56 protein-coding genes and 1 tRNA gene are annotated in these 54,085 nt (G+C 61.9%); 30 read left to right on the top strand and 27 right to left on the bottom strand.

Annotated elements, in window-relative coordinates; genetic code table 11:
• Positions 1-502 precede the first annotated feature (502 nt).
• Positions 503-1,378, top strand: coding sequence for a universal stress protein (locus tag M2D63_RS17480; RefSeq protein WP_285864200.1), 876 nt, complete (start codon positions 503-505; stop codon positions 1,376-1,378).
• A gap of 49 nt (positions 1,379-1,427) precedes the next feature.
• On the top strand, positions 1,428-1,865 hold the full coding sequence (locus M2D63_RS17475) for an acetyltransferase (RefSeq protein ID WP_285864199.1): 438 nt from the start codon (positions 1,428-1,430) through the stop codon (positions 1,863-1,865).
• A 19-nt stretch (positions 1,866-1,884) separates the two neighbouring features.
• On the opposite strand, the gene M2D63_RS17470 is transcribed toward M2D63_RS17475, so the two are convergent.
• The 3 genes from M2D63_RS17470 to M2D63_RS17460 form a co-directional block, all read right to left on the bottom strand.
• On the bottom strand, positions 1,885-2,289 hold the full coding sequence (locus M2D63_RS17470) for a thioesterase family protein (RefSeq protein ID WP_285864198.1): 405 nt from the start codon (positions 2,287-2,289) through the stop codon (positions 1,885-1,887).
• A gap of 400 nt (positions 2,290-2,689) precedes the next feature.
• Complete coding sequence (locus M2D63_RS17465; RefSeq protein WP_285864197.1) at positions 2,690-2,878, bottom strand: hypothetical protein; 189 nt, start codon at positions 2,876-2,878, stop codon at positions 2,690-2,692.
• 758 nt (positions 2,879-3,636) lie between these two features.
• Positions 3,637-3,906, bottom strand: coding sequence for a hypothetical protein (locus tag M2D63_RS17460; RefSeq protein WP_353050870.1), 270 nt, complete (start codon positions 3,904-3,906; stop codon positions 3,637-3,639).
• Between the two features lie 378 nt (positions 3,907-4,284).
• Here M2D63_RS17460 and M2D63_RS17455 point away from each other — a divergent pair, with 378 nt between their 5' ends.
• Positions 4,285-4,596: a hypothetical protein gene (locus tag M2D63_RS17455; RefSeq protein WP_285864195.1), complete on the top strand. Its 312-nt coding sequence runs from the start codon at positions 4,285-4,287 to the stop codon at positions 4,594-4,596.
• Between the two features lie 1,172 nt (positions 4,597-5,768).
• Here M2D63_RS17455 and M2D63_RS17450 read toward each other — a convergent pair.
• Complete coding sequence (locus tag M2D63_RS17450) at positions 5,769-6,689, bottom strand: LysR family transcriptional regulator (RefSeq protein WP_285864194.1); 921 nt, start codon at positions 6,687-6,689, stop codon at positions 5,769-5,771.
• Between the two features lie 116 nt (positions 6,690-6,805).
• On the opposite strand from M2D63_RS17450, the gene M2D63_RS17445 reads away from it, so the two are divergent.
• On the top strand, positions 6,806-7,720 hold the full coding sequence (locus M2D63_RS17445) for an alpha/beta hydrolase (protein ID WP_285864193.1): 915 nt from the start codon (positions 6,806-6,808) through the stop codon (positions 7,718-7,720).
• Between the two features lie 55 nt (positions 7,721-7,775).
• A complete protein-coding gene (locus M2D63_RS17440) occupies positions 7,776-8,702 on the top strand; it encodes an alpha/beta hydrolase (protein WP_285864192.1) in 927 nt (308 codons plus the stop codon).
• 355 nt (positions 8,703-9,057) lie between these two features.
• Here M2D63_RS17440 and M2D63_RS17435 read toward each other — a convergent pair whose 3' ends face one another.
• Positions 9,058-9,762, bottom strand: a complete 705-nt coding sequence (locus M2D63_RS17435; RefSeq protein WP_285864191.1) for a murein L,D-transpeptidase catalytic domain family protein — start codon at positions 9,760-9,762, stop codon at positions 9,058-9,060.
• 129 nt (positions 9,763-9,891) lie between these two features.
• Between M2D63_RS17435 and M2D63_RS17430 the strand changes: the two genes are divergently transcribed.
• Positions 9,892-11,601, top strand: coding sequence for a murein L,D-transpeptidase (locus tag M2D63_RS17430; protein ID WP_285864190.1), 1,710 nt, complete (start codon positions 9,892-9,894; stop codon positions 11,599-11,601).
• Between the two features lie 647 nt (positions 11,602-12,248).
• On the opposite strand, the gene M2D63_RS17425 is transcribed toward M2D63_RS17430, so the two are convergent.
• The 3 genes from M2D63_RS17425 to M2D63_RS17415 all read right to left on the bottom strand — a co-directional run bounded on the left by M2D63_RS17425 (position 12,249) and on the right by M2D63_RS17415 (position 14,143).
• Entirely contained in the window at positions 12,249-12,707 is a 459-nt protein-coding gene (locus tag M2D63_RS17425) for a GNAT family N-acetyltransferase (protein WP_285864189.1), read from the bottom strand.
• A gap of 142 nt (positions 12,708-12,849) precedes the next feature.
• Positions 12,850-13,422 (bottom strand): glycoside hydrolase family 19 protein, encoded by a 573-nt coding sequence (locus tag M2D63_RS17420; protein WP_285864188.1) that lies wholly within the window; start codon positions 13,420-13,422, stop codon positions 12,850-12,852.
• A gap of 454 nt (positions 13,423-13,876) precedes the next feature.
• Positions 13,877-14,143, bottom strand: a complete 267-nt coding sequence (locus M2D63_RS17415) for a tail fiber assembly protein (protein WP_285864232.1) — start codon at positions 14,141-14,143, stop codon at positions 13,877-13,879.
• A 136-nt stretch (positions 14,144-14,279) separates the two neighbouring features.
• Between M2D63_RS17415 and M2D63_RS17410 the strand changes: the two genes are divergently transcribed.
• On the top strand, positions 14,280-14,585 hold the full coding sequence (locus tag M2D63_RS17410; protein WP_405310475.1) for a hypothetical protein: 306 nt from the start codon (positions 14,280-14,282) through the stop codon (positions 14,583-14,585).
• Entirely contained in the window at positions 14,548-15,315 is a 768-nt protein-coding gene (locus M2D63_RS17405; protein WP_405310471.1) for a DNA cytosine methyltransferase, read from the top strand. The genes M2D63_RS17410 and M2D63_RS17405 overlap by 38 nt, the downstream gene beginning before the upstream one ends.
• Before the next feature lie 10 nt (positions 15,316-15,325).
• On the opposite strand, the gene M2D63_RS17400 is transcribed toward M2D63_RS17405, so the two are convergent.
• Positions 15,326-15,550 (bottom strand): hypothetical protein, encoded by a 225-nt coding sequence (locus M2D63_RS17400; RefSeq protein ID WP_285864187.1) that lies wholly within the window; start codon positions 15,548-15,550, stop codon positions 15,326-15,328.
• Positions 15,551-15,629: 79 nt separating this feature from the next.
• Between M2D63_RS17400 and M2D63_RS17395 the strand changes: the two genes are divergently transcribed.
• Both M2D63_RS17395 and M2D63_RS17390 read left to right on the top strand, forming a co-directional pair.
• On the top strand, positions 15,630-16,058 hold the full coding sequence (locus M2D63_RS17395) for a hypothetical protein (RefSeq protein WP_285864186.1): 429 nt from the start codon (positions 15,630-15,632) through the stop codon (positions 16,056-16,058).
• Between the two features lie 65 nt (positions 16,059-16,123).
• Complete coding sequence (locus M2D63_RS17390) at positions 16,124-16,579, top strand: integrase (protein ID WP_353050869.1); 456 nt, start codon at positions 16,124-16,126, stop codon at positions 16,577-16,579.
• Between the two features lie 101 nt (positions 16,580-16,680).
• Here the strand turns inward: M2D63_RS17390 and M2D63_RS17385 are convergent.
• Positions 16,681-16,754 (bottom strand) — tRNA-Cys (locus M2D63_RS17385).
• A gap of 307 nt (positions 16,755-17,061) precedes the next feature.
• Here M2D63_RS17385 and alkB point away from each other — a divergent pair.
• The 3 genes from alkB to M2D63_RS17370 all read left to right on the top strand — a co-directional run bounded on the left by alkB (position 17,062) and on the right by M2D63_RS17370 (position 21,210).
• Entirely contained in the window at positions 17,062-17,718 is a 657-nt protein-coding gene (alkB, locus tag M2D63_RS17380) for a DNA oxidative demethylase AlkB (RefSeq protein WP_285864185.1), read from the top strand.
• Between the two features lie 81 nt (positions 17,719-17,799).
• The gene (locus M2D63_RS17375; protein ID WP_285864184.1) at positions 17,800-19,077 is read left to right on the top strand and encodes a bifunctional O-acetylhomoserine aminocarboxypropyltransferase/cysteine synthase; all 1,278 of its coding nucleotides are present in this window, start codon (positions 17,800-17,802) and stop codon (positions 19,075-19,077) included.
• Positions 19,078-19,290: 213 nt separating this feature from the next.
• A complete protein-coding gene (locus M2D63_RS17370) occupies positions 19,291-21,210 on the top strand; it encodes a DNA topoisomerase III (protein WP_285864183.1) in 1,920 nt (639 codons plus the stop codon).
• Positions 21,211-21,253: 43 nt separating this feature from the next.
• Here M2D63_RS17370 and M2D63_RS17365 read toward each other — a convergent pair whose 3' ends face one another.
• Both M2D63_RS17365 and M2D63_RS17360 read right to left on the bottom strand, forming a co-directional pair.
• Entirely contained in the window at positions 21,254-22,078 is an 825-nt protein-coding gene (locus M2D63_RS17365) for a bifunctional 2-polyprenyl-6-hydroxyphenol methylase/3-demethylubiquinol 3-O-methyltransferase UbiG (RefSeq protein ID WP_285864182.1), read from the bottom strand.
• Between the two features lie 46 nt (positions 22,079-22,124).
• Positions 22,125-24,218 (bottom strand): TonB-dependent siderophore receptor, encoded by a 2,094-nt coding sequence (locus M2D63_RS17360; RefSeq protein WP_285864181.1) that lies wholly within the window; start codon positions 24,216-24,218, stop codon positions 22,125-22,127.
• 199 nt (positions 24,219-24,417) lie between these two features.
• Between M2D63_RS17360 and M2D63_RS17355 the strand changes: the two genes are divergently transcribed.
• On the top strand, positions 24,418-25,284 hold the full coding sequence (locus M2D63_RS17355; protein ID WP_285864231.1) for a LysR family transcriptional regulator: 867 nt from the start codon (positions 24,418-24,420) through the stop codon (positions 25,282-25,284).
• Here the strand turns inward: M2D63_RS17355 and M2D63_RS17350 are convergent.
• Positions 25,258-26,409, bottom strand: a complete 1,152-nt coding sequence (locus M2D63_RS17350; protein ID WP_285864180.1) for an HPP family protein — start codon at positions 26,407-26,409, stop codon at positions 25,258-25,260. The two genes, M2D63_RS17355 and M2D63_RS17350, sit on opposite strands and share 27 nt — an antisense overlap.
• 230 nt (positions 26,410-26,639) lie before the next feature.
• Between M2D63_RS17350 and M2D63_RS17345 the strand changes: the two genes are divergently transcribed.
• Complete coding sequence (locus tag M2D63_RS17345) at positions 26,640-27,131, top strand: GNAT family N-acetyltransferase (RefSeq protein WP_285864179.1); 492 nt, start codon at positions 26,640-26,642, stop codon at positions 27,129-27,131.
• Positions 27,132-27,206: 75 nt separating this feature from the next.
• Positions 27,207-28,235: a GlxA family transcriptional regulator gene (locus M2D63_RS17340; protein ID WP_285864178.1), complete on the top strand. Its 1,029-nt coding sequence runs from the start codon at positions 27,207-27,209 to the stop codon at positions 28,233-28,235.
• Positions 28,236-28,286: 51 nt separating this feature from the next.
• Here the strand turns inward: M2D63_RS17340 and M2D63_RS17335 are convergent, their stop codons facing one another.
• From M2D63_RS17335 to M2D63_RS17325, 3 genes are read right to left on the bottom strand one after another with little or no spacing between them, the layout of a single operon-like run.
• Positions 28,287-29,588 carry an MFS transporter gene (locus M2D63_RS17335; RefSeq protein ID WP_285864176.1) on the bottom strand — a complete coding sequence of 434 codons (1,302 nt, stop codon included), beginning with the start codon at positions 29,586-29,588 and terminating at the stop codon, positions 28,287-28,289.
• Between the two features lie 43 nt (positions 29,589-29,631).
• A complete protein-coding gene (locus M2D63_RS17330) occupies positions 29,632-30,573 on the bottom strand; it encodes an NAD(P)-dependent oxidoreductase (protein ID WP_285864175.1) in 942 nt (313 codons plus the stop codon).
• Positions 30,574-30,611: 38 nt separating this feature from the next.
• Positions 30,612-30,959, bottom strand: coding sequence for a RidA family protein (locus M2D63_RS17325; RefSeq protein WP_285864174.1), 348 nt, complete (start codon positions 30,957-30,959; stop codon positions 30,612-30,614).
• A 249-nt stretch (positions 30,960-31,208) separates the two neighbouring features.
• On the opposite strand from M2D63_RS17325, the gene M2D63_RS17320 reads away from it, so the two are divergent.
• Both M2D63_RS17320 and M2D63_RS17315 read left to right on the top strand, forming a co-directional pair.
• Entirely contained in the window at positions 31,209-32,615 is a 1,407-nt protein-coding gene (locus M2D63_RS17320; protein WP_285864173.1) for an FAD-binding oxidoreductase, read from the top strand.
• A gap of 9 nt (positions 32,616-32,624) precedes the next feature.
• Positions 32,625-32,972 carry a cupin domain-containing protein gene (locus M2D63_RS17315; protein WP_285864172.1) on the top strand — a complete coding sequence of 116 codons (348 nt, stop codon included), beginning with the start codon at positions 32,625-32,627 and terminating at the stop codon, positions 32,970-32,972.
• Here the strand turns inward: M2D63_RS17315 and M2D63_RS17310 are convergent.
• Together M2D63_RS17310 and M2D63_RS17305 are read right to left on the bottom strand one after the other, a co-directional pair.
• Positions 32,969-34,534, bottom strand: coding sequence for a sensor domain-containing diguanylate cyclase (locus M2D63_RS17310; RefSeq protein WP_285864171.1), 1,566 nt, complete (start codon positions 34,532-34,534; stop codon positions 32,969-32,971). The two genes, M2D63_RS17315 and M2D63_RS17310, sit on opposite strands and share 4 nt — an antisense overlap.
• Positions 34,535-34,736: 202 nt before the next feature.
• Positions 34,737-35,153 carry a MerR family transcriptional regulator gene (locus M2D63_RS17305; protein WP_285864170.1) on the bottom strand — a complete coding sequence of 139 codons (417 nt, stop codon included), beginning with the start codon at positions 35,151-35,153 and terminating at the stop codon, positions 34,737-34,739.
• A gap of 81 nt (positions 35,154-35,234) precedes the next feature.
• Here M2D63_RS17305 and M2D63_RS17300 point away from each other — a divergent pair, with 81 nt between their 5' ends.
• Together M2D63_RS17300 and M2D63_RS17295 are read left to right on the top strand one after the other, a co-directional pair.
• Positions 35,235-36,470 carry an NADH:flavin oxidoreductase/NADH oxidase family protein gene (locus M2D63_RS17300; RefSeq protein WP_285864169.1) on the top strand — a complete coding sequence of 412 codons (1,236 nt, stop codon included), beginning with the start codon at positions 35,235-35,237 and terminating at the stop codon, positions 36,468-36,470.
• A 187-nt stretch (positions 36,471-36,657) separates the two neighbouring features.
• Positions 36,658-37,095 carry a nuclear transport factor 2 family protein gene (locus M2D63_RS17295; protein WP_285864168.1) on the top strand — a complete coding sequence of 146 codons (438 nt, stop codon included), beginning with the start codon at positions 36,658-36,660 and terminating at the stop codon, positions 37,093-37,095.
• On the opposite strand, the gene M2D63_RS17290 is transcribed toward M2D63_RS17295, so the two are convergent.
• Positions 37,092-37,340 (bottom strand): helix-hairpin-helix domain-containing protein, encoded by a 249-nt coding sequence (locus M2D63_RS17290; protein ID WP_285864230.1) that lies wholly within the window; start codon positions 37,338-37,340, stop codon positions 37,092-37,094. The genes M2D63_RS17295 and M2D63_RS17290 overlap by 4 nt on opposite strands.
• A 148-nt stretch (positions 37,341-37,488) precedes the next feature.
• On the opposite strand from M2D63_RS17290, the gene M2D63_RS17285 reads away from it, so the two are divergent.
• Positions 37,489-40,563, top strand: coding sequence for a trypsin-like serine protease (locus M2D63_RS17285; protein ID WP_285864167.1), 3,075 nt, complete (start codon positions 37,489-37,491; stop codon positions 40,561-40,563).
• Here the strand turns inward: M2D63_RS17285 and M2D63_RS17280 are convergent.
• On the bottom strand, positions 40,541-41,500 hold the full coding sequence (locus tag M2D63_RS17280) for a DMT family transporter (RefSeq protein ID WP_285864166.1): 960 nt from the start codon (positions 41,498-41,500) through the stop codon (positions 40,541-40,543). The two genes, M2D63_RS17285 and M2D63_RS17280, sit on opposite strands and share 23 nt — an antisense overlap.
• A 102-nt stretch (positions 41,501-41,602) precedes the next feature.
• Between M2D63_RS17280 and M2D63_RS17275 the strand changes: the two genes are divergently transcribed.
• The 3 genes from M2D63_RS17275 (at position 41,603) to M2D63_RS17265 (ending at position 43,786) form a co-directional block, all read left to right on the top strand.
• Complete coding sequence (locus M2D63_RS17275; RefSeq protein WP_285864165.1) at positions 41,603-42,487, top strand: LysR substrate-binding domain-containing protein; 885 nt, start codon at positions 41,603-41,605, stop codon at positions 42,485-42,487.
• Between the two features lie 57 nt (positions 42,488-42,544).
• Positions 42,545-42,787 carry a hypothetical protein gene (locus M2D63_RS17270; protein WP_285864164.1) on the top strand — a complete coding sequence of 81 codons (243 nt, stop codon included), beginning with the start codon at positions 42,545-42,547 and terminating at the stop codon, positions 42,785-42,787.
• A gap of 201 nt (positions 42,788-42,988) precedes the next feature.
• Positions 42,989-43,786: an alpha/beta fold hydrolase gene (locus M2D63_RS17265; protein ID WP_285864163.1), complete on the top strand. Its 798-nt coding sequence runs from the start codon at positions 42,989-42,991 to the stop codon at positions 43,784-43,786.
• Between the two features lie 69 nt (positions 43,787-43,855).
• Here the strand turns inward: M2D63_RS17265 and M2D63_RS17260 are convergent, their stop codons facing one another.
• Positions 43,856-44,602: a hypothetical protein gene (locus M2D63_RS17260; protein WP_285864162.1), complete on the bottom strand. Its 747-nt coding sequence runs from the start codon at positions 44,600-44,602 to the stop codon at positions 43,856-43,858.
• Positions 44,603-45,048: 446 nt separating this feature from the next.
• Between M2D63_RS17260 and M2D63_RS17255 the strand changes: the two genes are divergently transcribed.
• Complete coding sequence (locus tag M2D63_RS17255; RefSeq protein WP_285864161.1) at positions 45,049-45,627, top strand: AAA family ATPase; 579 nt, start codon at positions 45,049-45,051, stop codon at positions 45,625-45,627.
• Here M2D63_RS17255 and M2D63_RS17250 read toward each other — a convergent pair.
• On the bottom strand, positions 45,574-46,032 hold the full coding sequence (locus M2D63_RS17250) for a MarR family winged helix-turn-helix transcriptional regulator (RefSeq protein ID WP_285864160.1): 459 nt from the start codon (positions 46,030-46,032) through the stop codon (positions 45,574-45,576). The two genes, M2D63_RS17255 and M2D63_RS17250, sit on opposite strands and share 54 nt — an antisense overlap.
• Positions 46,033-46,144: 112 nt before the next feature.
• Positions 46,145-46,585, bottom strand: coding sequence for an Ohr family peroxiredoxin (locus M2D63_RS17245; RefSeq protein WP_285864159.1), 441 nt, complete (start codon positions 46,583-46,585; stop codon positions 46,145-46,147).
• Between the two features lie 299 nt (positions 46,586-46,884).
• On the opposite strand from M2D63_RS17245, the gene M2D63_RS17240 reads away from it, so the two are divergent.
• Positions 46,885-47,097 (top strand): cold-shock protein, encoded by a 213-nt coding sequence (locus tag M2D63_RS17240; RefSeq protein ID WP_285864158.1) that lies wholly within the window; start codon positions 46,885-46,887, stop codon positions 47,095-47,097.
• 53 nt (positions 47,098-47,150) lie between these two features.
• The gene (locus M2D63_RS17235) at positions 47,151-47,375 is read left to right on the top strand and encodes a cold-shock protein (protein WP_285864157.1); all 225 of its coding nucleotides are present in this window, start codon (positions 47,151-47,153) and stop codon (positions 47,373-47,375) included.
• A 16-nt stretch (positions 47,376-47,391) separates the two neighbouring features.
• Here M2D63_RS17235 and M2D63_RS17230 read toward each other — a convergent pair whose 3' ends face one another.
• Positions 47,392-47,895, bottom strand: coding sequence for a GNAT family N-acetyltransferase (locus tag M2D63_RS17230; protein WP_285864156.1), 504 nt, complete (start codon positions 47,893-47,895; stop codon positions 47,392-47,394).
• 154 nt (positions 47,896-48,049) lie between these two features.
• Here M2D63_RS17230 and M2D63_RS17225 point away from each other — a divergent pair, with 154 nt between their 5' ends.
• Together M2D63_RS17225 and M2D63_RS17220 are read left to right on the top strand one after the other, a co-directional pair.
• Positions 48,050-48,757 carry an isoprenylcysteine carboxylmethyltransferase family protein gene (locus M2D63_RS17225; RefSeq protein ID WP_285864155.1) on the top strand — a complete coding sequence of 236 codons (708 nt, stop codon included), beginning with the start codon at positions 48,050-48,052 and terminating at the stop codon, positions 48,755-48,757.
• Between the two features lie 102 nt (positions 48,758-48,859).
• A complete protein-coding gene (locus M2D63_RS17220; protein WP_285864154.1) occupies positions 48,860-49,240 on the top strand; it encodes a DUF1801 domain-containing protein in 381 nt (126 codons plus the stop codon).
• Here the strand turns inward: M2D63_RS17220 and M2D63_RS17215 are convergent.
• From M2D63_RS17215 to M2D63_RS17205, 3 genes are all read right to left on the bottom strand, one after another.
• Entirely contained in the window at positions 49,234-51,747 is a 2,514-nt protein-coding gene (locus tag M2D63_RS17215) for a TonB-dependent siderophore receptor (RefSeq protein ID WP_285864153.1), read from the bottom strand. The genes M2D63_RS17220 and M2D63_RS17215 overlap by 7 nt on opposite strands.
• 78 nt (positions 51,748-51,825) lie before the next feature.
• Positions 51,826-52,791 (bottom strand): FecR domain-containing protein, encoded by a 966-nt coding sequence (locus M2D63_RS17210; RefSeq protein WP_285864152.1) that lies wholly within the window; start codon positions 52,789-52,791, stop codon positions 51,826-51,828.
• A gap of 5 nt (positions 52,792-52,796) precedes the next feature.
• On the bottom strand, positions 52,797-53,315 hold the full coding sequence (locus M2D63_RS17205) for a sigma-70 family RNA polymerase sigma factor (protein WP_285864151.1): 519 nt from the start codon (positions 53,313-53,315) through the stop codon (positions 52,797-52,799).
• A gap of 181 nt (positions 53,316-53,496) precedes the next feature.
• Here M2D63_RS17205 and M2D63_RS17200 point away from each other — a divergent pair, with 181 nt between their 5' ends.
• Positions 53,497-53,826 (top strand): hypothetical protein, encoded by a 330-nt coding sequence (locus M2D63_RS17200; protein WP_285864150.1) that lies wholly within the window; start codon positions 53,497-53,499, stop codon positions 53,824-53,826.
• Positions 53,827-54,085 lie beyond the last annotated feature (259 nt).

Genomic DNA, 54,085 nt, shown 5'->3' with positions numbered 1-54,085 from the left:
TTGCCGACGAAATGCAGGCCCTGCCTGCAGGGGCGGCGAGGTCAGGATAACGACGTCGATCATCGATTGATCGTTCAGTCAGTGTGCTGGTAGATGAGATTGATTCCCCAAATCCGGGGAATCCGCTGGGCAAACTACCCAGGCAACTTTTCATCAAGGCTCGCCACCCCGGTACAGATAGATGGCCACAAGATCAACAACCAGTGCTATCACGACCGCCACCATCTCGAAGTAGTTCTCCAGGTCAATCACGACTCAGTCCCCCAGTGCGATCCGTTCCTGGAGACGAGCAATTTCCATTCCATTACTCAACCTGCGCCCTGTCCCCTGCGCTGGCCGAGTCAAAGGGAGCTTGGCGGCCACCTTTGACCCAAATCAAAACGCTGCGCGCAGTTCGCGAGACGATGGCTGACAGCAGGGAACGGATAGACCACAGGCCAACACCTTGAGCTCAAGGCAACGCCTTGGACTCAAGTGCACAGCACTGCATAAGGAGCCCCAGATGACCTCGTTGAACCACGTACTGGTTGCCACCGACTTGTCCACCTCTGCCCGCAACGCGGCAGAGCGCGCAGCACAATTGAGCAAGGCGCAGCATGCATCACTGGATCTGCTCTATGTCGCCAATCCAGCCCCCTTCGAGCGCCTCAAGCAGGTGGTGGCACCTGATGAAGACTTGTTGAAGCGCGCGCTCGAAACGGCAAAAGAGAAAATTCACGATCTGGCCGGCATGCTGTTCCAGCGTTATGACATCGCCTCCGGCACGCAGGTCGCGCCCGGCTCGGTGGTCACGGAAATCACCCGTGTAGTGCAGGACAAACGCATCGACCTGTTGGTCTGCGGGGCAAAGGGACAGAGCCTGGCCCGCCGCCTGCTGTTGGGCTCTACCGTCCAGAGAATGCTGAGCCGTATGCTCTGCCCCCTGCTGGTGGTCAAGCATGCACCGCGCGACGCGTACCGTACCCTGCTCGTCCCGGTAGATTTTTCGCCAGCATCGCTTCGCTCCATCGAACTTGCAAAATCCGTTGCTCCGCAGGCCGAGATCATCCTCCTGCACGTGTTCGAGGCCCCCTTCGAAGGCAGCATGCGGTTCGCCCATATCGATCAGGACACCCTCAACCACTACCGCAATGTCATCCGCAAGGACGCCGTGGAAAAGCTCGCGGCATTGAGCCAGGCCGCAGGGCTGGCCGATGCCCGGCAAATCGTGGTGCACGGCGACCCATCCTGGCGGATCGCCGAGAAGGAGCAGGAACTGGACTGCGATCTGATCGTGGTCGGCAAACAAGGTGAAAACGCTCTGGAAGAGCTACTGATAGGCAGCGTCACCAAGCATGTTCTCAACGAGTCCCAGTGTGACGTGCTGGTGTCGCTGTAAATAATGGGCCGTTTCGAGGACACTGTATGAGTGTCCTCGAGATGACCTCATGATCATTCGCCAAGCTATTGCCGCAGACCATCCGCTGTTGCTCGACATCTGGCTGCGCGCTGTTCGCGCCACTCACCATTTCCTGCAGGCGTCCGATATCGACGCACTGCTTCCCCAGCTACGCGATGTTTACTTGCCCGCTGTCGAACTGTGGGTCGCGGTAGATGCTGAAGACTGTCCGCTAGGCTTCATCGGGCTCGATCAAAGCCACGTGGAAATGCTCTTTATCGCCCCGGATCGCCACGGACAAGGCATAGGCCGTGCGCTACTGGATTACGCCCGCAGCGCGCGCACAACGATGAGCGTCGATGTAAACGAGCAGAATCCCCAGGCCGTGGGTTTCTATCTGCATTACGGATTTGTCCAGACCGGCCGCTCTGCCCTGGACGGCGAAGGCCGGCCATACCCGTTGCTGCACATGAGTTTGCCCGGCTAGCGCCCCCGCTGCAGCCCTTTCACTGAAGGAGCGCCCTGAGCTGCGGGGGAATCGCCACGACTGCTCGCGACTCTGGCGAAACGCACACCTGCGTCAGGCTCGCAACGAATGCCAGCACATCTGACGCAATACGCCCTTCGACTGAGAACGAGAATGAATGCTCCCCCACATTCGACACACTCACCTTGATTGTAAGCTCGTCGTCCCAGGTGACCGGATGCAGGAACTCCAGAGAAAACGCTCTTGCAGGAGGCAGTATATTGAAACCCATAAGGGTCCTGAGTCCTGGGCCATCCAGCCAGATACCCAGCGCCTCATGAACAGCCTCCAGCGCGAAATATGAAAACCTGGGCGTATAGACAATACCTTCAGGATCACAGTCGCCAAAAAGTACCTTTCTTTTAATAAAGACCGGGCTCGACATCACACCATTCCTTAGCAGTGAGGAAGAGACGCGACTGTAGAAGAGATTGTGAAAATGAGCAAAAGCATCCTGCGGCGACCACGGCCACGTCCACTGGTCAGCCAAGGGACGTGTATCGCGAAAACAAGCGTCTACTGGTGGTCATGCCCTCTGGCGCTACGAACAAGACGCCAAACGAGGTGTGCCGCCCATGAGAAGCCTCCAGAAGATCACCCAGCAGCGCCGCCGGCAGTTGCATGTTCATATGCCGCCCAGCGGATTGAAGGAGGCGGCTTATGGCAATGGACCAGGTAGAGCGCGATCGACGCCAGCGCAAGAAATCACTGTATCGCCGGCTGTAGCGCGAAAGCTGGATTCAGGGTATCGGCGCGAAGCTCTAAGAGCTGGCTATGAACAGTGATCAGCCCTTAGCGCTGTCTTCGGCAGCATCCGCTGCATGATCGGTTATCCGAGTCGGCCCGGCAGCTTCCGATCCCATGTAATACGACTTCAGCACCAACTGGCTGGTTTCGTATGCGCAGTATGCGCTGGTAGTGGATGCCACTGAGATAGCCAGCCCGAAAGCCACCATTAGTGTTCTGTTGCTCATCTGGCGCTCCTGCCAATCGAAAAAAAGTGCGGACCTTACCTAACCACGCCTCTGTGCGCCACCCCAATAGACGGATGGCGCCTGGAGCGCCCTGTGCCCACAGCAATCGACCTGTTGCCGGCCTCAGAGGATGGTGTGCTGGAGCGAAGCTCAGGACAACGCCATCGAATGCCGACAGCAACCTGGTTTACAGAGCGCACAATGGATAAAACCACGCTTGAGCGGGTCACCCTCGTAATGCCTTGCCTCAAACCAGATTGCCACCATACCGATGGCCCCAACTGAGGGTGCAGTTGCACCCAGGTCAGGGGATCAGACGCTGGCTTGAAGGAACACGAAAATGGCCACTGCATCCACAGCCAGCACGGCCGTCAAGACGAAGCTCAAGAAATAGAAGTCATCCTGGAACATGTCTGCGTACCCCGCATGATCAGTGTTTCAGGAGCGAAGCAACTCCCATTCCAACCATGCCGCATCTGGTCAGGGGCCTGGCGCTGGATCAAGGAAGGCAGGCACTCCCAGGGTGCTTGCCTAACCCCCAGTGGGCTGTGTCATCGTTGTTGTACCCGCAATTCATCTACTCCTGTAAATTGAAGAAAAGACACCGTACACGGGCTACTCAGCGCTTGGAAAGACTACAGGAAGGGGGCTCTACACCGTCAAACCCATGGCCTACGAGCGGTGCGAGTACCACGACAGCGAATGCATGTTCGGTTTAAAGGTCCGCCGGACCTGATCCTCCGGCGCAGCCCCCCACCTCAGGATCCAGACGCCTGAACCTGGCATACCCCATTGGCTTTGTTCTTGCCCGTATACGAAACATCAGGCGAGCCATCCGGGTTGATCGACAACGAGATAGTCACCTCGCTGCCTTTGGCTTCGAAATAGTTATCGTTGAACTTCTTCAGCTTGCCTTTCTTGCCATTGATGTAGATCGGGCCGCCCTTGTCTGCGTGGACCTCAATGTTTCCAGGGCATGTTGCGTTCAGCAGCGGAATCCCAGCCTGAGCCGCGCCCGACGCCACCAGCCCCCCCCAGCAGTAATTGCTTCATCTCACGCGCCTCAAGTGGATTGAAAGAGATGGAAGCGATAGCCCAGATCGGCGCTGCCCGCCAGCGCCTTAGCGCTTTCCTTTATGGGCAGGCATAAAGCCACCCACGAAGAAAACACTCGCGGGTCCCACAAGCCAACTGACGCTCGTTCCTGGACTGACAGCCGGAACAACAATGGTTACTGCGAACAGGCCTATGCCTGCCCAGAGGCGCCTGCGTGGCGTGAACCATTCCCTCACGACCTCCAGCCTTTTGCCCATTACCACTCTCCCTGTTTGGTAAGCGGCGCAGCATATCACCCACTTCAACGAATCACGCCCCCCGGCGAGGGCGGCGCCTGCCTGGAGATCACCATGAGCACATTCGCCGTGTTCGGCATGACCGCCGATGTAACGCTGGTTGAATGGGATGAGGCCATGGCCGAGTGCACGGCAGCGATCATGGCAGGCGAGAGGGTCAAGCAGCTTAGCCAGCTGTTTGATGCGCCCCAGTATGCCCTTCCGTTCATAGCGCTTGCCCGGAAGACAGGTGAGCGCCGAGACCTGCGCATCAGGGCGAAGTGTGTGATCACTGATTCCGATGACAGGTCGGTGATAAACAAGAAGACCAAGGCGCCGATGGTCGGGTGGACGGATTACTCACCCGACTTGTCGCGAGCTGCTTAAACGTAGATTGCCGTTAAGTCGGTGATCATGGGAATCGGGCGCGTAATCCTGCTGGCCTCAAGCCAACCCCTGGTTCGAGCCACATCAAGCTTCTGCTGGTTGACAGAGAGCAGGCGCTCCAGCGTTCCAGAAAGTCGATAGTGGCCGCAACCGTCGCTACACCTCAGCTCAGTCCAGTCCCCCAGAATTGGAAGTTTTTCTGATTCAGCACTGCATACGAAGCATTCCATCATCAGCCCTCCTTTTATTAGTCAAATGACTTTAGCCTAACCAACACGAGATACCGCTATGACCACCGCAATCGACCTGTTCGCCGGCCTCGACGGATGGCGCACGGCGCGCGCCGCAGGCGTTCAGGTTCTCTGGGCGGCTAGTCACCAGACGATAGCGGCTCAAGACTCATCCGCGAGTCGAAAGCGGAACTGCGCGGGAGCTCCTGGGGCCTTGAAATACGATTCCTCAATATGCAAGGCGCCACAATGCTGGCAATTGAAAACCTGCCCACCGGATTCACTGTCATGGCGAAATTGAATTTCGGTTTCCTTGCCGCACTTTTTGCAAGTGACCTTTTGATTCATAGCATCGCTCCAACCCCAATCCCTTAACTGTAGCCGCATCGTTCTCAAGCGCAGATAGGTAGACCAAGTGACCTGGGAGGAGCTGATGCAATTGAAGCGCGAATGCGGGCGCGGTCGACCGTGTCCGGCTGCCGGGGCACTCGAAAGAGAAGATCACGCAGGACGTGTATCGTCGCGTCGGCGAGATCGTAAGCCTCACACGATAGATCGAGTTGCGGAACACTCGGCTTTTTTCAGCCCAAACGAAAAACCCCGCAGACCTTGATCTGCGGGGCTTTCAATAATGGAGGCCGAGGTCGGAATCGAACCGGCGTAGACGGATTTGCAATCCGATATTTTTCTATTGCATTTCAATAAGTTATAGCGAAATTGATTCCGCAAGTTCGCCGTCAATACCTCGCTGAAACCCGCGAAATACGCGGGGCAATAATTCAGTTGCGGAACTGATTTCGCCCCCTCCTCTGGCGTCCTGCCGACCGCACACAATTCCCTCCTGCAGTTCGACTCCTTGGGCGGGCCAACTCAACGACGACCTCGAATGACTGCTTCCGGCCAGAAGCAGTCACTCGCTCCTTCGTTTCTGCGGCCACAATTTCAGCCCAGCAGGGATCGCTTCTCTAACAGAAAGTCGATCAGCGCCCGCACCTTGGCCGGCATTTGCGCACGTGTAGGGGCGTAGAGATAGAAGCCGGGGAAAGACGGGCACCAAGGCTGTAGCACCCTCACCAGTTCACCCGACGCCAGTTGCTCGCGCACACAGATATCCAGGTACTTGACCAGGCCAACGCCCTGGATGGCCGCCTTGAGCATGCTCTCGTCATCGTTGAACACCACGCTGCCCCGAGGCTCGAACACCTGGGTATGGCCATCCCCGTCCGGTGCCGTGAACGACCAGCGGTCCAGTGTGCCGCTGCTGGTGAAACGATACGCCAGGCAGTTGTGCTGGTTCAGCTCAGCCGGGCTCTGCGGAATGCCATGGCGCTTGAAATAGGCTGGTGAACCGACTACCGCCATCTCGATGCGCGGGGTAATCGGCACCGCCACCACATGCTCGTCCAGACTATCGCCCAGGCGAATCCCCACATCGGCACCGTCGGCGATGATGTTGGCGAAGCCGTCGTTGAGCACCATCTCCAGGCGCAGCCCCGGAAAGCGGGCGAGAAACTCGCCCAGGTGCGGTTCCAGCAAGGTTCGCGCAGCAATGCGCGAGGCATTCACCCGGATCAGCCCGGTCGGCGAGGACTGCGCCTCACCCAGTTCAGTGACCGCCAGGTCGATCATCTTCAGCGCCGGGGCCAGGGCGTCATACAGGCGCTGGCCTTCCTCGGTCAGCGACATGTCGCGGGTGGTGCGATGCAGCAGGCGCACGTTGAGCTGTTGCTCCAAGCCCTTGAGGTGTTGCGACAGCGCTGCCCGGGACATCTCCATCTCGGTCGCAGCCTTGGTGAAGCTGCGGTGGCGAGCGATGTGGACGAACCAGGCCAGGGCCGGAAGCAGTGATGGATTGATCGACATATTGTTCAGTTTCCCTGACGACTGATGTCGAGTATTGCATATTTTTCTATGACAACCCTTGACCTACCATGAATCCATCGAGCAACAAACAGACGCTCAACACCGGAGCCAGGACCATGCATAACGTCACCATCCCCACCCTCAACGGCCACGGCATCACGCTCGCCGCCGTCATTCATCAACCGGCTGGCTTTGATACCGGCAAACAGTACCCGGCCATCGTCGTCGCCCATCCGGGCGGTGGTGTGAAGGAGCAGGCTGCTGGCCTCTATGCGCAGAAGCTGGCTGAACAGGGGCTGCTGGCCATCGCCTTCGATGCCTCCTACCAAGGCGAGAGTACCGGCCTGCCGCGCCAGCTTGAAAACCCCCATGTGCGCACCGAAGACATCAGCGCAGTGGTCGACTACCTGACCACGCTTCCCTACGTTAACCCGGCCCGTATCGGTGCGATGGGCATCTGCGCCGGCGCTGGCTACACCGCCAATGCCGCAATCAACGACCGGCGCATCAAGGCCGTTGGCACGGTGAGCGCCGTCAACATCGGCCAAATGTTCCGCAATGGCTGGGAGAACACCGTCAAGGATGCTGATGCCCTGCCGTACATCGAGCATGGCTCACAGGCGCGTAGCAGCGACGCCAAGGGCGCTGGACTGGCAACCCTGCCTCTGGCGCCGATGCGCGAAGAAGATGCACCGAACGAAGAACTGCGCGAGGCTTGGGAGTATTACCACACCCCTCGCGCCCAACACCCCAATGCACCAGGCTTCATGACCGCGCGCAGCCTGTCGCAGATCATCACCTACGATGCCTACCACAAAGCCGAGGCCTTCCTGACTCAGCCCTTGCAGATCGTGGCGGGCACCCAGGCGGGTAGTAAATGGATGAGTGATGATCTCTTGGCCCGAGCTGCCAGCAGCGACAAGCACATGCACCTCATCGAGGGGGCGAACCACATGTCGCTGTACGACAAGCAGCCCTACGTAAATGAAGCCGCCTCTGTGCTGGCTGATTTCTTTCAGAGCCGCCTGTAACCCTTCCTTTGCCAAACACCCGGCGCCCCGGAGCCGGGTTCAGGAGTACGACACGATGAGCACCCTCCAGCACGTCACCTACCGCAACCTGGGCTGGGACAGCGCAGCCGACCTGTACCTGCCACCGGATTTTGACCAGGGCAAAACCTACCCGGCCATCGTCAGCACCCACCCCATTGGCAGTTGCAAGGAGCAGACTTCGGGGAGTGTCTATGGTCGTCAGCTTGCAGAGGCAGGCTTCGTGGTACTGGCCTTCGACGCCAGTTTCCAAGGTGCAAGTGGCGGTGAGCCACGCTTTGTGGAAGACCCGGCCATTCGCGTCTCCGACATTCGCTTCGCCATCGACTACCTGGTGACGCTGCCTTATGTAGACGCGAACCGGATCGGCGCCATCGGTGTGTGTGGGGGCGGTGCGTATACCGTCAGCGCCGCCATCACTGACTACCGGATCAAGGCGCTCACGTCGATCACGGGTGTGAATTTCGGGCGCTTGATGCGTGAGGGATTCAGCCAGTTTGACCCGGTGGGGGCATTGAACGCCATGGCCCAGCAGCGCACCACCGAAGCCAAGGGGGCACCGCGTCATGTCATCAACTACCTGCCGGAGTCGGTCGAAGCGGGTAAACAGGCAGGCCTGACCGATATCGATGTGCTGGAAGCCACCGACTATTACAAGTCATCGCGTGGGCAGCAGCCCAACGGGGCCACCAGCGGTCTGTTTTCCTTCAACAGTGCAGCCATGGCCTGGGATGCCTTTGCTCACGCCGAAACCCTGTTGACCCAACCGCTGCTGGTGGTGGGTGACAAGCCGGGCGCCTTTGGTGCTTATCGCGATGGCTGGGAGATCTATGGTCGCGCGGCGTCAAAAGCCAAGCAGATGTTCGTTGCCGAAGGCTGGTCGCACTACGACCTGTATGACCGCCCGGAGCCAGTGGCCCTGACCATGGCGCAGGTCGTTCCATTCTTCAAGACACACCTGTAACTCACTGAGTTCAGACCTTCAAAATCGGCTCCACCGGAACGGCTGCCCTCATGAAGGGCAGCTATGGGTCGTTAATGGTCAGTCGCGAATGGCTGCTAACGACCCATTGCAGCCGTTCGCTAACGTTTACAATTGGTCGGAGAACGCCTATCCAGATCATTCTGTGCAGAAGGGATAGAACTGGGAAAATTCAGGGGTCGCTATGACATGCGGAAGGGTTCTGCTCCCACAATTGCACTTAGAATAAGTCACCCATGGTGGTGCGTTTAAGCAGTCAACGGGGGATGGGGCGTATAACGTTACTGTCAATCTAAATAGGGGGACGCGAAGCATTTTTGACAGGCGGGGGCTTGGGTTACTGGCGCTCCGTAGCCTTCTCAGAAGACGCTACCGTGCGGCTCCCACAATTAATGTAAGAAGAAGACTTCAGCCAGCGTTGATCGGGATAGTAGGAAAACAGTAACTGCCCATCTTTCATGGAGTCGATCAGCCGATGCGCAATCGCCGGTCTCACTGCCGGGCAGCCGAGGCTTCTGCCGATGCGACCGTTGGCGCGGGCCAGCACCGGGCTGACGTACGGTGCGCCGTGGATGACGATTGCCCGATCAAAAGCGTTATCGTTGAAGCCCGGTTCCAGGCCTTTCATGCGCAAGGAATAGCCGTTCTGGCCACGATAGCTTTCCTGGGTACGGAAAAGCCCGAGGCTGGTGGCGAAGCTTTCGTTCTGGTTGGAGAACTGGGTGGCCATGTTGTCGCCGCTGTTACGGCCATGGGCGACAAGTTCGTGGAAAAGCAATTTGCGCTTTTTCAGATCGAATACCCATAACCGTTGTTCGGTTGAGGGCAGGGAATAATCGATCACTGCAAGTCTCTGTGCCGGAGCAGCGCCTTGGGCGCGGATACATTGGGTGGCACGAACCGCTAGGGCGATGACCTTGGCATTGGCATTTGGAGCGGCTTTGGCCAGCGCAACTTCAAGCGAATCGGCGTAGGCTGTGGGTATGAAGGCCGACGTCAACAGCAGCGCTGTAAGTGGAAAGCCAAAGCTATGTAGCTCCATATGTAAATCTCATCAAGAATATGTCGAGTCTAGCAGCGGTTTGGACGCTAGCTTTCTGATTTGCGAGAGATTCAAGGATTATCCAAGGTGCAGTTATCAAGGGTATTCGTCATAAGCCGTGCTTTATTTATGGTCTTTCTGATCAGCGGCACTGCGCTGGGTGAAACGTCGCAGATCGTGTTGTCGGTATCTGCGCAGGTCAATCCGGCGACTGCAGCGCCTGACGACATCGTTGGACAAGGGATCCAGGCCGCGCTTGAACCCCTGGTATCGTCATTTCCTCCCTTGATTACCTCTCGCAAGCATCAACGCGCGGACATCAATCGCGTTGTTCTCGATTTCTATTCCCATCGCAACTATCGCGCTGCCTGGACAGACGGGCGCGATATCACCCAGTTGCTCAAGAGCCTGAATGACATACAAGCTGACGGCCTGAACCCTGCGGACTTCCGGGGCGACGAGTTGGCCGAGGCTCAATCGTTTTTGCAGGCCTCCGCGCCGACGCCAGCGCAAACGGCGGCTTTTGATATCGCGCTGACCCGCACCTACATCACCGCACTCCTGCAATTGCGGCGCGGCAAGGTCAATCCGTCGCGGCTGGATTTTCATTGGAACTTCGACCCGATCGGTGTTGATCCTCGTGAAGATGTGAACAGTTTCTTTGCTGCCCTGGATGCTCACGATGTGGCCCGTGCGTTCGCCCAGGCGCCGCCGCAAGAGGCGGTTTATAGCCGCATGCGTGAGGCATTGGCGCAGTTGCGTCAGGTTCGCGATGCCGGTGGTTGGCCGAAAGTCGCCGAAGGGCAGTCACTCAAGCCGGGGATGGACGGCGCTGTGGTCGCACAGTTGCGTGCCCGTCTGGTGGCCGGTGGTTATCTGGAGCCGCATAAGGGCAAGCGCAGTGCTTACGACGATAAAGTCATTGCTGCGGTGAAGAAGTATCAGGTCGATCAGTATCTTGGCGTGGATGGCGTGGCTGGGCCGGCGACCCTGGCGGCGCTGAATGTGCCTGTCGACGCACGGATTGATCAGGTCCGTGTGAACATGGAACGGGCGCGCTGGCTGCTCTACAAACTCCATGGCACTTTTGTCGTTGTCGATATCGCCGGCTACAAAGTGGCGTTCTATCGCGACGGCGAACCCATCTGGCGTTCCCGGGTGCAGGTCGGCAAGCCTGTGCGCAGCACCCCGGTGTTTCAGTCCGAGATCACCTACATCACCTTCAACCCCACCTGGACTGTGCCGCCGACGATTCTGGTCAACGATATGCTGCCCAAGATTCAGCAGAACCCGGGTTACCTTGCGGCCAGCCGGATCAAGGTCCTTGATCGTGCTGGCAACGAACTCGATCCGGCGAACGTCGACTGGTACAACGCGCGCGGCCTCACGCTGCGCCAGGACGCCGGCCCTACCAACTCGTTAGGGCAGGTGGCCATTCGTTTCCCCAACGACTATGCGATTTACCTGCACGACACGCCGCATCGCGAGTTGTTCGCCAAGCCCGTGCGCACCACCAGCTCCGGATGTATTCGGGTGGAGAATCCACTGCAGTTGGTCGAGTTGTTGTTCAACGACCCGGTGCGCTGGAACAGCGAGGGGATTCAAAAGCAGTTGGCCAATGGCAGGACCAAGAACATCAAGCTTCCGGTCAAGGTACCGGTGTTGTTGGCCTATTGGACGGTCGACTTGAGCAGCGAGGGGCGGGTGACGTTCAAGCCCGACATTTATGGCTACGACATGCCGCTATTGCGGCAGTTGAATTTGCCTTCAATACTGCCCGCCTTGGCGTTGCCGCAGGCAGAAACGACTATGGTGGTCACAGGGCAAAGCCAGATTTAGGAAGCGCATGAGCAACCAGTAATTGCGACGCCCACCGATTGGAGCATGTCCACTTGCGCTGCGCTCGAATACGCTAGCCTAGCGGCAATACAAGTTGGTTGATCGAGCGGTAGTTGCCGATGGCGCGGGGGGGTGAGCATGCGGTGCGTCCCAGCTTGAACTGAGTGATCGATTGTGGCCGAACAGGGCCTGTCTTACTACCGATCAGCACGGCTTCGGAGTGAGACCCTCCTCAAGGGGGGGCCAAAAGTGCACGTACCATCGTATTGAGATAGTGGGACGCTGCGACCATTCGGGGGAACCCTGCGCTTTCTGGCTGAGTCGCTGTTCCAGGCTGTGTCCGATTACCAGTTCCGGGTCATGGCCAAGGCGAGTGGCAAAGATTCGCCTCCACGCCACTGAGTCAGCCACCGCGTGCTTAGCGCCGCTACCTCCCTCGGTCGGTCAGCCACCCGACTGCGCCCGAATAGCGGGTTAGCCTGCGAGAGGTCCTACACTGGCTTGATCAATTCGAGTAGCTAGAATAAATGGCTGACAGTGAATCTTGGGTGGCCGCTTTCGATCCAAAGTAGCCGTTCATGAAAGGTTGGTGGCAATCCCAAGCAAACGCTCCGCATCCCGTTCAATTTTAGAATTACCAATATCGTTCAATCACTTAACTTTATTTCGAGAATGTCATCTCCAGAGCCATCCCTTTCCCCTGTTGGGCTCCATCCCAGATGTCGATAGAATCCATATGACCGAACATTCGGATCGCTGGAACAAGCCAAGAACACGCGATGAAACCCTTGATTTTTGAGTTGATCAACCATCATCGCAAGCAGCGTTTTGCCGATTCCCAGTCCTTCGTATGAAGGAAGAAGGGCGAGGACAACAATCTCGCCGGTATCCCGATCTCCAAAACAGTAGCCAATCATCCGGCCATCGTCACACGCTACGAAGCCAGGGCAACTGCCGTCTTGGATGCCCGTGCTCCAAGATTCGGTGGTAATGCCAAGTGCATGCAACTCTTCTGGTGAGAATGCATTTTCTCGCGTCAGCCCTCGGATTTTGATACACAGGGAGGCGTCATCCGGGTTGGCAGGACGATAGGTCAGGTTAGCCATGAAATTATCACTGTATTGGCGGATCTATAGTTCAAAGGATACGAAATGCCTGTAATAGCTGATATCCAATTCAATGCCAACATTCGTCTAACCGTTTCGTAGTGTCAAACGACTCGATGTTTTAAAATGTAATTCCGCTCGGTCACTCCAAATCTCCGCTTTGGGTCGGAAGCCGCCTGACGCAGGCAGCCTTCATGCATGAAAAACGACAATGGAAATTCGCCCACCACCAAACGGCGGACATGGCGGCGTGCTCCGGCTGCTCGAGCAGCTGGGGTTCATCTTCCAGCGGCAGGCCCAGGCCGGTGCCGGCGCCGGCATATTTGGTCCGGCCGGTGACCTGCAGCAGGCCGCGCCCGCGAAAGCGCCAGCCGTCACCCGGGTGAATGTTGCCGTTGCGCCCGGCGTAGGCGTCGTTGGCAATCGTTTCCGGCTTGCGCGCCAGGCTGATTGCCTTCGCGTTCGGCTTGCCGTCAGTGCCGCGGTATCGGCTCTTCCAGGTGGCGGCCAGACCTTCGGCGCCGTAGTTCAAGTTTTCGACCAAGTTCCGCAGCTGGCCCGACTCATGCCCGACCTGGGCCAGGAACGCCGCCTGACGAACCCGGCTGTCGATCTTGTAGCGCGCCATGGCCCGGTTGAGTGCAGGCAAAAAAATGCCCGCGACTGGGCGGGCTTTGGGGAGGATCTGCAGCAGTTGCTGCTCAATAATGGGCATGTGTTTCTCCATAAGAAACTTCAATCCGCAATTTAGGAGGCATCCTATATACAGATGATGAATACAGGGTAAGATCCCCTCCCCCCCGCTCGTCAAATTCAAAGGAGTGAATAATTTGTCTAATCTAGCGACGTTTAACATGATTGTAACAATGTTGTGGATCGGCGCCGCAGCAATCTCTCAAGCATTTTCTTACTATCGTTTCTGGCTCGACGACTTTGAGAAACCCATGCCACCTAACCGGGCATTAGTTGTATTAAGGAAACTTTTCAAAATACCGCCTAAAACTCTTGAAACATTAGAGTTATTCCTGCTCAGCCTAGTTTTCTTTCTTAGCCTACCGGTATCAGCGTTCGTATTGCTTGGGGTACTTTTAGCTCGACATAAACGTAAAGCTAGACGAGACCAAAAGTTCGCTGGAAATGACGCCGTGGTGTGATTGGCTGCTGCGGGTTCAATCGGGGATGGCCGGCCAGCTGATGCTATCCGGGTAACCTGGCTGGTCTTCGACCCGATTGAGCGCTACGCGGTACTTCTTCCACAGGACAAGCTCCACCTTCTCGGCGTCCGTGGCCTCTTCAATGTCAACCGCATCCTGCAGCGGGGCGATTCTGATCGCGGCCATCTGTAGCAGCGAATCCCGCTTGGCGAGCGCCAATACTTCCGCGCTGGGCTTCTGGGCCTCCAGCCACTGGACGACCGCCGGGTCGCTGTCATCCATCTCCACCCATTCGATGTCGTTCATCGGGTGCTGGGGAGAGCCGGACAGGCCGACGATTTCACCTTCCACGACGTACACCACCGATGGCGAGGCGCCGAAAAAGTCGCTGACCGATGCCATCAAGAAGTCGCTTTCCATGCTCGGCTTCAGCGCAGACGTATTCCTGGGCATGTTCGATGACCGCGACTACGTTCAACAGCGTGAATTGCTCTCGAAGCTTCCAGGAAGAAACATCGAGCCGCCCTTTTTCTTGCCCTTCTTCTTTCGGCGCTTCTTCGCCAACTTGCTTAGTCCGAGCGCCTTGTTCAAGGCTTCCTCTGCAGTGAGAACGATGCCTGTTTGCTTAGCATTGGCCTCGATGGCATTCCGCCAATCACCCGCATGCCGAACACGTCTGTCAGGACCTGCACCAAGCCAGATGGGAGCAAGTGCCGAAGCATGACCTGCTGCTGGCCTCCCCATGCTGCCAGGGCCACTCGAAGGCCCGGGGTAAGAAGTCGGGCAACCCGCAGCACGATTCATCCCGCTCGACAGCCTGGGCCGTGGTATCTGCCTTGGAGTTTCACCGGCCGGAAGCGGCGCGGGTGGAGAACGTCGAAGAGTTCACTGACTGGGCGCTGTACCCGGCCTGGGTGCCGGCGGTGCAGGCGCTGGGTTACCAGGTCGCGCCGCACGTCGTGGACTGCGCCGACCTCGGCGTGCCACAGCATCGGGTAAGGCTGTTCCTGGTCCTGACCCGCAGCAAAGCACCGCTGATGCTCGAGCTGCACCGGCGCCAGCATGTGCCAGCGGCCAGTTTCCTCGACTTCGACGCCGGGCGCTGGTCTTCGATCGACAAGCCGGGTCGGGCCCAGGCCACCCTGGAGCGGGTACGCAGCGGCCGCGAGCGCTTCGGCGACCGGTTCATCATGCCCTACTATGGCAAAGGCTCAGGTCTCACCGGGCGCGACATCAACCGCCCGATTGGCACGATCACCACCCTGGACCGCTGGGCGCTGGTCGACGGCGACCGCATGCGCATGCTCAGCGCCGACGAGGCCCTGGCCGCGCAGTCGTTCCCGGCTGACACCCTGCACCCGGACAACCACCGACTGACCATGCACATGGCCGGCAACGCAGTACCGCCGCTGGCCGGCCAAAGGGTGATTGAAGCGCTGCCGAAGGCGGCTTAACCACTCACACCTATTGCGCCGAAGCATCGGCATCATGTGAATTTGGTTTGATTTCCGTATACCAGTGGGGCGGCTCACCTACCCCCCAGATCACGATATTGACCTTTTGGCAGTGCTCACACTGGAACTCAAACTCAGGCCTTGGGTCATCGGGGTCGAAGTTCATTGCCTCCCCACAGCCCGCACAGCCCGCACAGCCCGACATTAGCGTCTGTTTATTGTCACGCTCGCTCATAACGCGCACCTCTCTGCAATACGTTAAGCGTAGCCAACTCCAACGTCACAGAATCACGCCAGCCCGGCGAGGTATCCCCATGCCCACAGAAAACCGATCCAGCAACACCGAGATGGTCAGCGTGCCGCGTGAGCTGCTGCGGAGGATTGACCACATGTACACAGAAGGCATGAGCATCTATGGCGAATGCGAAGAGCTGCGCGCCCTTCTCGCCCAGCCGGCCGATCAGACCAATGCCGCTCGCGACGTTATCGCTGAGCGCCGACGTCAGATTAGCGCCGAGGACTACAAGCTAGAGCGCGATGACTGTTACACCTTCTGCGAACTGGCCCTGGCCGCTGCGGCCTATGCGTGCAGCGCTGGAGGTGCACAGAAGGTCGGGCGCTCCCTGTTCCGCCGGGACATTGAGCACTGGAAGCCCACCACCCCGCGCCGCGACCTGGTGAAAGCCGGCGCCCTGATTTTCGCCGAGATCGAACGCCTGGACCGCCTCAACGCCAGCAATTAACCGAAGGAGTACAAATGTACTCCACCCCGCTTTAACCCCTCCCCCCCCCTATTCAATGCCGCGATATGTCGGCGTGGAAGGCGACCACAAACGACCTGGATAGCGAGTTTTACTCAGTGGTCCAGGGCAAGACCGGCAAGTACCTGCGCATCCGCCTGGTCATAAATGGCGAAGACACCAGCCTTGGTACGTTCCTGGCTGGACTGTTGGAGCGCCGACGCATCGCCGGTATCCGCAGCTCTCGTCTGATCACCAACCGGTCGGGGCTGCGTATGAGCTGGAAGATGATGAACAATCGCTGGAATGAAGCTCGGGACGAAGCCATGAAGCAGGCGATCGCTGACAGCAACCCGGATCTGGCGGATGACATCAGGCAGTTCCAGTTTCGAGACATCCGACCGAAGGCGGCATCTGAAATCGAAGACCTCAGCCATGCAAGCCGACTGCCGGGGCACTCGAAAGAGAAGATCACGCAGGAGGTCTACCGCCGGGTCGGCGAGGTCGTGAGCCCGACCAAATAACCCGTAGTTGCGGAAACGATGCTGAAAGATGCGGAAATGATCGGCTTTTCAGAGCCCAAACGAAAAACCCCGCAGACCTTGATCTGCGGGGCTTTCAATAATGGAGGCCGAGGTCGGAATCGAACCGGCGTAGACGGATTTGCAATCCGGAGCATAACCACTTTGCTACTCGGCCTCAAATGCCCAAGACCCTTCAATCAGCGATCTCAAACATATACAACTCTGTAAGGAAACAACTCGCTAAAACCGCTATCTCCTTGAAAACGCTAGGCTTTTCAGCTGTGTCGCTTTCGATGGGGAGAATTATGGACTCATTCGATTGAGCTGGCAACCCCTTGAATTCAAAAAGTTTTATTTTTTTTCACCAAGGGGCTTCAAGTGCCGTGGACGCGGGGTTTCAAGCCAGGATCCGGGATGACGCACCCACGCCAAAGCGCCTTATCATACGGGTATCGCCCCTGCCCGCCTACTGTTCGTTGACGATGATGCAAACCGAACTCGACCTTTTCGACCCTGGCGCCCCGCTGCAACCGCAGTGGGTGGCAGCACAGGCCGTGGTACTGCCAGGCTTCGCCCTGCCGCAGGTCGAAGCCTTGTTGCCGGAATTGCGCAAGGTCGTCGCCGCGGCGCCCTTTCGCCATATGCTCACCCCCGGCGGGCAGAAGATGGTGGTCGGCCTGACCAATTGCGGTGAGCTGGGTTGGGTCAGCGATCATCGGGGTTACCGCTACAGCCCGTTCGACCCCTTGAGCAACCAGCCCTGGCCGGCGCTGCCCGAGGTGTTGCTGGACCTGGCCGGTCGCGCGGCCGCCCTGGCCGGGTTCGCTGGTTTTCGTCCCGATGCCTGCCTGGTCAACTGCTATCGCCCCGGTAATCGCCTGAGCCTGCACCAGGACCGTGACGAGCAGGACTTCAGCCAGCCGATCGTGTCGGTGTCGCTGGGTTTGCCGGCGGTGTTCCTGCTGGGCGGACAGGTACGCAACGCGCCGACCCAGCGCATCGGCCTGCGCCATGGCGATGTGCTGGTCTGGGGTGGCGAGGACCGGCTGCGCTTTCATGGGGTGCTGCCACTCAAGCCTGGCGCCCATCCGTTGCTGGGCAATCTGCGTATCAACCTGACCTTGCGCAAGGCCGGTTGAGTGCGCCAGACGTGCCCCTTGACCGCCACATTCGCCGCGCTCCATGCTCTGGCCTCCGTCAGACTTTCAAGGAGTGATTGCATGAAGCTGGAAACCCTGGCCATCCACGCGGGCTTCAGCCCCGACCCGAGCACCAAGGCCGTCGCCGTCCCGATCTACCAGACCACCTCCTTTGCCTTCGACGACACCCAGCACGGCGCCGACCTGTTCGACCTGAAGGTCGCCGGCAACATCTATAGCCGGATCATGAACCCGACCAACGATGTGCTGGAGCAGCGCATGGCTGCTCTCGAAGGCGGCGTCGGTGCCCTGGCGGTAGCCTCGGGCATGGCGGCAATTACCTATGCCATCCAGACGGTGGCCGAAGCCGGTGACAATATCGTCTCGGTGGCCAAGCTGTACGGCGGCACCTATAACCTGCTGGCCCACACCCTGCCCCGCTTCGGCATCCAGACCCGCTTCGCCGCCCACGACGATATCGCCGCCCTCGAAGCCCTGATCGACAGCCGCACCAAGGCGGTGTTCTGCGAGTCGATCGGCAACCCGGCGGGCAATATCGTCGACCTCAAGGCCCTGGCCGATGCCGCCCATCGTCACGGCGTGCCGCTGATCGTCGACAATACCGTGGCCACGCCGATCCTCTGCCGGCCGTTCGAACATGGCGCCGATATCGTCGTGCACTCGCTGACCAAGTACATCGGTGGCCACGGCACCAGCATCGGAGGCATCGTCATCGATTCGGGCAAATTCCCCTGGGCCGAGCACAAGGAACGCTTCGCCCTGCTCAACACCCCGGACCCGTCCTACCACGGCGTGACCTACACCGAAGCCTTCGGCCCTGCCGCCTTCATCGGCCGCTGCCGGGTGGTGCCGCTGCGCAACACCGGGGCTGCACTGTCGCCGTTCAATGCCTTCCTGATCCTGCAAGGCCTGGAAACCCTCGCCCTGCGCATGGAGCGCCACACCGAGAACGCCCTGAAGGTCGCCCGTTATCTGCAAGCCCACGAGCAAGTGGCCTGGGTCAAGTACGCAGGCTTGCCTGACCATCCGGAACATGAACTGGCGCTGCGCTACACCCAGGGCAAGCCGGCGTCGATCCTCTCGTTCGGCATCAAGGGTGGCCAGGAGGCCGGGGCGCGCTTTATCGATGCACTGAAACTGGTGGTTCGCCTGGTCAATATCGGCGATGCCAAATCCCTGGCCTGCCACCCTGCCTCCACCACCCACCGCCAGCTCAACGACGAAGAACTGGAGCGGGCCGGCGTGCCGCGGGACATGGTGCGCCTGTCGATCGGTATCGAGCATGTAGATGACATCATGGCCGACCTGGGCCAGGCGCTGGAAGCGAGCCGTTCTTGAACCAAAGGTGACCGTCATCGCAGGCTTCGCCAGCTCCCACAGGGTTTCGAATACACCGCCCACCGTGGGAGCTGGCGAAGCCTGCGATCGACTGCCCAGCAGTCGCCCCAGGCATACACGAAGCCTGTATATGCATACAGATAAAACTTGCCTCCTGCGCCAATCCTGCGCATCCTATGCCCCACCCAAGCCATAGAACGACACCCCGCCGGCATGCGCCTGTTTCTCTGCGAAAAACCCTCCCAGGCCAAGGATATCGCCAAGGTCCTCGGCGCCAACCGCCGCGGCGATGGCTGCTGGGTCGGCACTGACGTCACCGTCACCTGGTGTATCGGCCACCTGCTGGAAACCGCCCCGCCCGACAGCTACGACGAGCGCTACAAGCGCTGGGTGCTGGCGGACCTGCCGATCATCCCCAGCCAGTGGAAGATGCTGGTCAAGCCCAAGACCGCCAGCCAGTTCAAGGCGGTCAAGCGCCTGCTGGGCGAAGCCCGGGAACTGGTGATCGCCACCGACGCCGACCGCGAAGGCGAGATGATCGCCCGCGAGCTGGTGGAACACTGCCGCTACCGTGGGCCGATCCGCCGTCTGTGGCTCTCGGCCCTGGACGATGCCTCGATCCGCAAGGCCCTGGCCGCGCTCAAGCCGGGCAACGAAACCTTCAGCCTGTATCACTCGGCATTGGGCCGCTCGCGGGCCGACTGGCTGATCGGCATGAACATGAGCCGGCTGTTCACCCTGCTCGGTCGCCAGTCCGGCTACCAGGGCGTGCTGCCGGTGGGCCGGGTGCAAACCCCGACCCTGCGCCTGGTGGTCGACCGCGACCGCAGCATCGCCGACTTCGTGCCGGTGCCGTTCTGGGCCATCGATGTCCAGCTCGACAGTGCCGGGGCACGATTCACCGCACAATGGCGCGCCAGTGAAGACGCCTGCGACGACCAGGGTCGCTGCCTCAAGCAGGACCTGGCCCGGCAGGCAGCCACCGCCATCGGCAATGCCGGCACGGCCCGACTGGTCAAACTGGCCACCGAACGCGTGCGCGAGGCGGCGCCCCTGCCCTTCGACCTCGGCACCCTGCAGGAGCTGTGCTCGAAAAAACTCGGCCTCGGCGCCCAGGAAACCCTCGACATCGCCCAGGCGCTGTACGAGACCCACAAGCTGATCACCTACCCGCGCAGCGACTGCGGCTACCTGCCCATGAGCCAGCACGCCGAGGCGCCGGGGATTCTCGCCGCCCTGCTGCGCGCCGACTCCGGCCTTGCGCCCTTGCAGGCTCACCTGCAGGCGCAACGCCGTTCACGCGCCTGGAACGACGCCAAGGTCAGCGCCCACCACGGCATCATCCCCACTGCTGCGGCCAGCGATCCGTCACGCCTGCCGCCCAAGTACAAGGCGGTCTACACCCTGATCCGTGCTCGCTACCTGGCCCAGTTCCTGCCCAACCACGAGTACGACCGCACCCAGGCCGATTTCGACTGCGCAGGTTACGACCTGCGCGCGGTGGGCAAGCAGATCGTCGAGCCGGGCTGGCGCCGTGCCCTGCCCGAGGCGCTGACGCCCGGCAAAGGCCGCGAGGCGCCGGTTGCCCAGGTGCTGCCGGCCTTGCGCCAGGGCCAGGACTGCGCCGTGGTCGAGGTCAACCTCAAGGACCTGTGGACCCAGCCGCCCAAGCCCTTCACCGAAGGCGACCTGATCAAGGCCATGAAGAACGTAGCCAAGCTGGTGGACGACCCGCGCCTCAAGCAGAAGCTCAAGGACACCACCGGCATCGGCACCGAGGCCACCCGCGCCGGGATCATCCAGGGCCTGCTCGACCGCGGCTACCTGGTCAAGAACGGCAAGGCGCTGAGCGCCACCCCGGCAGCCTTCAGCCTGATCGACGCGGTGCCCCGGGCGATTGCCGACCCGGGCACCACGGCGATCTGGGAGCAGGCCCTGGACATGGTCCAGAGCGGTGAGATGAGCCTTGAGGAATTCGTCGCCAAGCAGTCGGCGTGGATGAGCAAGCAGGTGGAACGCTGCGCGGGGTTGAGCCTGACCATCAGCGGGCCGCCGACACAACGGGCGCCGTGGAAGAAGAAGCGCAAGAGCAGTTCAGCGCCGGCCAAGCGGACGCGCAAGCCACGGATGTAGGAGCGGGCTTGCCCCGCGATAAGGCCCGCGCACCCGACCACCCTCACCCCCGCTTCACCGCCTGCAAGGTATAGCTCAACGGCAAGCGCCAGCGATCCTTGCTCAGCATCCACTCCCCATCCTCACGCTTGCTCATCTGCCCCGGCAGCGCCTCCCAGGGAATGCTGTCGTGTTCCACCAGTGCGCTGATCTGCAAGCCATGGGCGAGCAAGGCGCTGATGACTTCACCCAGCCCGTGGTTCCACTCATGGGTCAGCGTGCGGGTCAGCGGCGTATCCGTCTCGACGTAGGTCTGGTCGCTGTCCCACACCGTCGGCGCCTCCCGCTCGAAGTAGGGAAACTCGATCAGCAGCTTGTCCTGGTGGTCCTCGTTCACCGCCAGCAGCATCGGGTGGCCTTCACGCAGGAACAGCCGGCCACCGGGCTTGAGCAAGGCCGCCACCGTACGCGCCCAGCGCTCGATGTCCGGCAGCCAGATCAGGGCGCCGATGCCGGTGTAGACCAGGTCGAAGCTGCCCGCCGCCAGCACCTGGTCGGCGGCGTAGACGTCAGACTCGACATAGTCGATCGGCGCGCCGCAACGCGCGGCCAGTGCGCGCGCCTGGGCCAGCGACTGGGCGGAAAAGTCCAGCCCGCTCACCTGCGCGCCCAGCCGCGCCAGCGACAGGGTGTCGGTGCCGATATGACACTGCAGGTGCACCGTGCGCAGGCCGCGGATATCGCCCAGGCGCGGCAGGTCGAAACGCACGACCTCGGAGAGGTGTGCGGGGTCGGTAATGAATGCCTCCACCTCATACTCGCTGGACGCTGCATGCAGCGGCGCCCGTTCATCCCAGTTGAGGCGGTTCAGTTCCATCGAGTCGTTCATCAAGGGCCTTCCATTGCCAAGGGTGAGAGCCTCGACTATAGCCCGCTCACAGCGCCACGCTCAAACTGAGCATCAGGTTGCGCGGCTCGCCCGGCAGGTTCCACACCGCGTTGTAGCCGCGCTCGTAGTATTTGCGGTCGAACAGGTTGTTGAGGTTCAGACCGACGGTAGCGTGTTCATTGACCTTGTAGTGCGCCAGCAAGTCGACGGTGCTGTAGCTCGGCAAGCGGAAACTGCTGCCCGCCTGGCCGGAACGCTCGCCCACATAGTTGGCCGCTGCACCGACATCAGCCCCGTGCAACACCCCCTGCTGAAACTCATACACCGCCATCACGCTACCGCTGTGCCGGGGAATCCCCAGCAGGTCGCTGCCCTCGGGCAGGTTGGCATCGCCCTTGGTCACCTCGGCATCGATATAGGCATAGGCACCGATCAGCCGCAGCGCCTCGCTGAGTTGGCCGCTGAACTGCAGATCGACACCCTGGCTACGTGCCTTGCCGGCGGCGATGCTGTTGCCCAGGGCATCGGTGGTGATGACGTTTTCCTTGTCGATATGAAACAGCGCGAGCGTCGCTCCCAGACGGCTGTCGAACAGGTCGAGCTTGAGACCGGTTTCATAGCCCAGGCCCTTCTCCGGCTTGTACACCTGGCCCTGGGTGCCGATGCTGTTGGGCTTGAACGAAGTGGAGGCATTGGCGAACACGCCGACTTCAGGGGTGAGCTGATACAGCAGACCTGCGCGAGGTGTGGCTACATCCTTCTCCTGACGGTTGCTGACCTGGCTGGCACGGTTCTGCGCGGTCTGTTCGATATGCTCCAGACGCACACCCAGCAATCCTCGCAGGCGCTCCGTGAACAGGATCTGGTCCTGCAGGTTGAGGGCGTAGCTTTCGGTGCGTTCGAAGAAGTCGTTGGGGTTCACCAGTGCCGGTTTCGGCTGGCCATACACCGGGTTGTAGATGTTCAGGCCGTAGTCCTGCGAGGTGATGCTCTGCGGGTACTTCTGGCTGTTGCGGTAGTTCTCGTACTCAAGGCCGATCAGGCTCTGGTGCTGCCAGCCGGCGAAGTCGAAATGGCCATGCAGTTCGGCCTGGGTGATGCTGTCGTTCCACTCGAAATCCCGCTCGCGGTAGAAGCGGCTCAGCGTCGTGCCGACCAGGCGCTGGGGCTCGGAGCTGTTGCCCTTGAGGCGGCCCTGGGTGTAGTGGTTGGCCAGGCGCAGCTTCCAACTTTCGTTCAGGTAGTGCTCCAGGGTCAGGTCCAGGGTCTGGTTGTCGTTGCGGATGCGCCCGTCGTTCGGCTCACCGAAAAAGCTCGAACGGCTGACCGGCCCCAGTTCATTGTTCACGGCGGGAATGCCACGGTCGAACACCGACTCGGTACGCGAGAACTCACTGTCGATCGACAACAAGGTGTCCGGGCTCAACTGCCAGCTCAGCGACGGGCTGACGATGCGTCGCTCGCTGCCGACGTAATCGCGAAAGCTGCCGTTGTCTTCCACTGCCAGGTTGACCCGCGACAACACCCGGCCGTCCTCGTCCAGCGGCGTGTTCAGGTCCAGGCTGCTGCGGTAGCGGTCCCAGCTACCGGCATTGGCCTTGAGATGGGTGAAGGCCTCGGCCTGGGGCCGTTTGCTGACGATATTCACCAGCCCGCCCGGATCACCGCGCCCGTACAGGCTGGCCGCCGGCCCCTTGAGCACCTCGATGCGCTCGATGTTCGAGGTATCCGGGGCGCTGTAGCTGCCGCGGTTGACCGCGAAGCCGTTCTTGTACAGCTCGCCGGTGGTGAAGCCGCGCACGCTGTAGTTGAGGAAGGTCAGGCCACCGAAATTGTTCTGCCGGCCGACCCCGCCGGCAAAGTCCAGAGCGCGGTCGATGCGCGTGCTGCCCAGGTCTTCGAGCACCTGGGCCGGGACCACGGCGATGCTCTGCGGGATGTCGCGGATATCGGTGTCGGTTTTCGTCGCGGTGCCGGAGCGGGTGGCGCGATAGCCCTGCACCGGGCCGGTGGCGGTTTCCTCGAACTGGCGTTCGTTGACGTTCAAGGCTTCGAGCAATACGGGCTCTGTGGCGGCGGTGGGCAAGGCAAGCAAGGATGCGGACAGGCCGAGGGACAGCCGTGCGGGGAACGGGTTCATGGGGGCTCCTTTCTATTATGTAATAACATAACAATTATGTAATCCATTGAAAAGCATTCCCCCACCGGTGGGAGCGGGCTTGCCCCGCGATCGACCCCACCACCGCATCGCGGGGCAAGCCCGCTCCCACCACGGTGCAGTTGCCCTGGCTCGGTGCAAAACCTCTAGAATGGGCAACCTTCCCGACCTGGCAACCTCCATGGATATCGAGCTGGCCCGCACCTTCCTTGAAATCGTCCGCAGCGGCAGCCTGGTCGCCGCCGCCGAGCGCCTGCACGTCACCCAGACCGCCATCACCGCCCGGGTACAGAAGCTCGAACAACACCTGTCCTGCCAGCTGTTCATCCGCAGCCGCAGCGGCGCCAGCCTCACCGCCGACGGTGAAGCCTTCGTGGTCTATGCCAATCAGCTGGTGCAGACCTGGGAAGCTGCCCGCCGCGACCTGCCCCTGCCCGAAGGCTGCCACCAGGTGCTGCACATCGGTGGCGAAGTGAGCCTGGGCAACCCCATGGTGCTCGACTGGGTCGGCGCCCTGCACCAGCAAATGCCCAGCCATGCCATTCGCAACGAAGTCAGCGATGGCGAATCCTTGCTGCGCAAACTGGAGATGGGCGTGCTCGACGCCGTGCTGGTGTACCAGCCCACCTACGGCCCGGGCCTGCAGGTGGAGCAGTTGATGGAAGAAAAGCTCATCCGCATCCGCCACAAGGACAAGCCTGAGCCCTACATCTATATCGACTGGGGCGAAGCCTTCCGTCGCCAGCACGACGCCGCCCTACCCGAATGTGCGCGCCCTGCCCTGAGCTTCAACCTCGGCCCGCTGGCCCTGCAGTTCATTCTCGAGCACGGCGGCAGCGGCTACTTCCGTACCCGCGTGGTGCAGAGCTACCTGGACAGCGGTGTGTTCGAACGCGTGCCCCAGGCCCCGGAATTCACCTACCCCACCTACCTGGTGCACGCCCGTGAGCGTGACAGCGAAGCCCTGCAGCAGGCCTTCAGGATCCTGCGCGAGCGAGTGGCGGCAGGCGACAGCGACTGGTCACAACGCTGGGACCCGGTGATCTGAAACCTGCGCGGCACTGAGCAGGTGCCGCTTGAGCCCGGCGATCAGATCGGTCTGGGTGATCACCCCGACCAGCCGCTCGCCGTCCATCACCGGCAGGCAGTGCAGCCCTTGCTCGCTGAGCAGTGGAATCAGGGCCACCGCCGGCTCGTCGCTGCGCACCGTGATCACCGGCCGGCTCATCAACTGCTCCATCAGCACCCGGGGCCTGCGCCCGAACAGGCCGCGCCAGCTGAAGCGCGCCTGGGCCATGGCCGGCCCGACCAGGTCGCTCAGGCTGACGATACCCACCAGGCGCCGCGCCTCATCCAGTACCGGCAAAGTCTTCAAATGGTGGCTCGACAGCAGTTGCCAGGCTTGCTGCAAGGTCGTCTTTGGCGTGGCCTGCTGCACATCCCGCGACATCACCGAGGCCGCGGTAATCCCACCCAGGCTGCGCTGCAAGGCATGTTGCTCGGTAGCCAGGATGATCCGCTCCAGTTCGTCGCGGGTCACGTCGACGAACTCACCCAGCTCTTCCAGGGCCTGGTCCAGGTCCGCCCCGCTGACCCCGACCCGCTCCCCCGGCAGCACATCGGCGGTGTGGTGCAGGTCCTTGCGCGGCGCGGCGGTCTTCGGATAACGCACCCCAGTCAGGCGGTTGTAGAGAATCGCCACCGCCACCAGCACCAGGGCGTTGAGCATGATCGGCTCGAACACCTGGTCGCCCAACGCCGCCAGGGTCGAATCGGCCAGCACCACACTCACCGCCACCCCGCCACCGGGCGGGTGCAGGCAACGCAACAGGCACATCAGCACCAGCGCCACGCCCAGGGCCGCTGCCGCGACCCACAGCGCCGAACCGAACAGGTGATGCATCAGCAACCCGACGGCCGTGGCGCAGGCATAGCTGCCGAGTACCGGCCAGGGCTGCGCCAACGCGCCGGAATGCACGGCGAACAACAACACCGCCGTCGCCGCCAACGGCCCGAGCAGGTGCAGCGCCACACTGGAGCCGAAGGCATAGCTGCAGGCCAGACCTGCGAGGAACAGGCCGAGCAATGCACCGACACCTGCGCGTAGCCATTCTTTGGGAGGGATATTCAGAGGTGCCGGCAGCAGCCGGCCGAACCCGTTGCGTGTAGACATGGGAAAATCGTGTACCTGGCAGTAGAAAAAAGCCCGGCCAAAACGGCTGGGCTGAGTATTGCGAAGCGCAATACTGAATAGCTCCGTCCATGGAGATGGAATTTTTTGGGGTGTTGCGTGCGGGCGATTTTGCCGGTGAAGCGGCAGGCGGTGGTAATTCAAAAAACTGAGGGGTAGCTGCAATATTTTTTATACTGACCGCCAACCCGCCTCTCGCCCCCGGAACTCAAATGGCCTCTCCCACCTTCCGTAACGCTGCGTTGTCCGACGCGTCCCGCTGCTTCCAGATCGAATCCACCGCCTACGAAGGCGACGAAGCCGCCACCCTGGAGAAGATCACCACGCGCATCGCCCAGTACCCCGAGGGCTTTCTGATCATGGAAGCGGCCGGTGAAGTCATAGGCTTCATCAACTGCGGCTGCGCCTTCGAGGTGGTGATGTCCGATGAAGCGTTCAAGGAACTGGTCGGCCATTCGCCGGATGCACCGAACGTGGTGATCATGTCGGTGGTGGTCGACCCCGCCCAGCAGGGCAAAGGCTATGCCTCGCTGATGATGCGCGAGTTCATCCGGCGCATGAAGGCACTGGACAAACAGACCATCCACCTGATGTGCAAGGAGCGACACGTGGCGCTCTATGAACGCATGGGCTATGGCTACGTGAAGCCTTCGGCGTCCGATCATGGCGGCATGGCCTGGCATGAAATGTTGATGAAACTGTAGGTTCAACGGGGGATGCTGTACGGCTGTACTGGCTCGGGGTAGGATCGTTTTCGTCCTGCGCTGCCTATAAAAACAATGAAGACCCAAAGCCATTTCGAAACCCCGCACGACACCTCGGCACCGCCGGGCAAGCCCGACCTGCGGGTCGCCATCGTGCTGATCGAGCAGTTCACCCTGACGCCGGTGGCCGGCTTCGTCGACTCGCTGCGCTTCGCCGCGGACCGCTCGTTCGACAGCCGGCAGATCTACTGCCAATGGGACTGGCTGAGCGTGACAGGCGAAGCGGTCACCGCCAGTTGCGGCCTGCCGATTGCCCCGACCCGGCCCCTCGACCCGGATGAGCGCTACGACTACGTGGTGCTGGCCGGCGGCCTGCTGTCAGGGGTCATGAACCCAGCACCCGAGCTGCTCGGCTACATCCATCGACTGGTCGAGCGCAAGGTGCCGATCATCGCCTTGTGTGCCTCCTACTTCACCCTTGGCCTGGCCGGCGTGCTCAAGGGCCGGCGCTGCGCGGTGCACTTCACCGTACGGGATGAATTCGCGGCGCTGTTCCCCGACACCCGGATCGTCGTCGACAAGGCCTATGTGGAAGACACCGGCATCTTCACCTGCCCGGGCGGCACCGCATTTGAACTCGCGGCCGAGATCATCAGCCGTCACTGTGGCAAGCGGCGGGCGCAGAAAGGCCTGGAATACCTGCTGGTCAATGACGAGGAAGTCCAGCGCAACACCGACACCGCTGTGGCCCACGTCTACCAGGACCCGCTGGTGCAGCGCGCCATCGACTACATGCGCAGCCACCTGGACAGCCACTGCACGCTCAAGCAACTGGCAGCGAGCCTGGGCTGCAGCGAGCGCCAGTTGCATCGCGCCTTCCTGGTCAACACCGACCAGCCGCCGGCCCAGTATTGGCGCCAACTGCGCTTGCAACAGGCACGCAAGCTGCTCAGTGACACCAGCCTGCACGTGACGCAGATTGCCTACGCCACGGGCTTTGCCGATGCCTCGCATTTCATCCAGCAGTTTCGCAAGTGCTACGGCGAGACGCCGCACCTGTTTCGCAAGTTCCGCCACGAGGCCGAACGACTGATTCGGCCATGACGCAAAACGGCCCGCCAGCATCCGGCTGGCGGGCCGCGTTGTCGAGCAGGCTCAGCGCACGTAGCGAGGATTGGTTTCCGGCGCCCAGAGCAGGCACACCAGCGCACCGATCACCAGCGCCGCGACACAGGTGCCGATGGCCGCCGAGGTGCCGAAGCGCTCCATCACCACTGGCAGCAGGAAGGTGCAGGACGCCGCGCCGATCCGGCTGGCCGCCACCGACAGGCCGACGCCGGAGGCGCGCAACTCGGTGGGGAACAGCTCGGAGGTGTAGGCGAACTCCAGCACGCCGGAGCCGGCCATGACAAAGGCAAACACCGCAAACACCCCAACCACATAGACCGCCGGCATGCCGCTCCAGCTCGCCAGCACGAACAGCGCGATGGCGTTGAGGGTGAAGGTGCCGATCAGGAACGCCCGGCGGGTCAGCAGGTTGATCAGCATCAGCCCGGCAATGGAGCCAGCCAGCAGGAAGACGTTATAGACCAGGCCGCCGGTGTAGCTGTCTTCCACCTTCAGCGCCGAGAAGATACGCGGAATGAAAGTGCTCATGGCGAAGTACGGGATCACCTGGCAGGTGTAGAAGATCGCACCCACCAGCGTGTTGCGCCGCTGCTGGCGGCTGAACAACTGGCTCCAGGAAGCTTTGCTCACGCCCTGCTCCACCGTCGGCAGCTCACCACCGCCCAGGCGCTCGATCACCTCGCGGGCTTCACGCTGGCGGCCCTTCTTCATCAGCCACAGCGGCGATTCCGGTGTGCCCTGGCGCACCAGCAGCACCAACAGCGAAGGCACCACGCTACTGAACAGAATCCAGCGCCAGGCATCGTCGCCTGCGGCCTGGAGGACGTAGCCGATGATATAGGAGATGGTGAAACCCAGGGTCCAGGCCACGGCCATCAGGGCCAGCAGCGGCCCGCGAAAACGTCGCGGCACCAGCTCGGCGACCAGCGATACACCGACCACGAAGTCCGAGCCCAGGGCAAAACCCAGCAGCAGGCGCAGCACCAGTAACTGCTCGGCGTTCTGGGCGAAGAACTGGGCCACCGAGACGATGCAGAACAGGGCCATGTTCCAGCGGTAGATGTGCTTGCGCCCGTAGCGGTCGGCGAGCGGTCCGGTCAGCAGGCTGCCCAGGAACAGGCCGATCAGCGCCGCACCGCCGAGCAAGCCGAGCCAAAGCGCGTCCAGGCCCAACGGCGTGGTCGCAAGGCTGATGGCGATGCCAATGATGCCAAGGACATAACCGTCACAGAACTGGCCCCCGACGCCGCCGACGGCGGCCTTGATGTGCAGGGGGCGTATGGGTGATTCATCAAAGGAGCGGGTACTGGAGATTTCGACGTTCTGCATGACCTACCTCTTGTTGTTTTTATGTGTGGGCGAGCGGTGATCACTACGTGCGTGAAACGAATGCCGTGACGTTGTCCAGCGCCCTGTCCATCAGCGCTTGCGTGGCCTCGGCGCTGCTCCAGGCGATATGCGGGTTGAGGATCAGGTTGTGGCTGGCGGCCAGGTGCAGCAGCGGCTCATCGAGGCTGATGGGTTCATGGGTGATGACATCGAGCGCGGCGCCGCCGATCTGGCCGGTCTGAAGGGCATGGATCAGGTCGGGCTCGTTGATCACCGCACCGCGCGAGGTGTTGACCAGCACCGCGTCGGTCTTCATCCAGGCCAGTTGCTGGCGGCCGATCAGGTGGCGGGTCTGCGGGGTCAGCGGGCAGTTGATCGAGACCACGTCGCTGCGGCGCAGCAGTTGCTCCAGCGACAGGTAGCGCTCACCCTGGTAGTGACCCTCGCGATCATGGAAATAGACCTCCATCTCCAGGCGCGTGGCCAGCTCGGCCAGGCGCTGGGCAATCGGACCATGGCCGATGATGCCAAGCACCTTGGCGCGAATGTCGCGGATCGGGTAGTCGAAATAGGTGCTGTTCCAGGCCCTCTGCCCGCTGCGCACCTGCATCAGCAACTGGTGGTAGCGGTCGACGTTGCGCAGCAGCGAAAAGATCATCGCCAGCGCATGCTCGGCCACCGCATGGGTGCCGTAGCCAGGCACGTTGCTGACCTGAATGCCGCGCTGATGGCAGTAGTCCAGATCGACCACATCGGTACCGGTCATGGCCAGTGAGATCATCTGCAGCGACGGCAACTGCTCAAGCTGCTGCACCGTGATCGGCACGCCGCTGGTAATGGCGATGGTGGCGCCGGCCAGCCGTTCGACCATCTGCTCGGGGCTGGTGTAGTCGTACAGGGTCCAGCGATGAGGAAAAGGCAGTTCCTTGATCAGCACGCTTTCGGCGAAGCCGTCTCGGTCGAGGAATACGACGTCATGCAACATGGACACCTCCGTGGGGCATCGAGTGTTTTGCTCTTCCGTCAGCTGACGGCCGAGGCCTGGATTTCCAGGCGGTAACGGCTGTCGGCCAACGCCGCGCCCACGCAGGCACGCACCGGCGGGTTGGCGCGGTCGACCCAGGCGTCGTAGACCTCGTTCATCACCTCGAAGTCGGCCATGTCGGCGAGCCAGATCTGCACCCGGGTCAGGCGCGACTTGTCGACCAGGGCCATGGCCAGGATGTCGTCCAGTTGCTGCAGCACGTCGCGGGTTTGCGCACCGATGCCCTGCTCCGGGTCGCGGGCGACGATGCCGGCGGTCTCGATCCTGCCTTCGCAGATCACACACAGGCTGTAGCGGGCGTTGCCGCCCAATCGTTGCAGGTTCATGCCGACCTCTCTTGTCATTGTTCTAGGGGCGATGCCGCCAGGCTGGCGGGCACTGGCGAAAAGTCTGTGGCCGGCTGCGAGCGCCCGGCTAGGAAGAAAATGACGATAAACAGGAGAATTCGGCAAAATTAAAAAATCCTATTAAAATTTCCCATTGGTAAATTTTTGTGTTGTTTTTTTACTGATCTGGCGATAGCTTCGAGACCATAACAACAGTCTCCCGTCCTTCACTCGCCACGAGACGTGCCCATGAAATTCCCTGCCGTTGCCCCGTTGAAACGCAGCTTCTGGCTGCAGTCGATCGAGCCTGCCCTGCAACCTTCGCCAGCCCTGCAGGGTGCACATTTGGCCGATATCGTGATTGTCGGTGGTGGCTTCGTCGGCTTGTGGACGGCACTGACGATCAAGGCGCACGAGCCCGATTGCCGGGTCATGGTGCTGGAGCAGGATGTGTGCGGTGGCGGGGCCTCGGGGCGCAATGGCGGTTTCGTGATGTCCTGGTGGCCGAAGATCCAGTCGCTCACCTCGTTCTGCTCCACCGAGCAGGCGACCTTTCTGGCCAAAAGTGCCGAGCGGGCCATCGGTGAACTGGGCGAGTTCTGCCAGCAGCACGGCATCGACGCCGCCTTCCGGCAAAAGGGCTGGCTATGGACGGCCACCTGCGAGGCCCATATCGATGCCTGGAACGGTACCCTGGCCGCCTGCGAGCGCGTGGGTGCCCGACCGTTCGAGCGGCTGTCACGCCAGGAGGTGGCCAGGCGCACCGGTTCGAGCGTTCACCTGGCCGGTGTGCTCGAACGCAGTAACGCCACGGTGCAACCGGCCGCCCTGGTGCGCGGTATGCGCAGGGTGGCGATCGAGGCTGGCGTCGAGATTTATGAAGGCACTGCCGTCAGCGAAATCCAGCCCGGACGCCCGGTGCGGCTGATCACCGCCAACGGCCGCGTCGAGGCCGGCAATGTGGTGCTGGCCACCAACGCCTGGTCATCGGCCATCCCTGAACTGGCGAAACTGTTCGTGCCGGTCGGCAGTTCCATCGTAGTCACCCAGCCCCTTGGCAACCGCCTGGACGGCATGGGCTGGAGCGGCGGCGAAGCGATAACCGACTCGCAACTGCTGGTCGATTACTACCGCACCACCGGCGATGGCCGGATTGCCTTCGGCAAGGGTACCGGGTCGCTGTCCTATGGCTCGCGCATGGGCGAGGTATTCAGCGAAGACGCCGAGGGCATCGGCCTGACCACCTCCGACCTGCGCCGTACCTACCCCATGCTCGACGATGTCGGCGTCAGCCACGCCTGGTCCGGCCCGATCGATCGCACCTACGACAGCCTGCCGGTGTTCAACCACATCGATGGCAGCGACAACATTCACTACGGCATCGGCTGGAGCGGCAACGGTGTCGGCCCGAGCCGCCTGGGCGGGCGCATCCTGGCGAGCCTGGCGCTGGGCAGGAACGATCAATGGAGCACCTGCGCGCTGGTCGGCCGGCGCTGCAAACCCTTCCCGCCGGAGCCGCTGCGCTACCTCGGCGGCACCCTGGTCCGTGGTTCGGTGCTGCGCAAAGAGCGCGCCGAGCTTGGCGGTAACAAGGCAAACCGGCTGGACGTGATGATGGCCGGCTTTGCCCCTGCTGGTCTTGAAGACAAATCCTGAGGAAACGCCATGTCCCCTGTTCTGATCCGCCTTGAAAACGACCACCAGTTCAGCGAGCCGGTGCCCGCCAGCCTGCCCGTTGGTGAACCGGTGCCAATGACGCGCACGGCCGTGCACCATGACATCGCCACGCAAAACGTCTCCGGTGGTTTCTGGGAATGTTCGCCCGGCCGCTTGCGCCGCGCGGTGATGCAGGCCGAATTCAGCTACTTCATCGAAGGCAAGGGCAGCTTCACCCCCGACGGCGGCGAGCCCATTCATTTCAAGGCCGGCGACTCGATCTACTTTGCCGCCGAGACCCATGGTGAATGGGAGATCGTCGAGACGGTGCGCAAGACCTACTTCATCCTCGGCTAAGCCTGCACCACCACCCGGTTGCGCCCCTCCTGCTTGGCCCGGTAGAGCAATTCGTCCGCGCACTTGAGGATCGCCTCCGGCGTGGGTGTCTGCTCGCTGCGACAGGCCACGCCGATGGAAATGGTCAACGTCCCCGCCGGCTCGATCGGGGTGCTGGCGATGGACTGGCGAATGCGTTCGGCAATTTCCCCGGCACGTTCAAGGCTGGTGTCCGGCAACAGCAGCACGAACTCCTCGCCACCTGCCCGGCAGGCCAGGTCATCCTCGCGGGAATTTTGCTGGATGATCGCAGCCATCTGCTTGAGCACCAGGTCACCGATGTCATGGCCAAAGGTGTCGTTGACCCGCTTGAAGCGATCGATATCCAGGGCCAGGGCAGCATAGTGCCGGCCCTCCTGGTCCAGTGTCTCAAGGGCCTTGTTCATCGCCCGACGGTTGGCCAGGCCTGTCAGGGGGTCGTTCTGTGCATCCCTCTTGAGTCTGCCAAGTTTCTGCTGGAGCAGCTGAACCCCATCCAGCAGTGCTGCACGAATGGCCGCAGCCTCGGCATACCAGGCATTGATAGCTTGCAACTGGCCAGTGGTTTCCGGCGCTGAAAGCTGCGTCGCACTGTTGGCCAGTTGTCGCAGCGGGCGGGTGATCAACATGGTTCCCAGCAGGATCAACAGCAAACCAAGCACACCGGCGGGAATGATCTTCACGAGCATGTCGCGCATCAGTTTGCCCAGCGGTGCCAGGGCCAGCTCGCGCGGCAATTGCGAGACCACGGTCCAGTTGGCGTCGGCGACCTGGGCGTAACCTGCCAGCACCGGAATGCCCTGGTAGTTGATGGCTTCCATGGCCCCGCTCTCGCCGCGCAAGGCGGCATCGATCGTCGGACTGCTGGTCAACAGCTCGCCGACCTTGGTGATATCGGTGTGATAGAGCAAGCGCCGGTGCTCGTCGGCCACGAAGGCAACCGTGCCGTCCTGGTGATAGTGGTTGCCGATCAGGGTGTGCAGCACGCTGCGCTGCTGAATGAACACCGACCCGGCGATGACCCCGAGAAACTGCCCCGACGGGCTGAAGATCGGCTGGGAAATCGCCACGACCATCTGGCCCGTCAGGGTGGTGTAGGCATGACTGACCAGGGGACGCTGCTCGGCCAGTGCCTGCTGGATTTCCTCGGACTGGATCCGCGTGCCGAGCATTGCCGGCACCTCGGGCCAGTTCTGCACCACCCTGCCGTTGGCATCGACGATCAGCACGGTGTTGAGCTCTGTATCCTGGGCTTGCAGGCGCATGGCCTCATCCTTGAGCAGCTGCGCATTGGAAAAGTCGCGCCCAAGCCGCTGGCTGCTGAAACTCATGCGCTCATGCACCGACGTGAGAAAGGCGGTGATGCTCGAAGCGACCTTGAAGGCGTAGGCGCGGTTGGCCTCCAGCGCCGAATGCACCAGGGCGTCACGTTGCACGCCCCAGGCCACGAACAGGCTATTGCACAGTGTGGCCAGCACGGCCAGCAGGACGAAACTCAGGATCAGGCCGCGCAGGCCGATGGACATGGGACCTAGTTTGCTCATGAATACTGCCGTACGGATGCTTTACTGCTGCGGGGTACTGCTGCCCCGCCCCCCTGCTGGCCGGTCCACAAGACGGCCCATGCGCCTGAAGCGTAGCTGATCGAAAACGGCTGTAGGAGCGGCGGTGCGACGACTCGACTTGCCCCGCGATTGCGTGTTGTCAGCCATATCGCATCGCGGGGCAAGCCCGCTCCCACAGCGGCTACGCGTCGGTGGTGTTGGCCTGCAGGCGCTTGAGCAACAACTGCGCGTTGTCGGCGCAGGGCCGCTCTTCGGGGCGGTTCTCGATGCTTTCGATCACCAGCAGCAGTTGCGCCCGGTTCTGCTCGAGCTGCTGCTGCAGCGCCTCGATTTCGGCGACCTTGCCCTTGAGGCCGGCGAGCAACTCGTCGTGTTGCCAGGCATTGGGGCTGACCGGCAACAGGTGGCGGATTTCATCGAGCGAGAACCCGGCACGCTGGGCGCCGGTGATGATCTGCAGGATCCACACCGCGTCCGGGCTGTAGTCGCGATAGCCATTGGCCTTGCGCGTCACCGACGTGATCAGGCCGCTGGACTCGTAGAAGCGGATACGTGAAGCCGTCAGGCCGCTGCGCTTGGCCAGCTCTCCAATCCTCATTGCGCGCTCTCCCAAAAGGCTGTTGACATTAAAGTTAACTTTAATCTTATGGTTGATCCACGATCAATAGAGGTGGCCCCCATGAACCTGTTCGACACACTGATGCTCCCCAACGGCGGCGTGATCGCCAATCGCCTGGCCAAGGCCGCGATGGAAGAGAACATGGCCGATGCCGACCAGGCGCCCTCGGCCGAGCTGATGCGCCTCTACCAGGCCTGGGCCGAGGGTGGTGCCGGCCTGTTGATCAGCGGCAACGTGATGGTTGACCGCCGGGCCATGACCGGCCCCGGGGGCGTGGTGCTGGAGGACGACCGGCAGCTGGACAAGTTCAAGCGCTGGGCCGCCATCGGCCGCGCGCGCGGTGCGCAGTTCTGGCTGCAGATCAACCACCCTGGCCGGCAGATGCCGGCCAATCTCGGCCAGCCGACCTGGGCCCCCTCGGCAGTGGCGCTGGAGCTGGGCAACCTGTCCAGGCACTTCAATCTGCCCCAGGCGATGACCGAGGACATGATCGATGAAGTGATCCAGCGTTTCGCCCGCACCGCGCAACTGGCCGAACGTGCTGGCTTCAACGGCGTACAGATCCACGCCGCCCATGGCTACCTGCTGAGCCAGTTCCTGTCGCCGCTGGCCAACCAGCGTACCGATGCCTGGGGCGGGCCGCTGGAAAACCGTGCCCGTCTGCTACTGGAAATCGTCAAGGCGGTGCGGGCCGTGGTGTCTGCGCAGTTTGCCGTGGCGGTCAAACTCAACTCCGCCGACTTCCAGCGCGGCGGCTTCAGCGCCGACGATGCCCGCGAAGTGGTCAAGCTGCTCAATGACCAGGCCGTGGACCTGGTTGAGTTGTCGGGAGGCAGCTACGAGGCGCCGGCCATGCAGGGCCAGGCCCGTGATGGCCGCACCCTCGCCCGCGAAGCGTATTTTCTGGAATTCGCCCGGGATGTGCAGCAGGTGGCCAGGATGCCGTTGATGGTCACCGGCGGCATACGTCGCCGGGTGGTTGCCGAACAGGTGCTGGGCAGCGGCGTAGCCATGGCCGGCATGGGCACTGCACTGGCCATCGCCCCCAACCTGCCGCGCGACTGGCTGCGGGGCAAGGACACGGCGCCGCAGATGCCACCCATCACTTGGAAGAACAAACCGCTGGCATCGCTGGCGAACATGGCCCTGGTCAAGTTCCAGTTGCGCAAGCTCAGCCTGGGCCGAGCGCCCGACCCGAAGGTCTGGCCGCTTCGGGCGTTGCTTGGGCAACAGCTGGCCAACGCCCTGCGTGCCCGCCAGTACCGGCAGTGGATGGCGCAGCGTGCCGAAAGCTGATGGCGACTGCTGCGCAGTCGATCGCAGGCTTCGCCAGCTCCTACAGTGATTGCAGGGCATCTGTAGGAGCTGCCGCCAGGCTGCGATCGGGCGCGCAGCGGCCGCAGCGATCGTCTGGATGGACGATGCCGTCTGCCGCTGTGCTGGTGACGATGTCCCGGACAGGATCCATGAGCCAGGATGACCAATGAGCAATGACCTTATCGCAATCACCAACCTGCTCTACCGCTACGCCGAGACCATGGACAGCGGCGATCTGCAAGGCGCCGCCGCCCTCTTTCGCCATGCGCGGATCAAAGTCCCGGGCTGCGACACCTATCTGGACGAGGCAGGCATCCTGCGCATCTGGCAGCAACGTTTGATCATCTATCCCTGTGGAACGCCGCGGACCCGACACATCATCAGCAATCCGATCATCGATATCGATGACGCTTCAGCCAGGGCGACCGTGCGCTCGTACTACACGGTCCTTCAGGCACCTCCCGGGCACCCCCTGCAACCTATCGCCGCAGGGCGCTACCACGATGAGTTCGAGCGCATCGACCAGCAGTGGCGTTTCAGCTTTCGCGACTACTCCCTGCTGGACCTGGCCGGAGACCTGGGCCATCACCTGAACGGACGTTAATCCGCGCCCTCCACCACTTCCCGGGCCTTGGCGATCGCAGCCTGAATCGCTGCCCGCGCCTGCGGACTGTTCTTCCAGCAGCTGGAGCCGACCAGGGCAGAAGCCTGGGTGACGACATCGAGCGCATCGGCCCTGCTCAGTTGATCGAGGGTGAAAATCCCCAACTGCTCAAGCCGCTGCACCACCGTCGGACCGACACCTTTGACGCTCAGTAACCTTTGCTTTTCTTCCGCTGAAAATTCCATATCCATTCCTTTTGACTGACCAGAGTAGGAGTCCATGAAGCGCCCTATAATTACCATGCCTGACCGGTGAAGTCCGGATGCGCGCCCTCCTGCAGTTCGACAGGCTCGCCTGACCTCCAAAGCCGCACCCTGTGCAACGAGGCATGTCATGGCCCGATTCGCGCACCGGCTACTGCTCCTGCTCGCCACGCTCCCCCTCGCCGTGCCTGCCCAGGCGCAAGGCCAGGACAGTGCCGAGACGGCCTACCTGCAGGGGCTGGCGTACCTCAATCGACTGAAACCCGCTGAAGGCGCACGGCAAGTGCCACTGGACGTACCCCGGGGCATCGAACTGTTGACCCAGGCGGCAGCCGACCAGGGTTATCGAAAGCCTGCATCGGACGAGCTGAGGCGGGTCTATGCCAAGGGCATGGGCGGCGTTGCGGCAGATCTCGACAAAGAGGCCTACTGGTGGGAATACGGCACAGGGCTCGATACCACCCGCGCCAAAGCGCAGGCAGGCGACAGCCAGGCCGCCGCGCAACTGGGCCTGGCCTACCTGGACTTCGAGCACATCGACGAACCGACCTTCAAGGACTCACCGATCAGGACCTACCGCAACCGCAAGGCCGAATCCTGGCTGTCCCGCGCGGCCGGGCAAGGTAGCTTGTCCGGGGCGGCGGCTGAGGGCTACGGCTGCCTCTACCTGCAACAGCCGGGCATCGCGCCGGACCCTGCCAAGGCGCGCAAATGGGTAGAAATCGGGCGCGATGTCGCCACACTCAAGCGGCTGTCCGATGCAGGCGATGCCGAGGCCATGGTGAAAACCGGCGACGCCTATTTCGACTCCTGCCTGCGCGACACCTACCGCAACGAAGCCTTCCCCTGGTACCGGCAGGCCGTCGCCCACGGCAACATCACCCGTGCCTGGCGGCTGGTGGATGAGGCCCAGACCCTGGATGATAAACGCCACTGGGCCGAGATCGCCGCCGCGATCAAGTCACCTGACGGCACGCCCGCTGCCGACGTCTATGGCGGCGAGCGCTACTTCGACAACCTGGAGGGCAATGCCGGCCAGGACATCCCCTGGGGATTTCGCCACGCCCCCGGCACACGCTACCTGAGCCTGCAGCCCTTGCAGGTCCATCTCAAGCCGGATGCAGCCTCCCCCATCATCCACGACATCGGCCGCTGGAAACTGGTGTATGCGCGGGCCTCGGCCACGCCCGGGTGGCTCGCCGCCATTGCCAGCAGCCTTCGCGACTACCCCGATACCTTCGGCTACGTCACCCAGATCGACGAAGCGTCCGTGGAGCGCTTTCTCGACCAGAAGGCCGACTACCGGCTCAACCGCCAGGTCGTGCACGGCCTGGTCGGCTACATTCGCCAGGCCGACCTTGCCAGCCTCGACAGCCTGCCACCCTTGCCGCTGCCCCAGCGTGGGCTGGTGCCCGTGCGCTCGGTATGGCAGCGCATTGGCGTGCAGGAAGACCGGCAGTTCATCACCGATTTCAACCAGGCGCCCTATGACGCCCTGGTGCGCATCAAAGTGGAAAGAGGCTCGTGCAGCGGCACCTTCATCCTCGACCCGACCCTGGTGGTCACCGCAGGCCACTGCGCCAGCAGCAAAAATCGCAAGGAAACCGTCCAGGTCATCCTCGAGCGCTCGCCTGCGCAGAAAGAGGTCATCCCCGCGACCTGGATCAAGCACGTCAAGAACGACAGCGAGGACTGGGGCATTCTCAGGCTGCGGCACACACCGCAAACGCCTGTGACGCCCTTGCGCTTTGCCGATGACATGAGCTGGTCGAACGCCAGCCAGCTCAGCGCCGCCGCCATTGGCTACCCCGGGGATCTGTTCAAGCTTTCCGAAAGCCAGCTGGGGTTCATTGCGCCGTCGATCAAACACTGCATCGTCGATATCAGCCGGCATCACTACGCGCCGGCCATGCGCAACATTTCCTTCAACCATTACTGCCATGTCTGGTTCGGTGATTCGGGTGGACCGCTGCTGGTCTGGAACCCGCAGCGAAGCGCGTTCGAAGTACTGGCCGTGCACGCCAATGTCAGCGACGGCTTCCAGAGCAAGCACCGGGCGACCCTGTTCGGCGCCCGGCGCTTCAAGGCGCTGATGTATGAACAGTACAAGGCCGTCGAGGTACCGCTGCTGCACGAAGACCAGCAGCCCTTGAGCCAGGCTGCGTACTTCGATGCCGGCCAACACGCCGACCAGGTCAACCCCGGGGTCTCCACGGTGACCCGGGCCTACCGCGAACGGGTCGAGAGCCTGTTCACCGAGCGCTCCACCCTGGGCATCCAGCTGATCGAAGCCGTGCGCCAGCAGGCCGGCGTGCCGGCGGCCAGCAGCCCGCGACTGGACGATCCCGACAAGCTGGGGTTCTGGCGACGGGGCGCGACGGCCAGCTACGACAGCGTCGACTCGGTCGGCGAAGCCCGGCTGGCCTGCGTCAGCGACTGTGACAAGGCGGTGCTGCGCAGCAACGGCTGGACCTTGAGCCATGGCGAAAAGGTCGACCTCAAGCAACTGGCCAGGCGGGACGACACCATGGTCATTTACGCCCTGAACGCGATCGTGGTGGGCGGCGACCTGTTTCATGTAGGCGACGACCAGGCGGTGGACGGTGTTGCGCGACAGTTCATGAACCTCAAGGAAAGCGGTGCCGGTTTCAATGCGTTCTACCAGAGCCAGTACCGTGAGCCGGCTGCAGCGATACAGGCGGACGACTTTGCCTTGAGCGCCATCGCGCCGACCAGCGAGTTGCACAGCGGCCCCAATTTCGGCGGCGAAACACCCACCACGATCGCCGGTGGACAGGTCATCGGCACGGCTACCCTGGCCGAGCAGCTGGCGACGGCGAAGCCTCCACTGGTGTTGTCCTCCATCGGCGGCAGTACCGGCATACCGGGCGCGATCGACCTGCGCTATTCATCCGCGGGCGGCAGTTTCAGCGACGCCACCCAGCAACGCCTGGGCCAGGACCTGGAGCGCCTGACCCACGGTGACAAGTCCCGCCCGCTGGTTTTCTACTGTCACCACAATCAGTGCTGGATGAGCTACAACAGTGCGTTGCGTGCCATCCAGCTCGGCTACACCCATGTGTTCTGGTACCGCGGTGGCATCAAGTCGTGGATCAGGGCGGGCTATCCGCTGGACTGGTTGCCGCCCGCCGGTCAAGGCACCCAGGCGCAGGCCGGGGCCCTCATGCCGGTGCATCCGTGGTAGTCGCTTGCACGGCGGCCTTGGGCGTGGCCGGCTTCAACCGCGACACCCCGAACAGCACCAGCGCAAGACCTGCGATCTGGTACGCCGAGATCGCCTCGCTGAGCAGCAGCCAGGACGCCAGAATCGTCAGCACCGGGCCCAGGTTGCCCACCGCTGCGGTCTGGGTGGCGCCCATGCGCTGGATCGCCAGGGCCACCCAGTAGATCGGCAGCACCGTGGAAAACAACGCCATCATCAAAGCATTGACCCAGACCGCCACCGGCAACTGCACAAGCTGCGCGGTATCGGCCACCAGCAGGTAATGCCCCAGCACCATGACCGACGACGCCGTGCCCGCCAGCCCGGCCAGGCGCATGGAGCTCATGCGTTTGAGCAGGATGCCGGTGCCCGAGTAGTAGAGCGCGTAGGTCACGGCGCTGGCGAACACCCACAGCGAGCCGACGATCACCTGGTTGCCCACGCCCGAAACGCTGACGTCGTGGACAAAGGCGATACCCAGGCCGAAGTAGCAGATGCCCATGGCTGCCAGGGTGCGCAGCGTGGGCCGTTCACGCAGGGCGATGGCCTGGAAGATCAGCACCAGGGTCGGGTAGATGAACAGGATCAGGCGCTCCAACCCGGCACTGATGTACTGCAGGCCATAGAAGTCGAACAGGCTGGCCAGGTAGTAGCCGAACAGCCCGAGCAGCAGCACCTGAAAACTGCTGGCGAAGGTCAATGGCGCATTGCTGTGCCGACGGCTGGACCACACCAGCCAGATGAACAGGGGCAACGACAGCCCCATGCGCATGGCCAGCAAGGTGATCGCATCCACCGGGCCGGCGGCATAGGACAGCTTGACGAAGATCGCCTTGAAGCTGAAGCCCAGGGCCGCCAGCACTGCGAACAGGCTGCCGTTTTGAATATAACGCTGGATCAAGGCGTGCAAAGGTTTCATGGGGGTACGCAAGCGACTGGTTGAGGCTTTATTCTGAACAGAAAGGCCCCTCGCTAGATATCGCTTTTTAGTGAAGAGGCCATTCTGAAATGGAGAACCCCCATGCACTTCGACCTTCAGGACCTGCGCCTGCTGGACGCCGTCGCCGCCAGTGGCAGCCTGAGCAAGGCTGCGGCGACCTTCCCGGTGGCGGTGTCCGCCGCCAGCACCCGGCTGCGCCTGCTCGAAGAGCGTTGCGGCCTGACCCTGTTCACCCGCAAGCCCGACGGCATGCACCTGACGCCCACCGGCCAATTGGTGCTGGAGGCCGCCCGCCGGGTGCTCGGTGAAGCCCAGCAACTGCAGGACACCTTGAAACAACTGGCCGGGCAACGGCGGATCACCCTGCACCTGGCCGCCTCCACCGTCACCAACAGCACCTTGTTGCCCACGGTGCTGGGGCCGTTTCTGTGCGACTACCCGGAAGTCGACCTGCAACTGGTGGAACACCGCAGCGTGGATATTCTGCGGGTAGTGCGCGCCGGCGAATGCGAGATCGGCGTATATGACGGCAACCTCAGCAACGAGGGCGTGGTGTCCCTGCCCTTTCGCACCGAACGCCTGGTGCTGCTGGTCCCCGTCGACCACCCGTTGGCCGGCGGCGAGCAACTGCGCCTGCGCGATGCGCTGAATCACCCGTTCGTCTGCCTGCCGGCGGAGCGCGCCATGCAGCGCTTTATCGAAGAACTGGCGATGAACCTGGGCATGCAACTGAAGGTGCGCGTGCGTGCGCCCAGCTTCGAGGCCATCGCCCAGCTGGTGGCCCAGCATGCCGGGATCGCCATGCTGCCCGAGACCTCGGCCAGGCGCCTGGAGCAGGAACTGCCGGTGCGCGGCCTGGCGCTGGAGGAACGCTGGGCGACCCTGGAAATGCGCCTGTGCTTTCGCAGCTGGGAGACCTTGAGCCCCCATGGGCGACAGTTGGTGAGTTTTCTGTCGGGACAGTGAGCAGAAGGTCATGACGAACTAGAATCAGACGTGGGCAGCGCACATGGAGCATCGATCATGAAATACGTGGTCTGGATCAGTCAGCATCCTGATTTACCCCAGCCCAGCAACGACACCAAGCAAGATACCTTCGCCAGCCAGCAACAGGCCCAGGACTGCGCCAAGGCCAGGCTGCTGGAGATGCATGCCAAGGGCTTCCTGCACGCGACGGCCGAGGTCAAGCCTTCACCAGAGCTGCCATGCTATGGCCTGGAAAACGGCGCGGTGAAGTTGCTGGCCGGCCAGGAGACCCATGGCTGAGTGCGCAGCTGCTTGATCTGCAACTCGCGGAATTTCTGTCGGCACCGTAGGAGCGGGCTTGCCCCGCGATTGCGGTGTACCAGACGAACCGCAATCGCGGGGCAAGCCCGCTCCTACCGTTTGATAGGTGGTGATCGCGGTGCTCGCGACCGCTACACTGCGCTTGCTGTCCGCTAGCTGAACTGTCTGACGAGGCCTTGCATGACACTGAACACCAACACCGAAACTCTATGGATCGATACCCCGCACGGACAGCTGTTCGCGTGTCGCTGGTTCCCGGCAAGTGGTAGCGGCGACCGGCCCAGGCCACCTATCGTGCTGTTTCACGACTCCCTGGGCTGCGTCGCGCTGTGGCGGGACTTCCCCCAGCTGCTGTGCCAGGCCACCGGGCGCGAAGTCATTGCCTATGACCGGCTGGGCTTCGGCCGCTCTTCGGCGTACCCCGGGCAATTGCCGCAGCACTTTATCCGCGACGAGGCCGAGCGCTTCTTTACCTACCTGCTGGAGGCACTGCAGCTCGAACGCTTTGTCGCCCTGGGCCATAGCGTCGGTGGCGCTATGGCCGCAACCTGTGCCTTCGTGCATCAGCAGCGCTGCGCAGCACTGATCACGGTCTCGGCGCAGGCCTTCGTCGAGGACCGGACACTGCAAGGTATCCGCACGGCCAAGGCGCAGTTCGAACAACCGGGACAGATGGCCCGTCTTGAGAAGTACCATGGCGACAAGGCATCGTGGGTGCTGGCGGCCTGGACCGAGACCTGGCTTTCACCGACGTTCGGGGAGTGGACAATCGAGAGCGGGATCGATGCGGTGCATTGCCCGTTGCTGGCCATCCATGGCGAGCATGATGAGTACGGTTCAACCCTGCATCCACGTCGAATCGCCAAACTGTCAGCGACCGGCAGCGAATGCCTGATTATCGACGGCTGCCACCATGTACCTCATCGAGAAGCGCCAGAGGCGATGCTGGAAGCGGTCACCCGGTTTCTTGCTGACTGACACTGAACCATCACCCTGCCGTCGCCATGTATGACTGCGCGTGGCGGCGCAGGCCGGTTCAACCGTGAACTAGAATACCAGCCCAAGTTTCAGGCCATACTCGTCGCGGTTCTGCTTGTCGAAGTCGGTCAGTGCAAACTGCCCATCCAGGTCATACTTGAAACGGTTGTAATAAAGAGTGGCAATCACCGGGAATGCACCGTTCGGGTTGAACAGAAAGTGTAGTTCGACATAAGGATTACTGGTGTCTTTCAAGTCCAGTTCCTCGCTGCTGACATTCTGGATCTTCAACTCCGAATCGCCACTCAACGTCCTTCTGATTCCCGCCTCAAGGCGCAGGGTAACGGCGTCGAACTGATGATTGTAGCCGGCGGCCGCTTTCACAAAAGGTGTACGACTGGTGAGATCGACATCGAACTTGTTGAAGTCCGGATAAAAACGGTTCCATTTATAGCCAGCGCCTATCATGGCATCCAGGAAGTTGCTGGAATCCAGTGCAACTCTCCAGCCCAGGTCAAGATCGGCCTGAGCGTCCCTGATTTCTTCGCCCTGACTTTTTGCGTACTGCCCGGTGATCTCTGCATGATAGATCAGCCCCGCCTGCGCACTCATTTTGTTGCCAAAATTCAGAAATATCCCCCCTTCTGGTATATGGTCGGTATCCGTGCTCCTGCGCCCCTTGAATTCAAGTTCGCTATAACTGCCAATCAACCCGACGGCAAATGCAGGGTCCGTGGGTGGTGCCGAATTGGCATAAGTGGAAGAGCTGGCGGCGATAAGCGTGGTGACGATAGTAGCAAGATCAGTCCTTTTCATAAGAACTCCACAAGCACACGCAAGGTCCGTTGCGGACCCGACATTTACAAACATAGCCGCCTTTTTTTTGACTGCTAGAGCATGTGCGGGGAGCAAATAGTCAGAAAGGTGGCATTTGGCCTTTACCCCCCTCAAAGGCGTGTAGCGACACTAACGAGTAAAGGAAAAAAACCAGACTAATCAGCGCTGTTTTGTACAAAAGAAGCGGATGCGATGGGCATGAGTATTTTTTAACATGCCGATGAACGGTCGTTGCTATGCCACTGAATATCACGCCTGAGACAAAAACCGCTTAATAGTCTTTCAAGACTGTTATTGATTAAACGATGACGCCAATAAAATAGCTCCGAAGAGCACAATCCATATTTCAATCCTATCAATATTGGATCCAAATAAATACTGCGTTAACATCGCAGACGTTCCATTCCAGCTACCAGGCAGTCTTCATGCAACGCATCGTCATATTGGGAAATTCCGGCAGCGGCAAATCCACCCTTGCGCGCCTTCTGGGCGAACGCCTGGGCCTATCCGTCGTGCATCTGGATGCACTGTTCTGGCAGCCCGGTTGGGTCGAGCCCGACAATGAACTGTTTCGCGCCCGCGTCAGGGAAGCGGTGTCAGCGCACAGCTGGGTCTGCGAAGGCAACTATGCCCGGCGGACCTTCGATCTGCGCCTGCCGCGCGCCGACCTGGTCATCTGGCTCGATACCGGGCGACTGACCTGCCTGACCCGGGTGATTGTGCGCAACCTGGTGAACCGGCCCCGTCCGGACCTGCCCGCCGATTGCCCGGAGAAGCTGGACCGGGAGTTCCTGACGTTCCTCAGCTATGTGTGGAACTTCGACCGCACCAGTCGCCCGTCGCTTGAAGCCGCGCGGCTGGCCATCGCACCGCAGGTTCCGGTCGTCCATCTGCGCACAGCCCGGCAGGTTGCCGCATTCCTTCAGGCACTGCCTGGCCCTGTCGACACCTCACTCAGTGTCCTTGAGCGTTCGGATAAGGTTGTTGCGAAGGCGCACGACTGACTGCTGCAAGGCCACGAACTCATCTGCCTCCAGGCCCGTCTGCGGAAAACTGTTTTCCGGCAGTTCCTTGCGCAGCGCGCGCCCTTGTGCGGTCAGTTTGATGCGCACCTGGCGCTCGTCGGCGGGATCACGCTGACGCTGCAGGTAGCCCATCGCCTCGAGCTTCTTGAGGATGGGCGTGAGGGTGTTCGATTCGAGGAAGAGTTTCTCACCGAGGCTGCCGACGGTCTGGCTGTCCTGCTCCCAGAGCGCAACGATGGTGATGAACTGGGTGTAGGTCAGGCCGAGCTGTTCCAGCATCGGTTTGTAGGCCTTGCCGAAGGCCAGGTTGGCCGAATACACGGCAAAGCACAGAAAATCGCCGAGGTTGAGATTGGCAGGAGCTGCTTTCTCGACAGGTTTCATAGTGATCCTCACAGGTAGATATCGCCGTCCAGGCCCCTACCTTATATCGCATGCGATCCCATCGGAAGCCCCCTGCCCTGGAGGCCCCCGTCACAGAGGATCGCCCGCGTGGTTACTCGGTGATCACATCCAGGACCACATCGATGTTGCCGCGGGTAGCCTTGGAGTATGGGCAGACCTGGTCGGCGGCATGCACCAGGGCGGTTGCCACTTCACGATCAATACCGGGCAAACGGGTAGTCAGCCGGGCCTGGAGGAAATAGTCCTTGCCAGTCTGGCCAAGATCGACCTCGATCTGCACCGCCAGGCCTTCCGGCAGGGCCACCTTCATTTCCTTGGCCACCAGCTCGACCGCGGCGATGTAGCAGGCAGACCAGGCACCGGAGAACAGTTGCTCGGCGGTCGGGTGCGGGGCGGTGCCTTTGAATTCGAGCGTAGGCTTGCTCGCCCCTGGCGACGAGAGCGTGATATCCAGGCCGCGGGCGGTGCTGCCAGCGCTGCTCAGGGTGGTGTGGGTCTTGCCGGTAACCAGGACTTTTTCGATCTTGCTCATGATGGATTCCTCAGATTTTATGCGATTTAATCGCATGCGATATATTTACTGGAAAACTGCCGCGTACTGACCTGGCTTGGGTAATGCAGGAAAGGCCGACTTTTATCGCTAGCGATTAGATCGCATGCGATGGATTAATAATCCTGCAACACCCGATTTGCGTCAACAGCCACGGCTCGACATGCCGACGGGCGGTCGACCCACCTGATAATTCTGCCAGTTGTGCACGGGTGCGCACCGGGCCTACTTTCCTGCTATCAGCAGATTCCGGCTGATACCAGGCATAGAGGACAGGCACCATGAGCAATAGAAAAAATGGAACCGTGAAATGGTTCAACGACGACAAGGGCTTCGGGTTTATCACCACGGAAGATGGCCCTGATCTGTTCGTACATTTCCGGGCAATTGAAGGCGACGGTTTCAAGTCCCTGAAGGAAGGTCAGAAGGTCACTTTCGAAGCTGTGCAAGGCCAGAAAGGCCTGCAGGCTGACAAAGTACAGGTGGTGGGCTAACCCTTCAGAGGCTCCGTCACTGCGGCCCATCAATGGTCAAAGGAGGAACGCCCGTGTCCAGAAAAACTCATCGAAAAGGCGCTCTGAGCAAGCATGGAACGGGCGTTGTAGCGTCCGCGTTCACTGACCGCGACATTTTCTTCCAGAGCCTCCCCGCTTCTGCCGGCGGCCTGGTGCTGCGCCCCGGCCAGCGTGTCGAGTATGACCTGGTGGAGGGGCCGCAAGGCCAGTGGTACGCGGTCAATATTGAAGTCATCGATGACCCTGCGCTGAACTAGCCCCTCCCCGCCCTGTTCAATGCAGCGCCCGCGTCACCAGGAAGCTCAGCAGCTCAGGCTCGTCGTCCAGTTCGATCGCCCTCACCGGCCGTGGCAGGTTGTCCAGCACCGAGCGCCAGAAGGCCTGGGCGGTTTCGTCCTGGTTGTAGAAACGCACCAGCCAGTCGTTCGCACCGCTGGACAGTACCTGGGTGGCCAGGGCACGGCCGATGCCCTTGCGCCGGTAGCGCTTGAGGATGAACAGGTCGGCCAGCTCCAGTGCGTCGAGCCCCGGCAGCTCGCTGCGCTCGACCAGCAGGAAGCCGGCAATGTAGCCGTCGACGAGGATCAGGTTGGCGCTCCACTGGGGCTCCTGCCAGTAGCGCTGCAGGTGTTCTTCGTGGATGTAGAAACGGCCATCCACCTCCACATCCTCCTGCTCCCAGTCCGAGGACTCGTAGGCATAGAACTGGTACAGGTTGCGGATCAGTTCGGCCTGCTCGGGGCCGGTTTGCAGCAGTTCGACGGTCAGGTCGCTCATGGCTGCACCTCCCGTGCGCAGGGGTGTGACAAGCAGAAATCGGGGATCGAAAGCATGGGGGTCTCGGTCAAAAACAATAGCGCGAATCTGGCGGGCGCTATTGTTTACAAAACCCGTGGCCAATGCCAATAACTCGTGCGGTAGAGGTGCACCCATGGCAACCAAAGAGCCAGCGCGAGACCCCGAGCCGATGTCGAGCCGCGCCGTGATCGCCTACGCAATCGGCTTGCCCGTTGCGTTGGTGGTGTTGATATTCCTGCCCGCCGGCAGCCTGAGCTGGCGACCCGGCTGGGTGTTTCTTGCCGTGTTGCTGGCAGGTTTCGGCTTGTCGGCACTGGTGCTGGCGCGGGTGAATCCGGTGATCTACCGTGCGCGTAGCCGTATCCAGGCCGGCACCCAGTCATGGGACAAGACGCTGCTGGCACTCATGCTGCCAGCCATGACCGCGATCTTGCCCGTGGCGGCGCTGGATGCCGGGCGCTGGCAGGCGACGCTACCGACCTGGGCGGGGGTGCTCGGCTATGGCGGGGTACTGGCGGGTATTGCACTGGCGGCCTGGGCGCAGGCGGTCAATCCGTTTTTCGAGCCGGGGGTGCGCATTCAGTCGGAGCGACATCAACGGGTAATCGACAGCGGACCCTACCGCTATGTGCGCCATCCCGGGTACATCGCCGCACTCTGGCTGTTTTTTGGCATGGGCCTGGCCCTGGGCTCGTTCTGGGCGCTGGCGCCCGCCGCACTGGCCGCGGTGCTGCTGGTCGTGCGTACCGTCTGGGAAGACCGGCTGTTGCAGGCCGAGCTGCCCGGTTACGCCGAGTATGCCCGGCGGGTACGCTGGAAGCTGGTTCCCGGGGTCTGGTAACTGCCGCAAGTAGGAGCGGGCTTGCCCCGCGATACGATGTAACCTGCAGACCGTGATCGCGGGACAAGCCCGCTCCTACACATTCAACCGAGGACTCCCGCCATGGACAAGGAACCCGACGCCACCGCCCTGATCGACACGCGCATCCGCGAACTGGACGACTGGCGCGGCGCAACCCTGGCCCGGGTCCGCGCGCTCATTCACCAGGTCGACCCACAGGTGGTCGAACAATGGAAATGGCGCGGCGTCCCGGTCTGGGCCCACGGGGGCATCCTCTGCACCGGCGAGACCTACAAGAGCACGGTCAAACTGACCTTCGCCAAAGGCGCCGCACTACCGGACCCCACCGGCCTGTTCAACGCCAGCCTGGAAGGCAACACGCGCCGGGCCATTGACCTTCATGAAGGCCACGATCTCGATGAGCACGCCTTCATGGCGCTGGTCACTGCTGCCGTGGCGCTCAACACCTCCCGGGCTCAGTAGGTGCCGCGCAGCGTCAGCATGAAGTTGCGCGGGTCGCCGTAGTAGTTGCCATAGGTCGAGGTGCCGACGGTCTGGTAGTACTTCTTGTCGAACAGGTTGTTGCCGTTGAGGCTCAGGTCCCAGTGCTCGTCCAGCTGGTAATCCACCAGCGCGTTCCAGATGGCGTAGCCGCCCTGGCCAAAGTCGAACGGCACATTGCTCTGGGCCACGCTGCCATCGGCATTGAAGCGGGTGGTGGTACCCGACACATAAGTGGCGCTCTGCACCTGCACGCCACCACCGACCTTGAAGTCGTGCAGCACGCCCGGCAGGCGGTAGGTGGTGTAGAGCTTGAACAGGTGCTTGGGCATGACCGTGCTCAGCGGTGAGTCGGCACTGCGGTTGCGATTGAGGTTGAAGGTGTAGCCACCGATCAGGGTCCAGTCCGGCAGCAGTTCGCCCGAGGCTTCGATGTCCACGCCCTTGCTCACCACCTTGCCGTTGCTCAGGTAGCAGCAGCTACCGGAGAACAGGCTGCTGGTGCCGGCATAGGCCGGGTCGATCACCGCTTCGTTTTCGCGGGTGGTGTAGTACAGGGCGATGCTGGTATTGAGCGTGCCCTCGAACAGTTCACCTTTGAGCCCCGTCTCGTAGGTCTTGCCGGTCATGGGTTCGATCGGGCTGCCTGGCTGCGGGCCTGACAGCTTGTTGGCCTGGGGCTTGTAGATTTCCGAGTAGCTGGCGTAGGCCGACCACTCCTCGCTCAGGTCGTAGACCAGGCCACCGAAGGGCGTGACCTTGGTACCGATGCGCTGGTCGACATCGGAGACCGTGTTCCACTGGGTGCCACTGCGGGTCTGGTAAGTCTGGTTGAAGTGGTAGCGCTGCGCCCGCGCGCCGAGGATCAGGTGCATGGGCTCGGCCAGTTGCAGGCGCAGGCTCGAATAGACGCCGTACTGACGCTGCGCGTTGGGGTTGTAGTCGCGGCTGTAGTCGGTATGGTTGGCCGGCTCTTCCCAGGGCGTGGAGCCCGGGTCGAAGACGTTCACCGGGCCGCCGAAGCCCGGGTGCGGTGCAGTCCCCAGCCAGCGGCTGTCGATCCGTTGGTAGTCGGCCCCCACCACCAACTGGTGATCGAGATCGAAGGCCTGGAAATCGCCAGCCAGGTTGACGTCGTACAGGTGCTGTTCGTTTTCCTGACGGCTCTGGGTGCCGTACCAGGTCACGCCGGTGCCGGTGGTGGGGTTGACCGCATTGAGGGTGCTGGCGGTCTTGAACCAGGACACGTCCCAGATGTTGGTGTACGACAGGTTCAACTTCCAGTCGTCATTGAAGCGGTGGTCGTACTTGCCGAAGTACTCCCGCGCCGTGGTGTCGGCAAAGGCCCAGCTCTGGGTCAGGCCGGTGTGCCGCGGCAAGCCCAGGTCGGCGCCGTTGCTGTAGCGTGGCACCGAGCTCTGTGTACCGTTTTCATGGGACTTGTTGTAGCGCACACCGAAGGTGAGCATGTCGTTGTCGGTCACGTCCGCTTCCATCACCCCGTACACCAGCGGCTTTTCGGTGCTGCGCTTGTCGACGAAGTACTGGCGGTCGGTGTTGGCCACCACCAGGCGCCCGCGCAGGCGGCCGTCCCAGCCCATGGGGCCGGTGATGTCCAGTTCCTGGCGATAGTTGTCCCAGCTGCCGGCGCTCAGGCTCAGCTTCAACTGGTTGTCGGCCATTGGCCGTTTGCGCACCAGGTTGATGATGCCACCCGGATCGCCCGAGCCACCGAACAAGGCGCCGGCGCCGCGCAACACTTCAACGTGGTCGAACTCGGCGAGGTCAAAGATGTTCGACGAATAGAACGAGCCCATGGCCGTGCCCAGTGCTTGCGGCGCGGCGCCATCGATCTGCAGGTTCTGGATGGAGAAGCCGCGGGAGATGAAGTCCTGGATGCGGAAGGTGGTGCTCTGGGTAATGACGCCCGGGGCCGCCTTCATCGCCTCGTTGATGTCGGTCATCTGCTGGTCTTCGATCAGCTGGCGGGTAATCACCGATACCGACTGCGGCGTTTCCCGCACGCTGGTGGGCGACTTGGAGCCGACACTGACCAGGCCCGGGGCATAGCTGCCGGTATTCTCGGTGCTCTCACCCATGCCTTGGCCGGCGACGGTGGTCACCCCCAGCTCGAGGGTTTGCCCGGCCTGCGGATCGACTACCGGCAGCAGCACATAGCCGTTGTCACTGCGGCTGATGCGGTAGCCACTGCCAGCGAGCAAGGTGGCAAAACCCTCCTCTACCGAGTAGCTGCCCGCCAGGCCCTGGCTGGTGCGCCCCGCCAGGTCGTCCGCGCGCAACACCAGGGCAACGCCGGCTTGCTGGGCGAAGCGGTTGAGCGCGCTGCTGAGCGATCCTTCGGGGATGTCATAGCGCTGCTGGGACTGGGCCAGCACCTGCTGGGGCAAGGCCACGGCCACACCGACGCAAGCCAGATGAATGCAGAGGGCGATGGGGCTCAGGGTCGGTGGGGCAGCAAATCGACGCATGGTGAAACGGCTCCTGTTTTATCGTGTTGGCCTCTTGCTTGACGGGCCACGCTGACAATGCGGAACCGATGGGAATGATTATTTTTCAGTAGGCACACGCTCGATGCGCGTCCACAGCGGGGTGTACTGCTGCAAACGAATCGGCAAGGCCTGGGCCAGCAGTTGCAAGGCGCGCTCGGTGTCGTCCAGCGGCAGCACGGCGGAGACCTTGAGGTCGGCCAGGGCAGCAGCATCGAACTGCAAATGGCCGCGTCGTTGCCGTCCCAGCGCCTCCAGCACCTGAGGCAACGTCCATTGCTCGACCACCAGTTGATGACGCAGCCAGGCCTGCTCGACGCTCGCCGGATCGATCGCGGGCAACCGGCCCACGCCATCACGGCGAACCCAGGCACGCCCGCCACGCTGGACTTCCAGGGACTGGCTACGGTCGGCACTTTGCGCCGCGACGCTGGACTGCAACATGCTCAGCTCGCTCTGCCCCTCGGCACGACTGACTACAAAGCGCGTGCCCAGGGCCGTAAAACTGCCTTCGACGGTCGCCACCACAAAGGGCCGCGTGCTGTCATGGGCAACGTCCACCAGCACCTGGCCGCGCTGCAGTTCGATGCGCCGCTGGCCTGCATCGAAGTGCAGGTCGATGGCGCTGTTGCCGTACAAGGTGAGGCGCGAACCGTCTGCCAGGGTGTGGGTCTGCCACTGGCCCGGCGCGGTGTGCAGGTCGGCCAGCAGGTCGTCGACGCGGTAGCCGCCCAGGCTCAGGAACACACCCAGGTTGGCCAGCAACACGCCGATGCCGAGCAGATGCCCGGCCTTGACTCGGCGCCTGGCCGGCAGAGCCAGCGCAGCGCGAGCCGGCCCGCGTTGTGTGCGCAATTCGTGCAGTTGGGCGACCACTCGGCTGATGCGCTCGAAGGTGGCCTGGTGACGCTGGTCACGTCGGCACCACTGCTCGAAGGTCGCCCGCTCCTGCGCACTCAACTCGCCCTCGCTCAGGCGCAAGACCCACTCGGCGGCCTCGGCCTCGATGCCGTCTTCGTGGCGCATCGTGCTCAAACGTCGAGGGTCTGGTTACAGTGCATCAGTGCCTGCAGCAGGTACTTGCGCACCATGCGCTCGGAGACCTCCAGGCGCCGGGCGATCTGGGCCTGGCTCTGCTCGTCCAGGTAGTAATCGACAAAGGCCTGGCGCACCTTGTCGCTGAGGCCTTCGAGGACGAAGGCGATCTGCTCCAGGGCTTCGAGGGTGGTGAGGATCTGTTCGGGCGATTGATGCCCTTCCAGGGCATCGACGGTCAGCGCCAGTTCCCGCAGGTAGGCGTCTTCGATGTGCTGGCGGCGGGCCTTGTCGATGATCAGCCGGCGGGCGGTGGTACTGAGAAAGGCCCGTGGCTCGCGAATGCCCAGCAGCGAATCGCGCGAACCGAGAATCCGCAGGAAGGTGTCCTGGGCCGTGTCGGCCGCATTCTGCGGGCAGCGCAGCTTGCGCCGCAACCAGCTGAACAGCCAGCCATGGTGCTCGCTGTACAGCTGTTGAAGCGCACGCTGGAAGGTCGGCTCGACGGCGGACATGAACACACCCGGATTATGTAAGTGAGAATTATTCCGAATAATATCCAGTCATCACTTCACTGCGCAACCACTGCCGCCGCGCCGCGGGCCGTGGCCTTTCGCAAAAAAGGCAAACTGCTGGCCCCCGGCCCTTCCCTTCCTAGGCAAACTCGCTTTCCTTTCAACAGCTTAGGTTGACACTATGCGGGCTTATGGACTGACCCTTGCAACGCTTTTTCTTGCCACGTTCTCCCTGGCGGCACAGGCCAGGACCTTGGCTGAGAATGATCGTTATATGTGTAGTTGGGGGTCGGACATCGCCGCTGGCGCGCAGCAATCGAAGCTCTCGGGTACGACCCTGTACTCGGCGCGGCAGAAACTCCAGGTGCGCAAGTTTCCCAAGCCGTGGATGCGCATGACGGCCATGGGCATCACCGAGCAGACCTACAACAGTCAGTCACGCCTCAAGCCCGCGGCCATCAAGCAGACCTACTATGAGCAGTGTGTCCAGCATGCGGTGGCGCGTCGCTGATTTTTTCAATCTAGCTCCGCAGTGCCAGGGCTTTGGTCTGGCGTCTTGCGAGCTGATCCGTTTGTGATGGTGGCGCCGACTCACCTTTCCGCCCTTACGGCGGGCTATTTTGTCGTGGCAAAGTAGCCAAACCGTGCGTCCCTGCATCCGGCCTTTGCTCCTGCTTCTGAACGCGCGATATCCCAGGCGCCACCGATCGTCCCTTCAGGAGGCCGAGTGGAACCCTTGCGTAGTGGGGCGACGGCCATGGATGGCCGGC

The sequence above is a fragment of the Pseudomonas sp. BJa5 genome (assembly GCF_030272875.2).
In the GTDB taxonomy this organism is placed as follows: domain Bacteria; phylum Pseudomonadota; class Gammaproteobacteria; order Pseudomonadales; family Pseudomonadaceae; genus Aquipseudomonas.
Note: the sequence above shows the minus strand (reverse complement) of the source record. Positions and strands in the feature narration are given on the sequence as shown.

Bases quoted from the DNA above. Each gene is read 5' to 3' on its own strand.
- M2D63_RS17480 (WP_285864200.1), top strand. From the start codon at position 503: ATGACCTCGTTGAACCACGTACTGGTTGCCACCGACTTGTCCACCTCT.
- M2D63_RS17475 (WP_285864199.1), top strand. From the start codon at position 1,428: ATGATCATTCGCCAAGCTATTGCCGCAGACCATCCGCTGTTGCTCGAC.
- M2D63_RS17470 (WP_285864198.1), bottom strand. From the start codon at position 2,289: ATGTCGAGCCCGGTCTTTATTAAAAGAAAGGTACTTTTTGGCGACTGT.
- M2D63_RS17465 (WP_285864197.1), bottom strand. From the start codon at position 2,878: ATGAGCAACAGAACACTAATGGTGGCTTTCGGGCTGGCTATCTCAGTG.
- M2D63_RS17455 (WP_285864195.1), top strand. From the start codon at position 4,285: ATGAGCACATTCGCCGTGTTCGGCATGACCGCCGATGTAACGCTGGTT.
- M2D63_RS17450 (WP_285864194.1), bottom strand. From the start codon at position 6,689: ATGTCGATCAATCCATCACTGCTTCCGGCCCTGGCCTGGTTCGTCCAC.
- M2D63_RS17445 (WP_285864193.1), top strand. From the start codon at position 6,806: ATGCATAACGTCACCATCCCCACCCTCAACGGCCACGGCATCACGCTC.
- M2D63_RS17440 (WP_285864192.1), top strand. From the start codon at position 7,776: ATGAGCACCCTCCAGCACGTCACCTACCGCAACCTGGGCTGGGACAGC.
- M2D63_RS17435 (WP_285864191.1), bottom strand. From the start codon at position 9,762: ATGGAGCTACATAGCTTTGGCTTTCCACTTACAGCGCTGCTGTTGACG.
- M2D63_RS17430 (WP_285864190.1), top strand. From the start codon at position 9,892: ATGGTCTTTCTGATCAGCGGCACTGCGCTGGGTGAAACGTCGCAGATC.
- M2D63_RS17425 (WP_285864189.1), bottom strand. From the start codon at position 12,707: ATGGCTAACCTGACCTATCGTCCTGCCAACCCGGATGACGCCTCCCTG.
- M2D63_RS17420 (WP_285864188.1), bottom strand. From the start codon at position 13,422: ATGCCCATTATTGAGCAGCAACTGCTGCAGATCCTCCCCAAAGCCCGC.
- M2D63_RS17415 (WP_285864232.1), bottom strand. From the start codon at position 14,143: ATGGATGACAGCGACCCGGCGGTCGTCCAGTGGCTGGAGGCCCAGAAG.
- M2D63_RS17410 (WP_405310475.1), top strand. From the start codon at position 14,280: ATGCTCGGCTTCAGCGCAGACGTATTCCTGGGCATGTTCGATGACCGC.
- M2D63_RS17400 (WP_285864187.1), bottom strand. From the start codon at position 15,550: ATGAGCGAGCGTGACAATAAACAGACGCTAATGTCGGGCTGTGCGGGC.
- M2D63_RS17395 (WP_285864186.1), top strand. From the start codon at position 15,630: ATGCCCACAGAAAACCGATCCAGCAACACCGAGATGGTCAGCGTGCCG.
- M2D63_RS17390 (WP_353050869.1), top strand. From the start codon at position 16,124: ATGTCGGCGTGGAAGGCGACCACAAACGACCTGGATAGCGAGTTTTAC.
- alkB (WP_285864185.1), top strand. From the start codon at position 17,062: ATGATGCAAACCGAACTCGACCTTTTCGACCCTGGCGCCCCGCTGCAA.
- M2D63_RS17375 (WP_285864184.1), top strand. From the start codon at position 17,800: ATGAAGCTGGAAACCCTGGCCATCCACGCGGGCTTCAGCCCCGACCCG.
- M2D63_RS17370 (WP_285864183.1), top strand. From the start codon at position 19,291: ATGCGCCTGTTTCTCTGCGAAAAACCCTCCCAGGCCAAGGATATCGCC.
- M2D63_RS17365 (WP_285864182.1), bottom strand. From the start codon at position 22,078: ATGAACGACTCGATGGAACTGAACCGCCTCAACTGGGATGAACGGGCG.
- M2D63_RS17360 (WP_285864181.1), bottom strand. From the start codon at position 24,218: ATGAACCCGTTCCCCGCACGGCTGTCCCTCGGCCTGTCCGCATCCTTG.
- M2D63_RS17355 (WP_285864231.1), top strand. From the start codon at position 24,418: ATGGATATCGAGCTGGCCCGCACCTTCCTTGAAATCGTCCGCAGCGGC.
- M2D63_RS17350 (WP_285864180.1), bottom strand. From the start codon at position 26,409: ATGTCTACACGCAACGGGTTCGGCCGGCTGCTGCCGGCACCTCTGAAT.
- M2D63_RS17345 (WP_285864179.1), top strand. From the start codon at position 26,640: ATGGCCTCTCCCACCTTCCGTAACGCTGCGTTGTCCGACGCGTCCCGC.
- M2D63_RS17340 (WP_285864178.1), top strand. From the start codon at position 27,207: ATGAAGACCCAAAGCCATTTCGAAACCCCGCACGACACCTCGGCACCG.
- M2D63_RS17335 (WP_285864176.1), bottom strand. From the start codon at position 29,588: ATGCAGAACGTCGAAATCTCCAGTACCCGCTCCTTTGATGAATCACCC.
- M2D63_RS17330 (WP_285864175.1), bottom strand. From the start codon at position 30,573: ATGTTGCATGACGTCGTATTCCTCGACCGAGACGGCTTCGCCGAAAGC.
- M2D63_RS17325 (WP_285864174.1), bottom strand. From the start codon at position 30,959: ATGAACCTGCAACGATTGGGCGGCAACGCCCGCTACAGCCTGTGTGTG.
- M2D63_RS17320 (WP_285864173.1), top strand. From the start codon at position 31,209: ATGAAATTCCCTGCCGTTGCCCCGTTGAAACGCAGCTTCTGGCTGCAG.
- M2D63_RS17315 (WP_285864172.1), top strand. From the start codon at position 32,625: ATGTCCCCTGTTCTGATCCGCCTTGAAAACGACCACCAGTTCAGCGAG.
- M2D63_RS17310 (WP_285864171.1), bottom strand. From the start codon at position 34,534: ATGAGCAAACTAGGTCCCATGTCCATCGGCCTGCGCGGCCTGATCCTG.
- M2D63_RS17305 (WP_285864170.1), bottom strand. From the start codon at position 35,153: ATGAGGATTGGAGAGCTGGCCAAGCGCAGCGGCCTGACGGCTTCACGT.
- M2D63_RS17300 (WP_285864169.1), top strand. From the start codon at position 35,235: ATGAACCTGTTCGACACACTGATGCTCCCCAACGGCGGCGTGATCGCC.
- M2D63_RS17295 (WP_285864168.1), top strand. From the start codon at position 36,658: ATGAGCAATGACCTTATCGCAATCACCAACCTGCTCTACCGCTACGCC.
- M2D63_RS17290 (WP_285864230.1), bottom strand. From the start codon at position 37,340: ATGGAATTTTCAGCGGAAGAAAAGCAAAGGTTACTGAGCGTCAAAGGT.
- M2D63_RS17285 (WP_285864167.1), top strand. From the start codon at position 37,489: ATGGCCCGATTCGCGCACCGGCTACTGCTCCTGCTCGCCACGCTCCCC.
- M2D63_RS17280 (WP_285864166.1), bottom strand. From the start codon at position 41,500: ATGAAACCTTTGCACGCCTTGATCCAGCGTTATATTCAAAACGGCAGC.
- M2D63_RS17275 (WP_285864165.1), top strand. From the start codon at position 41,603: ATGCACTTCGACCTTCAGGACCTGCGCCTGCTGGACGCCGTCGCCGCC.
- M2D63_RS17270 (WP_285864164.1), top strand. From the start codon at position 42,545: ATGAAATACGTGGTCTGGATCAGTCAGCATCCTGATTTACCCCAGCCC.
- M2D63_RS17265 (WP_285864163.1), top strand. From the start codon at position 42,989: ATGACACTGAACACCAACACCGAAACTCTATGGATCGATACCCCGCAC.
- M2D63_RS17260 (WP_285864162.1), bottom strand. From the start codon at position 44,602: ATGAAAAGGACTGATCTTGCTACTATCGTCACCACGCTTATCGCCGCC.
- M2D63_RS17255 (WP_285864161.1), top strand. From the start codon at position 45,049: ATGCAACGCATCGTCATATTGGGAAATTCCGGCAGCGGCAAATCCACC.
- M2D63_RS17250 (WP_285864160.1), bottom strand. From the start codon at position 46,032: ATGAAACCTGTCGAGAAAGCAGCTCCTGCCAATCTCAACCTCGGCGAT.
- M2D63_RS17245 (WP_285864159.1), bottom strand. From the start codon at position 46,585: ATGAGCAAGATCGAAAAAGTCCTGGTTACCGGCAAGACCCACACCACC.
- M2D63_RS17240 (WP_285864158.1), top strand. From the start codon at position 46,885: ATGAGCAATAGAAAAAATGGAACCGTGAAATGGTTCAACGACGACAAG.
- M2D63_RS17230 (WP_285864156.1), bottom strand. From the start codon at position 47,895: ATGAGCGACCTGACCGTCGAACTGCTGCAAACCGGCCCCGAGCAGGCC.
- M2D63_RS17225 (WP_285864155.1), top strand. From the start codon at position 48,050: ATGGCAACCAAAGAGCCAGCGCGAGACCCCGAGCCGATGTCGAGCCGC.
- M2D63_RS17220 (WP_285864154.1), top strand. From the start codon at position 48,860: ATGGACAAGGAACCCGACGCCACCGCCCTGATCGACACGCGCATCCGC.
- M2D63_RS17215 (WP_285864153.1), bottom strand. From the start codon at position 51,747: ATGCGTCGATTTGCTGCCCCACCGACCCTGAGCCCCATCGCCCTCTGC.
- M2D63_RS17210 (WP_285864152.1), bottom strand. From the start codon at position 52,791: ATGCGCCACGAAGACGGCATCGAGGCCGAGGCCGCCGAGTGGGTCTTG.
- M2D63_RS17205 (WP_285864151.1), bottom strand. From the start codon at position 53,315: ATGTCCGCCGTCGAGCCGACCTTCCAGCGTGCGCTTCAACAGCTGTAC.
- M2D63_RS17200 (WP_285864150.1), top strand. From the start codon at position 53,497: ATGCGGGCTTATGGACTGACCCTTGCAACGCTTTTTCTTGCCACGTTC.